The sequence below is a fragment of the Undibacterium sp. 14-3-2 genome, from assembly GCF_016595265.1.
Classification (GTDB): domain Bacteria; phylum Pseudomonadota; class Gammaproteobacteria; order Burkholderiales; family Burkholderiaceae_D; genus Undibacterium; species Undibacterium aquatile.
Genome location: NZ_JAENGS010000001.1, coordinates 346029 through 403468, shown reverse-complemented (window position 1 = coordinate 403468; position 57440 = coordinate 346029). Strand labels below are relative to the sequence as shown.

Annotated in this window: 57 protein-coding genes and 1 pseudogene (1 of these 58 only partly in view); 21 read left to right on the top strand and 37 right to left on the bottom strand. The window is 50.0% G+C overall.

Annotated elements, in window-relative coordinates:
* Positions 1-110 precede the first annotated feature (110 nt).
* Complete coding sequence (locus tag Undi14_RS01825; RefSeq protein ID WP_200177711.1) at positions 111-692, bottom strand: hypothetical protein; 582 nt, start codon at positions 690-692, stop codon at positions 111-113.
* 508 nt (positions 693-1200) lie between these two features.
* Here Undi14_RS01825 and map point away from each other — a divergent pair.
* Positions 1201-1998 (top strand): type I methionyl aminopeptidase, encoded by a 798-nt coding sequence (gene map, locus Undi14_RS01820; RefSeq protein WP_200177710.1) that lies wholly within the window; start codon positions 1201-1203, stop codon positions 1996-1998.
* A 95-nt stretch (positions 1999-2093) separates the two neighbouring features.
* Here map and Undi14_RS01815 read toward each other — a convergent pair whose 3' ends face one another.
* Both Undi14_RS01815 and Undi14_RS01810 read right to left on the bottom strand, forming a co-directional pair.
* Positions 2094-2801, bottom strand: coding sequence for an MOSC domain-containing protein (locus Undi14_RS01815; protein WP_370589859.1), 708 nt, complete (start codon positions 2799-2801; stop codon positions 2094-2096).
* Complete coding sequence (locus Undi14_RS01810; protein ID WP_200177709.1) at positions 2798-3502, bottom strand: glutamine amidotransferase; 705 nt, start codon at positions 3500-3502, stop codon at positions 2798-2800. The genes Undi14_RS01815 and Undi14_RS01810 overlap by 4 nt, the downstream gene beginning before the upstream one ends.
* A 152-nt stretch (positions 3503-3654) precedes the next feature.
* Between Undi14_RS01810 and Undi14_RS01805 the strand changes: the two genes are divergently transcribed.
* The 3 genes and pseudogenes from Undi14_RS01805 to Undi14_RS01795 form a co-directional block, all read left to right on the top strand.
* Entirely contained in the window at positions 3655-4200 is a 546-nt protein-coding gene (locus tag Undi14_RS01805; RefSeq protein WP_200177708.1) for a helix-turn-helix domain-containing protein, read from the top strand.
* Between the two features lie 539 nt (positions 4201-4739).
* On the top strand, positions 4740-6437 hold the full coding sequence (locus Undi14_RS18440; RefSeq protein ID WP_200177707.1) for a methyl-accepting chemotaxis protein: 1698 nt from the start codon (positions 4740-4742) through the stop codon (positions 6435-6437).
* A 276-nt stretch (positions 6438-6713) separates the two neighbouring features.
* Positions 6714-6944 (top strand): annotated as a pseudogene (locus Undi14_RS01795) (ATP-binding protein); the annotation flags it as partial.
* A gap of 88 nt (positions 6945-7032) precedes the next feature.
* Here the strand turns inward: Undi14_RS01795 and Undi14_RS01790 are convergent.
* Positions 7033-7989 (bottom strand): hypothetical protein, encoded by a 957-nt coding sequence (locus Undi14_RS01790; protein ID WP_200177706.1) that lies wholly within the window; start codon positions 7987-7989, stop codon positions 7033-7035.
* 74 nt (positions 7990-8063) lie between these two features.
* Complete coding sequence (glmS, locus tag Undi14_RS01785) at positions 8064-9881, bottom strand: glutamine--fructose-6-phosphate transaminase (isomerizing) (RefSeq protein WP_200177705.1); 1818 nt, start codon at positions 9879-9881, stop codon at positions 8064-8066.
* Positions 9882-10041: 160 nt separating this feature from the next.
* Between glmS and Undi14_RS01780 the strand changes: the two genes are divergently transcribed.
* Positions 10042-10503, top strand: coding sequence for an Lrp/AsnC family transcriptional regulator (locus tag Undi14_RS01780; RefSeq protein ID WP_200177704.1), 462 nt, complete (start codon positions 10042-10044; stop codon positions 10501-10503).
* On the opposite strand, the gene Undi14_RS01775 is transcribed toward Undi14_RS01780, so the two are convergent.
* Together Undi14_RS01775 and Undi14_RS01770 are read right to left on the bottom strand one after the other, a co-directional pair.
* On the bottom strand, positions 10500-11261 hold the full coding sequence (locus Undi14_RS01775; RefSeq protein ID WP_200177703.1) for an ABC transporter substrate-binding protein: 762 nt from the start codon (positions 11259-11261) through the stop codon (positions 10500-10502). The genes Undi14_RS01780 and Undi14_RS01775 overlap by 4 nt on opposite strands.
* A gap of 264 nt (positions 11262-11525) precedes the next feature.
* On the bottom strand, positions 11526-12215 hold the full coding sequence (locus Undi14_RS01770; RefSeq protein ID WP_200177702.1) for a Crp/Fnr family transcriptional regulator: 690 nt from the start codon (positions 12213-12215) through the stop codon (positions 11526-11528).
* A gap of 117 nt (positions 12216-12332) precedes the next feature.
* Between Undi14_RS01770 and Undi14_RS01765 the strand changes: the two genes are divergently transcribed.
* Genes Undi14_RS01765 through Undi14_RS01755 form a run of 3 tightly spaced genes read left to right on the top strand, consistent with a single transcriptional unit; the run spans position 12333 to position 14512 of the window.
* Entirely contained in the window at positions 12333-12920 is a 588-nt protein-coding gene (locus Undi14_RS01765; RefSeq protein ID WP_200177701.1) for an HD domain-containing protein, read from the top strand.
* 18 nt (positions 12921-12938) lie between these two features.
* Positions 12939-13694 (top strand): class II aldolase/adducin family protein, encoded by a 756-nt coding sequence (locus Undi14_RS01760; protein ID WP_200177700.1) that lies wholly within the window; start codon positions 12939-12941, stop codon positions 13692-13694.
* A complete protein-coding gene (locus Undi14_RS01755; RefSeq protein ID WP_200177699.1) occupies positions 13691-14512 on the top strand; it encodes an SDR family oxidoreductase in 822 nt (273 codons plus the stop codon). Before Undi14_RS01760 ends, Undi14_RS01755 begins: the two co-directional genes overlap by 4 nt.
* Before the next feature lie 114 nt (positions 14513-14626).
* On the opposite strand, the gene Undi14_RS01750 is transcribed toward Undi14_RS01755, so the two are convergent.
* The 3 genes from Undi14_RS01750 to glmU form a co-directional block, all read right to left on the bottom strand.
* Positions 14627-14950: an AzlD domain-containing protein gene (locus tag Undi14_RS01750; protein WP_200177698.1), complete on the bottom strand. Its 324-nt coding sequence runs from the start codon at positions 14948-14950 to the stop codon at positions 14627-14629.
* On the bottom strand, positions 14947-15690 hold the full coding sequence (locus Undi14_RS01745; protein WP_200178165.1) for an AzlC family ABC transporter permease: 744 nt from the start codon (positions 15688-15690) through the stop codon (positions 14947-14949). The genes Undi14_RS01750 and Undi14_RS01745 overlap by 4 nt, the downstream gene beginning before the upstream one ends.
* A gap of 217 nt (positions 15691-15907) precedes the next feature.
* Positions 15908-17266 carry a bifunctional UDP-N-acetylglucosamine diphosphorylase/glucosamine-1-phosphate N-acetyltransferase GlmU gene (gene glmU, locus Undi14_RS01740; RefSeq protein WP_200177697.1) on the bottom strand — a complete coding sequence of 453 codons (1359 nt, stop codon included), beginning with the start codon at positions 17264-17266 and terminating at the stop codon, positions 15908-15910.
* A gap of 196 nt (positions 17267-17462) precedes the next feature.
* Here glmU and Undi14_RS01735 point away from each other — a divergent pair, with 196 nt between their 5' ends.
* The gene (locus Undi14_RS01735; protein ID WP_234030359.1) at positions 17463-18845 is read left to right on the top strand and encodes a tetratricopeptide repeat protein; all 1383 of its coding nucleotides are present in this window, start codon (positions 17463-17465) and stop codon (positions 18843-18845) included.
* Between the two features lie 36 nt (positions 18846-18881).
* Here the strand turns inward: Undi14_RS01735 and Undi14_RS01730 are convergent, their stop codons facing one another.
* The 4 genes from Undi14_RS01730 to Undi14_RS01715 form a co-directional block, all read right to left on the bottom strand.
* Positions 18882-19223: a zinc ribbon domain-containing protein YjdM gene (locus Undi14_RS01730; RefSeq protein WP_186896138.1), complete on the bottom strand. Its 342-nt coding sequence runs from the start codon at positions 19221-19223 to the stop codon at positions 18882-18884.
* 64 nt (positions 19224-19287) lie between these two features.
* Entirely contained in the window at positions 19288-20256 is a 969-nt protein-coding gene (locus tag Undi14_RS01725) for a hypothetical protein (protein ID WP_200177695.1), read from the bottom strand.
* Between the two features lie 44 nt (positions 20257-20300).
* On the bottom strand, positions 20301-20564 hold the full coding sequence (locus Undi14_RS01720; RefSeq protein WP_200178164.1) for a DUF2164 domain-containing protein: 264 nt from the start codon (positions 20562-20564) through the stop codon (positions 20301-20303).
* A 101-nt stretch (positions 20565-20665) separates the two neighbouring features.
* Positions 20666-21514, bottom strand: coding sequence for a DUF4062 domain-containing protein (locus Undi14_RS01715; RefSeq protein ID WP_200177694.1), 849 nt, complete (start codon positions 21512-21514; stop codon positions 20666-20668).
* 614 nt (positions 21515-22128) lie between these two features.
* On the opposite strand from Undi14_RS01715, the gene Undi14_RS01710 reads away from it, so the two are divergent.
* The gene (locus tag Undi14_RS01710; protein WP_370589858.1) at positions 22129-22773 is read left to right on the top strand and encodes a 2OG-Fe(II) oxygenase; all 645 of its coding nucleotides are present in this window, start codon (positions 22129-22131) and stop codon (positions 22771-22773) included.
* A gap of 81 nt (positions 22774-22854) precedes the next feature.
* Here the strand turns inward: Undi14_RS01710 and Undi14_RS01705 are convergent, their stop codons facing one another.
* The 10 genes from Undi14_RS01705 to Undi14_RS01660 all read right to left on the bottom strand — a co-directional run bounded on the left by Undi14_RS01705 (position 22855) and on the right by Undi14_RS01660 (position 28554).
* Positions 22855-23364 (bottom strand): energy transducer TonB, encoded by a 510-nt coding sequence (locus tag Undi14_RS01705; RefSeq protein ID WP_200177693.1) that lies wholly within the window; start codon positions 23362-23364, stop codon positions 22855-22857.
* Positions 23365-23489: 125 nt separating this feature from the next.
* Positions 23490-23870 (bottom strand): hypothetical protein, encoded by a 381-nt coding sequence (locus Undi14_RS01700; RefSeq protein ID WP_200177692.1) that lies wholly within the window; start codon positions 23868-23870, stop codon positions 23490-23492.
* A gap of 44 nt (positions 23871-23914) precedes the next feature.
* Positions 23915-24220 (bottom strand): hypothetical protein, encoded by a 306-nt coding sequence (locus Undi14_RS01695; RefSeq protein WP_200177691.1) that lies wholly within the window; start codon positions 24218-24220, stop codon positions 23915-23917.
* 445 nt (positions 24221-24665) lie between these two features.
* A complete protein-coding gene (locus Undi14_RS18490; protein WP_200177690.1) occupies positions 24666-25970 on the bottom strand; it encodes a glycosyltransferase in 1305 nt (434 codons plus the stop codon).
* Between the two features lie 138 nt (positions 25971-26108).
* A complete protein-coding gene (locus Undi14_RS01685; RefSeq protein ID WP_200177689.1) occupies positions 26109-26528 on the bottom strand; it encodes a DUF4019 domain-containing protein in 420 nt (139 codons plus the stop codon).
* Between the two features lie 52 nt (positions 26529-26580).
* Positions 26581-26946, bottom strand: coding sequence for a DUF6404 family protein (locus tag Undi14_RS01680; protein ID WP_200177688.1), 366 nt, complete (start codon positions 26944-26946; stop codon positions 26581-26583).
* A 152-nt stretch (positions 26947-27098) separates the two neighbouring features.
* Positions 27099-27479: a VOC family protein gene (locus Undi14_RS01675; protein WP_200177687.1), complete on the bottom strand. Its 381-nt coding sequence runs from the start codon at positions 27477-27479 to the stop codon at positions 27099-27101.
* Between the two features lie 107 nt (positions 27480-27586).
* A complete protein-coding gene (locus Undi14_RS01670; protein ID WP_200177686.1) occupies positions 27587-27802 on the bottom strand; it encodes a hypothetical protein in 216 nt (71 codons plus the stop codon).
* The gene (locus tag Undi14_RS01665) at positions 27799-28134 is read right to left on the bottom strand and encodes a YbjQ family protein (RefSeq protein ID WP_186883910.1); all 336 of its coding nucleotides are present in this window, start codon (positions 28132-28134) and stop codon (positions 27799-27801) included. The genes Undi14_RS01670 and Undi14_RS01665 overlap by 4 nt, the downstream gene beginning before the upstream one ends.
* Positions 28135-28164: 30 nt before the next feature.
* A complete protein-coding gene (locus tag Undi14_RS01660; RefSeq protein WP_200177685.1) occupies positions 28165-28554 on the bottom strand; it encodes a GFA family protein in 390 nt (129 codons plus the stop codon).
* Positions 28555-28943: 389 nt separating this feature from the next.
* Between Undi14_RS01660 and Undi14_RS01655 the strand changes: the two genes are divergently transcribed.
* Positions 28944-29654 carry a hypothetical protein gene (locus Undi14_RS01655; protein WP_200177684.1) on the top strand — a complete coding sequence of 237 codons (711 nt, stop codon included), beginning with the start codon at positions 28944-28946 and terminating at the stop codon, positions 29652-29654.
* A gap of 91 nt (positions 29655-29745) precedes the next feature.
* Here the strand turns inward: Undi14_RS01655 and Undi14_RS01650 are convergent, their stop codons facing one another.
* The 4 genes from Undi14_RS01650 to Undi14_RS01635 form a co-directional block, all read right to left on the bottom strand.
* Positions 29746-29979, bottom strand: coding sequence for a hypothetical protein (locus Undi14_RS01650; protein ID WP_200177683.1), 234 nt, complete (start codon positions 29977-29979; stop codon positions 29746-29748).
* A gap of 54 nt (positions 29980-30033) precedes the next feature.
* On the bottom strand, positions 30034-30606 hold the full coding sequence (locus Undi14_RS01645; RefSeq protein ID WP_200177682.1) for a hypothetical protein: 573 nt from the start codon (positions 30604-30606) through the stop codon (positions 30034-30036).
* A gap of 476 nt (positions 30607-31082) precedes the next feature.
* Positions 31083-31724 (bottom strand): Shedu immune nuclease family protein, encoded by a 642-nt coding sequence (locus Undi14_RS01640; protein ID WP_200177681.1) that lies wholly within the window; start codon positions 31722-31724, stop codon positions 31083-31085.
* Positions 31725-32100: 376 nt separating this feature from the next.
* A complete protein-coding gene (locus Undi14_RS01635) occupies positions 32101-32808 on the bottom strand; it encodes a DUF4145 domain-containing protein (RefSeq protein WP_200177680.1) in 708 nt (235 codons plus the stop codon).
* A gap of 160 nt (positions 32809-32968) precedes the next feature.
* Between Undi14_RS01635 and Undi14_RS01630 the strand changes: the two genes are divergently transcribed.
* Positions 32969-33181 carry a phage integrase N-terminal SAM-like domain-containing protein gene (locus Undi14_RS01630; protein WP_200177679.1) on the top strand — a complete coding sequence of 71 codons (213 nt, stop codon included), beginning with the start codon at positions 32969-32971 and terminating at the stop codon, positions 33179-33181.
* A 62-nt stretch (positions 33182-33243) separates the two neighbouring features.
* On the opposite strand, the gene Undi14_RS01625 is transcribed toward Undi14_RS01630, so the two are convergent.
* Together Undi14_RS01625 and Undi14_RS01620 are read right to left on the bottom strand one after the other, a co-directional pair.
* Positions 33244-36612 carry a methylmalonyl-CoA mutase family protein gene (locus Undi14_RS01625; RefSeq protein ID WP_200177678.1) on the bottom strand — a complete coding sequence of 1123 codons (3369 nt, stop codon included), beginning with the start codon at positions 36610-36612 and terminating at the stop codon, positions 33244-33246.
* A 287-nt stretch (positions 36613-36899) separates the two neighbouring features.
* Positions 36900-40511: an indolepyruvate ferredoxin oxidoreductase family protein gene (locus Undi14_RS01620; protein WP_200177677.1), complete on the bottom strand. Its 3612-nt coding sequence runs from the start codon at positions 40509-40511 to the stop codon at positions 36900-36902.
* Positions 40512-41084: 573 nt separating this feature from the next.
* On the opposite strand from Undi14_RS01620, the gene Undi14_RS01615 reads away from it, so the two are divergent.
* Both Undi14_RS01615 and Undi14_RS01610 read left to right on the top strand, forming a co-directional pair.
* Positions 41085-42446 carry a cystathionine beta-synthase gene (locus Undi14_RS01615; protein ID WP_200177676.1) on the top strand — a complete coding sequence of 454 codons (1362 nt, stop codon included), beginning with the start codon at positions 41085-41087 and terminating at the stop codon, positions 42444-42446.
* Between the two features lie 78 nt (positions 42447-42524).
* Positions 42525-43673: a PLP-dependent aspartate aminotransferase family protein gene (locus Undi14_RS01610; RefSeq protein WP_200177675.1), complete on the top strand. Its 1149-nt coding sequence runs from the start codon at positions 42525-42527 to the stop codon at positions 43671-43673.
* 13 nt (positions 43674-43686) lie between these two features.
* Here the strand turns inward: Undi14_RS01610 and Undi14_RS01605 are convergent, their stop codons facing one another.
* Together Undi14_RS01605 and Undi14_RS01600 are read right to left on the bottom strand one after the other, a co-directional pair.
* Positions 43687-44625: a LysR substrate-binding domain-containing protein gene (locus Undi14_RS01605; protein ID WP_200177674.1), complete on the bottom strand. Its 939-nt coding sequence runs from the start codon at positions 44623-44625 to the stop codon at positions 43687-43689.
* Between the two features lie 2 nt (positions 44626-44627).
* Positions 44628-45074 carry an Lrp/AsnC family transcriptional regulator gene (locus Undi14_RS01600; protein ID WP_186883919.1) on the bottom strand — a complete coding sequence of 149 codons (447 nt, stop codon included), beginning with the start codon at positions 45072-45074 and terminating at the stop codon, positions 44628-44630.
* A gap of 133 nt (positions 45075-45207) precedes the next feature.
* Between Undi14_RS01600 and yedA the strand changes: the two genes are divergently transcribed.
* Positions 45208-46080 (top strand): drug/metabolite exporter YedA, encoded by an 873-nt coding sequence (gene yedA, locus Undi14_RS01595; protein ID WP_200177673.1) that lies wholly within the window; start codon positions 45208-45210, stop codon positions 46078-46080.
* 191 nt (positions 46081-46271) lie between these two features.
* Here yedA and Undi14_RS01590 read toward each other — a convergent pair whose 3' ends face one another.
* The 3 genes from Undi14_RS01590 to Undi14_RS01580 form a co-directional block, all read right to left on the bottom strand.
* Positions 46272-47984: a sensor domain-containing diguanylate cyclase gene (locus Undi14_RS01590; RefSeq protein ID WP_186883921.1), complete on the bottom strand. Its 1713-nt coding sequence runs from the start codon at positions 47982-47984 to the stop codon at positions 46272-46274.
* Between the two features lie 467 nt (positions 47985-48451).
* Positions 48452-48961, bottom strand: a complete 510-nt coding sequence (locus Undi14_RS01585) for a DUF1993 family protein (protein WP_200177672.1) — start codon at positions 48959-48961, stop codon at positions 48452-48454.
* Positions 48962-49250: 289 nt separating this feature from the next.
* A complete protein-coding gene (locus Undi14_RS01580) occupies positions 49251-49862 on the bottom strand; it encodes an OmpW family protein (RefSeq protein WP_200177671.1) in 612 nt (203 codons plus the stop codon).
* Positions 49863-50044: 182 nt separating this feature from the next.
* Between Undi14_RS01580 and ettA the strand changes: the two genes are divergently transcribed.
* The 6 genes from ettA to Undi14_RS01550 all read left to right on the top strand — a co-directional run bounded on the left by ettA (position 50045) and on the right by Undi14_RS01550 (position 55473).
* Positions 50045-51712 (top strand): energy-dependent translational throttle protein EttA, encoded by a 1668-nt coding sequence (gene ettA / locus Undi14_RS01575; protein ID WP_186883924.1) that lies wholly within the window; start codon positions 50045-50047, stop codon positions 51710-51712.
* A gap of 68 nt (positions 51713-51780) precedes the next feature.
* The gene (fliL, locus tag Undi14_RS01570; protein WP_200177670.1) at positions 51781-52212 is read left to right on the top strand and encodes a flagellar basal body-associated protein FliL; all 432 of its coding nucleotides are present in this window, start codon (positions 51781-51783) and stop codon (positions 52210-52212) included.
* 109 nt (positions 52213-52321) lie between these two features.
* Positions 52322-52903: a YigZ family protein gene (locus tag Undi14_RS01565; protein ID WP_190476878.1), complete on the top strand. Its 582-nt coding sequence runs from the start codon at positions 52322-52324 to the stop codon at positions 52901-52903.
* Positions 52904-53018: 115 nt separating this feature from the next.
* Positions 53019-53321: a DUF2288 domain-containing protein gene (locus Undi14_RS01560; protein ID WP_200177669.1), complete on the top strand. Its 303-nt coding sequence runs from the start codon at positions 53019-53021 to the stop codon at positions 53319-53321.
* A 155-nt stretch (positions 53322-53476) separates the two neighbouring features.
* Positions 53477-54067: a hypothetical protein gene (locus Undi14_RS01555; protein WP_200177668.1), complete on the top strand. Its 591-nt coding sequence runs from the start codon at positions 53477-53479 to the stop codon at positions 54065-54067.
* Between the two features lie 128 nt (positions 54068-54195).
* On the top strand, positions 54196-55473 hold the full coding sequence (locus tag Undi14_RS01550) for a lipopolysaccharide assembly protein LapB (RefSeq protein ID WP_186883929.1): 1278 nt from the start codon (positions 54196-54198) through the stop codon (positions 55471-55473).
* A 198-nt stretch (positions 55474-55671) separates the two neighbouring features.
* Here the strand turns inward: Undi14_RS01550 and Undi14_RS01545 are convergent, their stop codons facing one another.
* Together Undi14_RS01545 and Undi14_RS01540 are read right to left on the bottom strand one after the other, a co-directional pair.
* Positions 55672-57246: an ammonium transporter gene (locus Undi14_RS01545; protein ID WP_200177667.1), complete on the bottom strand. Its 1575-nt coding sequence runs from the start codon at positions 57244-57246 to the stop codon at positions 55672-55674.
* Between the two features lie 21 nt (positions 57247-57267).
* Positions 57268-57440, bottom strand: the 3' portion of a protein-coding gene (locus tag Undi14_RS01540) for a P-II family nitrogen regulator (protein WP_186883931.1). 166 nt of this gene lie beyond the right edge of the window; only the last 173 of its 339 coding nucleotides appear in the window; its start codon lies off the right edge, out of view — the gene reads right to left on this strand; the stop codon is at positions 57268-57270.

The window sequence follows — 57440 nt, the reverse complement described above, 5'->3', positions numbered from 1 at the left end:
CAGCACGGCATCCAGCGCTAAAGTGGTCAGCACTGAACGACCTCGCCGCGCCATACATATCATTGCAGGGGTATCAAGTTAGCTTGCATTTGTACCCGACCGGATACCAGTCACTTCTTCGTATCGATCTTATCCAGCAACATCTGATATTTTTTCAGGCTCTGGTCTGTCTTACTCAGCGCTGAAAGGGCAGATTCCGTTTCCACCGTTGCATTGGCTGTAACCGCCGCAGCCTCGTTGATCAGATCAACCATCTGCTGGCGCAGCGCATCTTCGTCTGCTTTATCCAACGCTCCCCTGTCCAAGCTTTCTGTCATTTTTTTCAGCAAGATCGCTTTACTGGCCAGCGCCAGATTGGCTACATCATTAAAGTAGTCCGGTGTCGCTTGACGCACAAGGTCCCCGGCGCGGGCTTGGTCCATATTCGCGGAAACGGATGCCTGAACAGGTTCTGGCGATTTCGATTCACATTGATCTGCCATCGTCACTAAGTATGCGGCCAATTGACGTGCTTCTGCAGGCAACAAACGTATGTGCTGTCTATTTTTTGTGTCTGCATCTGAACCGATATCAATCACGACCTGCATTTTTTCCCAAGTCAACGCAATGCTGATTTCATCACCACTGACGATACGCATAAATTCTCCATCCCAAATTTGGTAATAGCACCCTGCTCTAAACCAACCGATCAAGTAAGTTGATTACGCACCAGGCAGACCTCACTGCAGTAAGCATACCGGACACTCCTGAATAAGCCCAACGTTACCACGTCAGCATAAAAAAAGCTCCGTGGGATTCCATCAATGCTCTCTCATGTTTTTCCACGCATGAATCACAAACGTACGTTGAAATTATATTGAAACGAACTTAGAACGATAAAAAAGACCATAAAAATTCGTGCAGACAAACATCCCATCAGACTATCGGTGCAAAAAATGTCGCTTGCAGATAATATACGATACATATACAATTTATATACACTACATATAAGCCTATAAGGTTGGGAATTTTGGATACCTCCAATGATCTGCACAACCAGATGCACACAGCAAACACGATGATGACCGCAACCATGAATAGAAAATCTGCTGGAATAAAGATTGGTAGCTTGATTGATATCAGGCCACCGCAGACTGTCACTGAAGCCTTTACCCCGGAGCAAAGGAATGCTCATGCCAGAGCGATAGTCGGAGCATTCATATGACAAAGCGACCGGAAGAAATCGCCTTATTGGCGGAGTCGGGCAGACTACTGGCGAAGGTGTTTAGCCATCTAGATAAATTGAGCTTGATCGGCATGTCGACCATGCAGGTAAATGACTTGGTCGATAGATATATTGTGAATGAGCTTAAGGCACGTCCGGCAAGCAAAGGTCAATACGACTACGCTTACGCGCTGAATTCTTCACGCAACAACGTTATCTGCCATGGTGTTCCTTCCACCTCGGATATATTGCTGAACGGAGATATCGTCAATTTTGATATCACGTTAGAGAAGAACAACTTTATCGCTGATTCCAGCAAAACCTATCTCGTCGGCGATGTATCAAATGCTGCCAGACGGCTGGTAAAAGTCTGCTATGCAGCCATGTGGAAGGGAATCAACGTTGTCCGTCCGGGTGCCCAGCTCGGCGATATCGGTCATGCTATCGAGCGTCACGCCCGGCAAAACGGCTATTCCGTCGTGAGAGAGTATTGCGGTCACGGGATTGGTCGTGAAATGCACGAGCCACCTCAAGTGCTGCATTGGGGAAGACCGCACACCGGACTGACAATGCAGGAAGGAATGGTGTTCACCATCGAACCAATGATTAATCAAGGTAGTCATACCGTTAAGACGGAAGAAAATGGCTGGGCGGTCATTACGACTGATGGGAAATTATCCGCGCAGTTCGAGCATACGGTAGCGGTAACACGTAACGGGGTACAGGTTTTAACGCTGCGCCCCGAAGAAATAGCATTATCTGAATCCGTCCACGGGAAGAGTTTAGACATATAGCCCAGACATTCAGCCAGTTGCAAAAATACCCCCCCCTCAAAAATGTGAACCTATGCGATCTTTTGCGATGAATTCCGCCAGCTGTGATTGATACGTCAAATGATCGCAGGTGTTTGCAAGCGGCGCTGCCAATCTTCAACAATGCCTTTGCTTAATCTGTCTTGCGCGATTTTTCTCCACGAGGGTGTCAGCTCCTCAAGTTCACTCATGGCTTGCATTGCTTGTGCATTCATGGTGTCGATATACAGGTGATGTAGCAAACGTGCCAGCGACCAATCCGGTTGTGTACGATCAAGCAGACGCAAGCTATCGCCCGGTGCAACGGAACCTGCTTGCAGGACACGGTAATACCAACCTGTACGCAAACTGTTTTGCACGATGCTAGCCATATGATTGTTTTCAAAACGGAGATTCAATTTCCAGCAAGGCTGCCGTGCTTGTGTCACTTGCAGTATTGCAGTACCCAGCATAAAGACATCGCCGATGCAAACCCTATGCTCAGTCCAACCCGAGGTAGAAATATTTTCACCAAAGCCGCCCGGGCAAAAGCGTGACGCTGCATCGTCCCCGAATTGCGCACGCCAGATCGCATAATGTTCAGACGGATAGTGGTGTACGGCCTTATCCGGCCCGCCGTGATATAACTTGTCACCCTGTTCGTCTCCCTGCAAGCCGGACGTAGTAACTGATACCGCATCCCAGACCTGCTGTTTTTGTATAGCGCTGACTTCAACATTTGGCCCGAAAGCACGCGCTTGGCCGATAAAGATTGCATCAATGGTGCTTTGAATAGTTGGCATCATCGTCCGCACACGTTAAGCCATTCAGCGAAAAACAAACGCGCCTGTTGTGCCAGTTTCGGGCCATGGATAGCGGCCTGTTGACGCATCAGTGACGGCGAATGTTTTTCATGCAGCATTTCATGGGCGTGCCCGACATACCAAGCCTCCAGGCCGTTGGCAGTGACTTCTGGGTGACATTGAAACGCCAGTGCGTTTTTTCCCCAGCTATATACCTGATTTTGACAGGCGTCACTTGACGCCAGCAATTGTGCGCCATACGGTAAATCGAAGGTATCGCCGTGCCAGTGGAACATCGTGCAATCTCTTTCGTCAAAATATCGCACCGGCGTATGCTTACCTTCCTGCGTGATCCTTAGCGGATACCAGCCTAGCTCTTTGGTTGTGGCCGGATACACACTTGCACCGAGTGCCCGCGCCATCAATTGTGCGCCGAGACATATCCCCAGTGTCGGCAAGTCTGCATGCAAACGCTGCTGTAAAAAATGTACTTCTTGTAGCAAAAATGGGAAATGGTGATCTTCGTAGGCACCGATAGGCCCGCCCAGCACGATACAAACATCGGCATCAAGCGGGTTGAGTTCAGCCCAGTTGTGGTTGCAGGCATTAACTTCCTGAATAGAAAAATTCATCTCCTTCAGCAAAACAAGAAAACTACCCGCATCTTCAAAAGCGACATGATGGATGATTAACGCCGTTTTCATCTTCAACCTCCAACTGGCAAAATAGAATAAATTTCAGAAATTAAAATGACACTATGTGTCATATATTACACTAATTGTCATTTAATTTTCCAGTCCTGGAATTTCAGTAAGATTCATCAGATCAGGCAAAAATAAGAAACGGAAAACAAAAAATGTCGCAAAAAATTAAAATGCTGCGCCAGCAAATGGGCATGAGTCTGCAAGATATGGCAGATGCCAGCGGTCTGACCAAGAGTTACTTATCAAAGGTCGAACGTGGAATCTGTGTACCTTCGATTGCCGCCGCGATTAAAATTTCCACGGCACTGAAAGTCGATGTCGGCCAGTTATTCAGTCCCACAAGCAGCAGCGAAATGCTTTCTGTTGTGCGACACAATGAGCGCCTGCGCATCGTCAGAGCGGCTGATGAGGGCAGCAGCATGGAAGCCCTGGCGGCAGAAATCAACAATAAGCGCATGCAGCCTTTCATTGTGTACCCGCCCAGTGAGCTATCCAACGGCCCGCATGCTGCTGGACACGCGGGTGAAGAGTTCTTATACGTGTTGACGGGGAGCATAGAAATTCAATTCCCCGACCATCGCGAGCAACTTAAGAAAGGCGATGCGATTTATTTCAACGCCCTGCTACCGCATTGCTTGCGATCTGCCGGTAAGCAACAGGCATCAGCGTTGGTGGTGATTAGTTACGATCAGGGGTAAGTTTGAAGCTGAAGAAATCACAAGCCTGTCATCAGAAAACGCTACTACGCGACACGGACTCTTCGATACTCCACGCCATATCAGGATGAGCTGGTATTGCGATTGTTTGACCAACGCTTGTAATCGACAGGCGACATGCCAATAGTAAGAGCAATATCACACTACTGTTAATCACATAGTACGAACCACTACACACACGTATGGTGAGGCCTCAGGCTTAACATATTCATCATTAGCGTCGAGCTCGTGCAGAGCAAAGATATCCGAAGTTTGAGCATGTTTAATCAACTTAATCGTCGCCTGATTTAAGCAAAAACGCGACAGAGAATTAAATATAGTTAAATGATCTTCGCATTACTTTTCCTCAGAGAAATTTCTAACTAAAGTGAAGGCTAGTAGTTATATTTTTCTGCAATGACTGCTGTTTTTATTTGTATTTCTGACTCATACCGTATGCACGATTTAAGGAGCACAGTTACCTTTACTAAGTAGCTAGCGCATAGTCAGATTCCCAACGAAGATTATTAGCCGGAGTAAAAATGACCATCGCCAAACGCCTCTATATGTTAATGGCTGCAGTATTGATTAGTATCGTAATGCTGATTGGTATTGGGATTTCTCAGATCAATAAAGTGTTTGAAACGACAAATTATGTGAACGTCAATGTTGTTCCTAGTTTGATTGATCTGGGTTTGGTTAAGTCAGGAACGACGCAGAATCGTCTCCTGACCTGGCAGTTGCTGGCCGCGTCCGATCCTGCAAAAAAAGCTGAACTACAAAAGAAAATTGACGAAGCAGAGGCCGGAGTGTTCAAAGCCTTCGATAAATACGAGAAAGAAGACATTAGTAACGATAAAGATCGCGCGATGTTATCGGATGATAGAAAAGCATTTGAGGTGTACCGGCAGATCCGGAATAAGGCTGTCGAGATAGCTAACGGAGCAGGTGCGGATGAAGCTCGGGCTTATATGTTTTCTCAGCAGGCAGATGCGGGAAAGGTAGCAAAGCTGGTCGATGATCACCTTGATTACAATGTACAGATAGGAGTAAGCAGCGCTGAGGAAGCAAAAAAATCTCAGAATTCTGCTATCTGGATGTCACTCACCATTGGTGCAATCGCACTGGCAGCGATTGGACTGATGGGGATCCGTTTAGCGCGTAACATTTCGTCTTCTCTCAATTCGGCAATTGATATAGCAGAACGTGTGGCGGCCGGTGATTTGACTCAGGTGATCGAAGTCAAAGGCACCGATGAGGTTGCGAAGTTGATGATCTCCCTGAAGAACATGTCATCCAGTCTTGAGCATATTTGCACTGAGATTCGTCATAGCACTGATTCGATTGCGACTGCTTCTGGAGAGATAGCTTCCGGCAATATGGATTTGTCGTCACGTACTGAACAGCAAGCCGGTGCGCTGGAAGAAACCGCATCGTCAATGGAAGAACTGACGTCGACCGTGAAACAGAACTCAGATAATGCACGTCAGGCGAATGTCCTTGCAAGCACCGCCACAACACTGGCAACGGAAGGTGGAAATGTGGTCGGTCAGGTGGTGCATACCATGGGCGAAATCAATGAGTCTGCGAGAAAGATCGTGGACATTATCAGTGTGATCGATGGAATTGCTTTTCAGACGAATATTCTTGCGTTGAATGCGGCTGTCGAAGCTGCACGTGCCGGCGAACAGGGACGAGGCTTTGCGGTGGTGGCGTCAGAGGTGCGGAATCTGGCGCAGCGTTCCGCTTCGGCTGCGAAGGAAATTAAAGCGCTGATTGATAACTCGGTAGAAAAAGTCGATGCCGGTAGCCGCCTGGTAGATAAGGCGGGTAATACGATGTCCGAAATTGTAACGGGAATCCATAAAGTCAGTGATGTGGTGAGTGAGATCAGTAGTGCCAGCAGTGAACAGAGTGCGGGCATAGAGCAGATTAACCAGGCGGTTGTTCATATGGATGAGACCACGCAACAAAATGCAGCGCTGGTCGAAGAGGCCGCTGCAGCTGCTTCTGCGTTGCAGGATCAGGCTGAAAAACTGACAGAACTGGTTTCTTTTTTCAAGCTCAGAGAAATGGGCGGCGCGTCTAAACGCTCAGTTTCAAAGACAACACAAACGACAGCACCCGCACCGAAACCGGTAGCAAAAGCATCTGCCAAACCAGTCGCCATTGCGGCTCGCCCTGCATTGAAAACATCCGCGTCGACCAACGACTCTGGCACTGATTGGGTAGAGTTTTAATCAGTGTGAAAATACGAAATCGAGAGAGCAAGATGGATGACCCAAATCAACAAATGACAGAAAAAATGTTCTATGCTCTCTCGGCAAAATATCTCCCGATCTTGCGCGATAAATTGATTGAGATGTCTCAAGTACTTGAAGATAGACTGTTCGAGATGGATTGTGAACAGACTCAGCGCGTCAACGAAGTTGTCCACGATACTTTAGAATCGTTAAAGTTAAGAAAATAATTTTTCGGACCACAATTAATTATGCTATTTGTCAGCGGAAAGGGACTTATTGATTAAGTTCTACGAGCGCACCAGCATGATCATCACGACAAATCTGAGCTTTGCTGAATGGTCAAATGTCTTTGGAGACGCCAAGATGACCACGACCTTGCTCGATCAGGTCACGCATCATTGCCATATAGTGGAAACCGGCAACGACAGCTACCGTTTTAAAGAGAGTGCCCAGCAAACAAAAAAGGAGAGAAAAACATCCAAGTTATCCACATCCCAGACGTAAAATAGTAACGAAAAGGGTGGGTCAAAATTCAATGCAAAGCTGGGGCAGTTTTAAATGCAAATCAACTGCCCAACCCTTGAAAACACAACTACTTGTCAGAATTAAGTAGACATTGATATCCCGAAGCGATTGAATAAGCATGGTTGCGGCCAGCAAGTGCTATCACTGTACTCCCTTCAGATACTTTCGACAAAAGTAGTTGAGCATAGTGAAAATCTCTGAATGTCTTCTCACGTCTTATGATTTCGTTCGTAAATCGACCGCCAGTATCTTCCGATGATAGTAAGGGATTAAACCAAGTCGCGGGCGTTTGACGCCAATCGAAGTCAGGCCAAATCTTTCTAACTGCGACAGTTAGGTCGAAAATGTTTTTAATTGAGACAACATCGTCCAATTCCCTGGCGATTTGATTCCACATCCTAAGCTTTTCGAACGTCGCATCCTCGAGTCTCTCGCCTGAGACCCTGTGTCGATCTCTTACGAGCTGAGCCTCGCGTAGAACCAATGTGAGTATGATCTGATCCGCGGAAAAGTACTTGCGTAGATTTACATACAGTTCAATATCGCGAGGTTCCAAAGGAAGTACGGTAACCCTGCGCTCTCTCGCTATAAATCCGAGGTAGCTCGGCTCGCCGCGAGTTGCTATGATGGACTCCTTTTCTTCCGGCAACTTGCGCAAGTAGGACACGTCATTTACCTCTATGTATGACTCGCTGGGCTTCTCTTTATCGAAGGTGCTTTCGATTAAGTTGAAAAGACTGCGATCCGGCGATGTAACGTGTGGCACGCCTAAAAATATCAATTGTCCATTCGAAAGACTAGAAATCATCCGCACTTCGTAAATGTCGTCGCGTGGCTTCTGCGCACTTAGGTTTAGTGAACGTGTCCGTGCGATCGTTCCAATAGGCGCATTAACGGCGGTAGCGTTCTCCAATTGGAAACATCTTTCGAGTGCATCCGGTGCAAGCTCATGCCCCTGACTTACTTGGGCGTGCAATGGGAGACAAAACAGCAAACTACCCAACAAGCGCATTACAAATTTCATTGCGGTACCACCTTTCCTTGAATCTCTAGTGCAATTTAATACTACCTGATTAAGTCAAAATTCCCGATTTTTCCCTATTCGACCGTGACACTTTTTGCTAAATTTCTTGGCTTATCAACGTCGGTGCCGCGAGCAAGGGCGGTGTGGTAGGCGAGTAATTGTAGTGGTACGACGTGCAGGATAGCGGATAGTTGTCCGTAATGTTCAGGCAGGCGAATCACATGCACGCCTTCGCTGGAGGTGATGTGCGAATCGGCATCGGCGAATACAAACAGCTCGCCGCCACGGGCGCGAACTTCCTGCAGATTGGATTTGAGTTTTTCAATCAGTGCGTCATTCGGTGCCACTGTTACCACTGGCATTTCTTTGGTCACCAACGCCAGCGGGCCGTGTTTCAACTCACCTGCGGGATACGCTTCTGCATGAATATAAGAAATTTCCTTGAGCTTGAGTGCGCCTTCAAGCGCGATTGGATAATGCAAGCCGCGACCGAGGAAAAGGGCGTTTTCTTTTCTGGCGAATTCTTCCGACCATGCAATGATTTGCGGCTCCAGCGCAAGTACGGCACTGACAGCCAATGGCAAGTGGCGCAGCGCTTTAATATGTTCGGCCTCGTCCGCGTCACTAAGCCTGCCTTTGCTCTGAGCAAGTGTCAGCGTCAGTAAAAACAGCGCTACCAGTTGGGTTGTAAATGCTTTAGTCGATGCCACGCCAACTTCAATACCGGCACGTGTGATATACGACAAAACACACTCTCTGACCATCGCGCTGGTGGAGACATTGCAGATCGTCAGCGTGTGTTGCATCCCCAGCGAACGGGCATGTTTTAAGGCAGCCAATGTATCTGCCGTTTCACCACTCTGCGAGATAGTGACGACCAGCGAATTAGAATTCGGCACGCTGTCGCGGTAACGGTATTCGCTGGCAATTTCTACATTGACGGGGATTTTTGCAATCGACTCCAGCCAGTATTTTGCGGTAAGCCCCGCGTAATAGCTGGTGCCGCAAGCGAGTATCAGTACCGAATCAATTTGCTTGAAAACGCCGTAAGCTTTATCTCCAAATAGCTCAGGCATGATGCTGGTGACGCCTTCGAGTGTGTCACCGATAGCACGAGGCTGTTCGAATATTTCTTTTTGCATGTAATGACGATACGGGCCGAGTTCAGCCGCACCGCTGTGCGCATGAACGGTGCGCACTTCGCGTTCCGCCGCTTTGCCATGCACATCGACAATCCAGCAGCGCTGCAATTGCAGATCAACGACGTCGCCCTCTTCCAGATAAATGATCTGGTCGGTTGTTCCTGCCAGCGCCATTGCATCTGAGGCGAGAAAATTCTCACCTTTGCCGACGCCAACGATTAACGGCGAACCCTGACGTGCACCGATCACACGATGCGGCTCGTCCCGGCAAAATACCGCAATCGCGTAAGCACCCGTCAAGCGTTTCACTGCTTGCTGCACCGTCTCAAATAAATCGCCCTGATATAAATGATCAACCAGATGGGCAATGACTTCGGTATCGGTCTGGCTTTCAAAAACGTAGCCGAGTGCTTTTAATTCGGTGCGTAATTCTTCATGATTTTCGATAATGCCGTTATGCACAAGCGCAATCCGATCACGTGAAAAATGTGGGTGGGCATTGGCGGAAGAAGGCACTCCGTGGGTCGCCCAGCGCGTATGTGCGATGCCGGTAAAGCCGGATAAGCCACTCTGCTCCACCTGCGCCTGTAATTCGGCAACACGGGATGTGCTGCGTGAACGCTGCAACTGACCATCAACATGCAAGGCAATACCGCAGGAGTCATAACCACGGTATTCGAGACGCTTGAGCCCTTCAAGCAGGATAGGCGTGATGTTACGCTGAGCAACTGCACCGACGATACCGCACATAATGACCTCGTGAATCAGGAAATAAGAATGCGTCTATGCTAATGTAGTTTCAATGAATAATTATTTCAAAATTAAATAGATTATGAAATTTATTTATGTCACTATTTAATTATGACTATTTATTTCAAAACTTAAATAAATTCACTTATTTATTTCAAACATGACGATATTAGATGAGCTCGACAAACGTATTTTGCAGCAACTGCAGCGAGATGCTTCGCTGACCAATCAAGAACTGGCCGAACGGGTACACGCGTCCGCGCCGACCTGCATGCGACGGGTGAAACGCCTGATTGAGGAAGGTGTGATTGCGCGTCAGGTGGCGATTCTGACACCGGAAAAAGTAGGCGCGGGATTAACTGCGGTTGTCGAAATAACGCTGGATCATCAGGCAACAGAAAAACTGATCGAGTTTGAACAGAGGGTCGCTCTCGAGCCTGCCGTCCAACAATGCTACCGGGTGTCACCGGGGCCGGATTTTATTCTTATCATTCAAGTCGCTGACATGACCGCATATCATGCGCTGGCACATCAGTTGTTTGCGACCCAGAGCAATATCAGAAACGTCAGAAGTTTCTTTTCAATTCTGCGCAGTAAATTTGAAACCAGAATTGCAATCTAGTCAGGAATCTGACCTGATGAGCGTAAAGTATCGCGCGGACGGACACTATCTTTCAGAAATTCTTTTTTGTAATAACGCTGAAAGCCTTTCCAGATCAAACCATCACTTGCAGCACGTTCAAAAATTTCCTGTAGTGCCTGCACATCCGCAGTGCTTAATGATTTTTTAGAAAAATAGACGCCGCTTTCACCCCAGTTCAATTCTTGCAGCGGCTGATATTGCAATTTATCTTCGAGATCAGTAACGCGTTCATCAATCTGTACTGAACCGGCGAAAATCGACGGCGCCATCAGCGTGTAATCGGCCGCACCTGACTTCAACAGACGGGCAACCGAGACTGGATCAGCTTCGAAGCGGAGCCGGTTCCGCTTCTGTAATTCCTTAAGAAACGCCTGATACTTTTCTCCGTAATCAAAACCGCGTACTACTGCTATTTTTGCCGTTTTCTGCTCCAATAGCTCCTTGAAATTTTTTACAGGAATACTTTGTTCCTGAACAGAAATCAGCATTGCCCGATTAGAAACGAGTGGAATAAAAAAGCCCAGCTTATCGCGCCTGGACGTACGCGTTGCCGGTATAAGAATATCTGCATAACCATTTTCAAACATCATTTCAAGCCGGGCACGCGGCACAACTGAAAGTTCAAAATTACATTTTTCTTTTGCAGATAAATCACTCAGTATTTCAGGATACACCCCAGAAATATTTTCTCCGCTGACGATAACACTTAAACCTGTCGCAGCCAGGGGAACCTTCATAGTACGAGAACAATTGCCATATGCTGCAGAAGTACCGGCAAAAATAATCGTTAAACAAAAACACACTGTCTTGTGCAGAATTCGCATAGAAGAGCCTGTGGAAAAGCGGGATAAATATCCAAATACGAAGCTATTTTTTGTGACGTGAAATGAAAACTATAGTGCTGGATTTTACAAAGAATAACAAGGAAAACAAAACCAAAAAATATTGTTTCAATTGATTAATATAGCCTTAATTGCATTATCTTTCACTTATCTCCGGCTTTAATCTTTTTCGCACAGCGTGCTCAGTTTATCCAGCGATGAAATCCGGATAGAGCGATACCCGAGCCGGATCAATCCTACTTGCTCAAAAAATTTCAATTCCTTGGAAAGACTCTGGCGACTCATTCCCAGCATCATTGCCAGCGATTCCTGCGATACCGGAATATCCATTTTTTCTGACTCGCCTTGTTCTTTCTCGCTATTCGCCAGCAATACCAGGCGTCTGGCGACTCTCGCTCTGGCTGAACGTAAATGCGCATCTTCAACGATGCCGTACAACAAACGAATACGTTTCGCCAACATCTGAGCAACGGCCAGGGCAAAGTCTGCGCCTTGCATCAGATGATCAAAACAGGTCGGGGTCATCATCAACACTTCAGCACGCCCAATCGCCGTTGCATCATGCGTTCTCGGTTTGCCATCAATCAGGGAAATTTCACCGAACCATGTGCCAGGCTCAAGAATAGTCAGTATCGCCTCGCGCCCATCTTCACTCAAGGTCGACATTTTCAACTTGCCGCTCAGCAAAGCATAAAAACCGGCTGGCGCATCGCCCTGACGAAACAACATTTCACCAGGTTGCAGATAATGTTTCTCGCTGCAATCCAGCATTTCCTTGCGGGTCGCTGCGGGCAATGCCGCAAACCAGTCATCACCGACAAGTGAACTGAGTACAGAAGATGGTGGCATAGGCTGGATTCGTGGATAGCGGGCGCTGGATCGATACGGGTAATTGTAAAATATTTGACAGTTTGCTGCCGAGTGCGCCTGTATGGTGAGAGTACAAAAATTAAACAGGAGACAAAAATGCCTCATCGCGCTCATTTCCAGCGTATGGAAGACAGTACGCAACAAGACTGGCAACTGATAGCCGGCGAATTCATGCAATTCGCGCAGAAATTACCTGATCGCGTCATCCAGCATCTGCAATTACTCGAAGGCGATTACGGCGGGTTCCCGATTGATCGTTACACTCACTCATTACAAACCGCCACCCGCGCGATGCGCGATGGCCGTGATGAGGAATATATCTGTTGTGCTTTGTTGCATGACATCGGTGACACGCTTGGCAGTTTTAATCATCCGGATATCGCGGCGGCAATCCTGAAGCCGTTTGTCAGTGAAGAAAACCTGTGGATGGTGCAACATCACGGCATCTTTCAGGGGCATTATTTCTTTCACCATCTGAGTATGGACAGGGATATGCGTGACCAATTTCGCGGCCACCCACACTTTGAACGCACCGCTGAATTCTGCGCGCTGTATGACAACCCCTCGTTCGATCCGCACGCAGAAACGTTTCCACTGATTGAGTTCGAACCCATGCTGAAACGCTTGCTGGCACAGCCAAAAAATACGATTTACAAAGCCGCCGTTACACCTAAACACCAATAAAAATGAACAGGAGACACTATGCAAATACCTTCCCTCAAAGATAAAGTCAGCCCCGAAGAATGGCAGTTACGGGTCGATCTGGCCGCATGCTATCGCCTCGTTGCCGCTTACGGCTGGAGCGATCTGGTGTTCACACACATCAGCGCCCGCATTCCTGGACCTGAACATCATTTTCTGATCAACCCTTATGGGCTGATGTTTGATGAAATCACCGCATCCTCGCTGGTGAAAGTCGATCAGCAATGCAATAAGGTGATTGATTCACCCTTCCCCGTTAACCCTGCCGGTTTTGTGATTCACAGCGCGGTACATGCCGCGCGCGAAGACGTGCAATGCGTACTGCACACCCATACCAAAGCAGGTGTTGCGGTCAGCGCCCAGCGCTGCGGTATTTTGCCGCTGTCGCAGCAATCGACATTTGTACTCGCTTCGCTCGCGTATCACGATTACGAAGGCGTGGCTTTCCGTGAAGACGAGAAACCACGTCTGCAGGCAGATATGGGGCACGCGAATTTTCTGGTGCTGCGCAATCATGGTCTGCTCACTGTGGGTAAAAGCATTGCCGACGCGTTTCTGTCCATGTACACGTTTGAAGCCACTTGCCAGATACAACTGGCAGCGCAGGCTGGCGGCGAACTGATTCATGTCAACCCACAAATCGTGCAAGGTGTTGCGGAATCGATGCGGGTACAAACCGGTGGCCTCGGCGGCGCGTTCGTCTGGCCATCACTGATACGCAAGCTCAACCGCATGGATGAAAGTTATCAGTCATGAGCGGACAAAATAAAGTCATCATCATTACCGGTGCGTCTGATGGCATCGGTGCAGAAATTGCGAGGCAACTGGCGAAATCCGGCGGCAGCCAAACCTCACTGGTACTCGCTGCGCGTAACGAAGAAGCCTTAAAACAAGTAGCAGCAGAATGTCAGACGTATGGCAGCGTCTGTCTGGTCGTCAAAACCGATGTCGGCGTCGAAAGTGAGTGTCGCCAACTGATCGCGAAAACAGCAGAAACCTTTGGCCATATTGATGCGCTCATCAACAATGCAGGTAAATCCGCGCAAGCCTTATTCAGCGAAGTCGCTGATCTTGGCTGGTATCAGGAATTAATGCGGATTAATTTCTGGGGCAGCGTCTGGTGCACCCATGCAGCACTGCCTTACCTGAAGCAATCACGCGGGCATATCGTTGCGGTGTCCTCGCTTGCCGGACTCATAGGTGTTCCGGGTCGCACCGCGTACAGCGCCAGTAAATTTGCGATGAATGGCTTCTTCGAAAGTTTGCGCAGTGAAGTCAAAGAAGCAGGCATCAAAATTACGCTCGCCTATCCCGGTGTAGTGGCCACCCGCATACGCTATCACGGCTATAACGCGGCCGGAAATGCCGCGGGCAGCAGCGGTCTGAAAGAAGACGATGCGATGTCGATTGAAGAATGCGCACACCTGATCATTCAGGGCATGGAACATGGCAAGCGTGAAGTCGTCATGACAGGCAAAGGGAAACTCAGTCGCTGGCTGAAACTGATCGCTCCCGGTCTGGTGGAAAAGCTGGCCATGGCGGCACTGAAAAAAGAAGTACGTCCGCCGCAATAAAATAGCTTTCAACCGTCTCGCGACAGCATAAAAAAATGCCGGACAATATTCCGGCGTTTTTTATTCTGAAACTGATTTCTGCATCTGTTTTTTACGTCTATCAGACAGCACAGATTACATAGAAAACTGCCACTGAAAAAAGAAAAAACTCAGCAAACCAACAACGATCGTCAGTAATTGTCTGCGGCTCAGCACGCAAACAATAACGGCAATCAGCGATGCCAGTAATTGCGGATTCCGACTATGCAGCTCCAGCCCGTTGCCATCCGGTGCCAGTATCATCGGCGTGATAATTGCTGTCAGCACGGTTACCGGTACAAAGCTCAGTGCCAGATTCAGCCATGGTGGAAAAACAAGTCTGTCACCAAGAATAAAAAACAGGGCTTTAATCAGCACCGTCACCAGCGCCATACCACCTATCATCAGCACGTAATTCATACTGCCGCCTTCGTTCTGGCAGCGATGCGTGTCAAGGCCATGCCGACCGCGACACCGATCATTACCGCACTCAGCAAACCTAGCTTATACGGCAATCCCTGTAACAGATAAGCGCAACTACCGGCGGCCAGTGCGGCGGAAAATTGTGGAAACCGGTTGAGCTGCGGCACGATAATCGCGATGAAGGTCGCCACCATTGCATAGTCCAGACCCAGCGTCTGCAAAGCTGGGAACAAGGTGCCGAACAGTAAACCAACCAGCGTCCACAGCTGCCAGTTCGCATACATCGCCAGACCGGAACCGAGAAAATACCAGTGCGAATAGCGGCGCTCTTCGCTGCTCAATGCTTGCTGATGGTAACTGGCAACGACGGCGAATGTTTCGTCGGTCAGCAAAAAGCCCAGACACCAGCGCCAGCGGGCAGATAAATGAGCAACATGCGGCAGCAACGTCGCCGCATACAACATGTGGCGCAGATTGACGATGAATGTCGTTAACCAGATCACCAACATACCGGTATGACTAGCCACCAGGCCGGTTGCAATGAACTGACTTGATCCGGCAAATACCGACATCGACATCAGTTGCCCATGCCACGGCAGCATAGGGCTGGTGGAAATCAGCGCGCCAAAGATCATGCCAAACGGCGCGGCACCGATCAGCATCGGTATCGTGTCACGCGCACCGCGCATCAGGCTGCGGCGCTTCTGGTCGCGTATATCGGGTAAATCAAGCTGCATATCAGACATAGTCATGCTTACTCCTTTACGACGAAGTATACATGGTGAGTGCAACTTTCCTGCTTGGAATACGGTGAAATAAGGTCAAATGCGCTTGACATCAATGTCATCAATATCAGCAACGCAGGCAGAAATTCTAAGGAATAAAAAAAACCAGCCTGTTATCAGACTGGCTTCAGGCTGGCTGCATATTCAACTCTTGCGACGCAGGTGCAGCTTATTTCTTTTGCTTCACAGGGCGCTGCCAGTTTTCTATGGTGATTTGCTTCGCTCTTGAGACAGTCAGCTTTCCTTCTGGCGCATCTTTCGTCAGCGTGGTACCAGCACCCAGAGTTGCGCCTTTGCCGACGCGGACCGGCGCCACCAGTTGTGTGTCGCTGCCGATGAAGGCATCGTCTTCGATAATCGTGCGGAATTTATTCGCACCATCGTAATTACAAGTGATCGTTCCGGCACCGATATTCACGCGGCTGCCAACGGTCGCATCACCGATATATGCCAGATGATTGGCTTTGCTATGCGCCGCGATCTGGCTATTTTTGATTTCAACAAAATTCCCCACATGCACGTCTTCAGCCAGCTCAGTTCCCGGGCGCAAGCGTGCATACGGGCCGATCTGCGATTGCGCACCCACTTTGGCTTCTTCGATATGGCAAAACGCCTTAATCGTTGCACCAGCACCAATATACGCATCTTTGATCACGCAATTGGCGGCAATCGTCACGCCATCTTCGAGTGTGACATTGCCCTCAAAAACACAACCGACGTCAATGCTGACATCGCGCCCGCAGACCAGCTTGCCACGCACATCGATACGCGCCGGATCAAGCAGGGTTACTCCTTGTTCCAGCAATTGCCGTGCGATATTCGCCTGATGCACACGTTCGAGTTCAGCCAGTTGCACTTTGCTGTTCACGCCCAGAGTTTCCCAAATCGCATCAGGCTGCGCTGATACCACCGCCACACCATCAGCCACTGCACGGGCAACGATGTCGGTCAGATAGTATTCGCCCTGCGCATTGTTATTCGACAGAGTCGCCAGCCATTCTTTTAACTTGACGGTCGGAGCAATCATGATGCCGGTATTAATTTCGGTGATCTGACGTTCTTCTTCGCTTGCATCTTTTTGCTCAACAATGCGGCGTATCTCCCCATGCTCACGGACGATGCGCCCCAGACCTGTAGGATCAGTCATTTCCGCGGTCAGTATCGCCAGTTTGTCGTTGCCGGCAACGCTGATCAGACGTTGCAGGCTGGCTGCCGTCGTCAGCGGCACATCTCCATATAACACCAGCGTCGGCTGACTATCATCAAGCACAGGGATTGCCTGCGCCACCGCATGACCGGTGCCGAGTTGCGGCTCTTGTCTGGCAAAACGCAAATCATCTGCCGCGACCGCCGTCAATACCTGATCGCCGCCGTGACCGTAGATGACGCAGATAGCTCCCGCATTCAGGCTGCGCGCAGTATCGATCACATGCTTCAGCAAAGGCTTTCCGGCCACAGAGTGCAATACTTTAGGCAAGGACGATTGCATGCGTTTGCCCATACCGGCAGCGAGAATAACGACGTTCATAAGTAAGCGTGTTTGAAAAAAAGGTGAATGAAGAAATCGCGCCAGGGACGCACTAAAGCGGCGAAATTTTAACATGCGCATGATCCCGTATTCGTTGAAAACGGGCGACATCGGCAAACAGAATGGCCGAATTAATCCGCTGCGGGCTACGCACGGCGCTATGATGTCAGTTATCGACGCTCATTACTTTGCACTTATGTCTGCTCACACTCATTCCGCCGAACAGTATTTCATTGCAGCCAATCAGGCGATGGCATCAGGTGAACGAACACAGGCCGAACAGTTATTTCTGCAAGCGTTGCACGCTGATCCCGCCTGCGCTGAAGCAATGGCGAATCTCGCTTATCTGAAAACGCAGCTCCGACAATACGATGTCGCCGGAGATTACTACCGGCAAGCCCTTGGCTTATTGCCTGACAATGTGCAGATACGTCTGAACTTCGGTGCTTTGCTGATGTTGCAGTATCGCTTTGATGAGGCAGAAAAAAACTATCGGCAGGCCTTGCAGATCGCACCGGTATCGGCAGCGGGCTGGTCTAACCTTGGTGTTCTGCTGGCGAGCACGCAGCGTGAGGCCGAGGCCGAAGAATGTTATCGCAACGCATTGTTATGCGATCCGGCGTATCAAAAAGCCAGTTTCAATCTGAGTTATATCCTGCTGAAACAAGGACGTTATGAAGAAGGCTGGCAAAGGCTGGAAGCGCGTGCGCAGGATGCGGTACTAAATACGTATTTTCACTTTCCGCGCTGGCAGGGTGAAGCGCTCAGTGGTAAGCGTATTCTCATTGCATATGAAGGCGGCTTTGGCGACATGATGCAATTCTGCCGCTATGTCTGTCTGCTCAAAGCAGCAGGTGCGACCAGTGTCAGTCTGGTTTGTCATCCGCCGCTGACGCGCTTGATGCGTAGTCTGCACGATATCGATGAAATTTATTCGTATGAAGATGACGTGCCTCACAGCGGCTGGGATTACTGGGTGCTACCTATGAGCCTGCCGTTTTTGTGTCAGACCCGTTTGCATACTATTCCGGCACACCTGCCGTATCTTTATGCCGATCCGACACACTCAGTGTCATTACCCGGGCTTGCACCTGATGCTCGTTTGCGTGTCGGCCTGGTGTGGCAGGGAAATCATTTGTTTGACAACGATGCGGCGCGCTCTATCGTCACACCGGACATATTGCATCCACTGTCTGCGATCAGCGATGTGCAATTCACCAGCCTGCAAAAGGGCGCAACAGATGAGCAACTCCGCGCGTTGCAAGTGCAGTTGCCCATTATTGATGCGGCACCTTTACTGCATGACTTTGCTGATACTGCGGCGTTGATACAGCAGCTCGATCTGGTCATCAGCGTCGATACTGCGGTGGCCCATCTGACGGCGGCGATGGCGAAACCATGCTGGGTGCTGCTGCCGTATTATCAGCCAGACTGGCGCTGGCTCAGCAAGCGCACTGACAGCCCGTGGTATCCGGAAGTGATGCGTTTATTTCGCCAGCCAGCGATGCATGACTGGGCGTCTGTGATTGCTGAAGTTGTTCCTGCGCTCAACAGCTTACAAAAACAAAACCCGGCGTGATGCGATCAGCGCCGGGTTGTTTTCAGTCTCAGAAAATCAGACTTTTTTCAGATAACAAGCTTTCAGCATATAGCTGCCGCTATCTGTTTTGCAATCGACTTCATGGTCACCGCCAACGATGCGTATGCTCTTGATTTTGGTTCCCATTTTCAGTGTTGTGGAAGAACCCTTCACTTTCAGATCCTTGATCACCACCACGGCATCGCCATCAGACAAGACATTACCGTTTGAATCTTTGACGATACGTTCATCATTATCATCGGCGCTTGCTGCGGCCACCATCGGCCACTCGTGACCACAATCGGCACACACATAGTTATCGCCGTCAGGGTAAGTATTTTCCATGCCACATTGTGGGCATGCAGGTAAGCTGGACATAATTTCTTTCAACAATTGCGGATAAGTGTCCGTATTATATCCGATCAACCCCGTAAAATCGGCGTTATTGAGGTACAACAATCTCCCGTACCGAAGGATAGGCGAAGTCCACATCATGAAAACCATCGGTGCGGAAGGTCGTTTCCCAACCGCCCCAGCTCACCAGTTTGCTGTACTGACCCGTGCTTTTCCCTTCCACATCGATGTATTCGCTGAATAAGCGCCAATTGTTTTTTGGCAGGCCGGTGCTGAGATCGAAAGGGTCGGTATCGAGATACAAGCGGTGAATCACGCGTTGTGTATCATGCGGATCATTCCAGCTGATCAGCTTCATGCCTATCCAGACATTCTCCTGCAAAGCAGCGGTAAACTCGGGTTTGAGTGTCACATAATCGTAGCGCGGATGCCGCAGCTCTTTACCGAAACGCGTTACGCTGCCATGTCCTTCGGGCGATAAAGTCAGCATGACACAAGAGGCTGCATCCGGATTTTTATCGCTATGTGCACCGCCTCTGATTTTCAGCGAGATCTGCGCACGTGCCGGATCAAGTATCTGATGCACCCGCATAAAAATCGTCATTTCCTGATTTTTTAATTCTGCCGGATGGCTCAGAAAACCGCGCTGGTTTTTCCAGTTAAATTTTTGCTGACCGCCGCTGGCGTAGATATGCAAACGGCTGCTCCAGCCTTCTCCGCCGCTGGCGTAACTCAGTGAGTGCGACGGCAGATTCCAGAATTCGAGAGCACCATCCTTGCCTGCGGTCGCTTTGGTTTTTTTCTCAATAACGAAACCGCGCGTGTTGTTAGGATTCCGTTTTCCGAGCCGGAATTGCGCGCCCGGTGCCGATGGATAGAACATCAGCACATGGTCATCATCAAACAAATCGGCAATCGACGGAACCTGCGCCCCATCCGGTTTTTTATCTTCGGCCTGAATCGCAAACGGCAAAGCAAACGTCGCCGCCAGTAATAGAGAAAGAGAGCGACGGCGATGATGTCGCGGTTGATGTTGTAGTTGATGCAGCAGAGACATGTTTTTTCCTTGTGTCGATGATGCCGGTACTGCGACAGAATATATCAGCGGCGTCTGCCTTGTTTTGGCCAATATTGAAACGCTTCCTCATGAACCTCGATATCGACTTCCATCACCCGCGCCTGCAAACGTTCCTGTACATCAGCGACGGCTTTGTTATACACCAGCGGGCCGATTTCTTCGAGAAAAAAACTCAGCAAACCATCCGCTTCCAGACCGCTGACAGGTTCGGGGAAATTTTCGCGGCAATAGCGTTCTAATGAGGCAATCGCTTCTTTGCGCGATTCTTTAGCAATCTGGATAGTCATGGCAGAAAAAGAAAGAATAAAGGCAGGCAGCATACTATGCGGCCTGCCTTGCAATCAACAGCGGAGGATATCAGCGTGACACCCCTATCCAGCCCATCAAGCTATTTAACGGCACCTGTCTGCGCCTGATGGCGCTGTACCGTATCGACAATCACGAGTTCAGTTTTCCTGACTTCCTCAATCGCATCTTCGAGTGAAATTCCGGCGCCACGACGCAGCGCCGAGGCGGCCGACATCGTATTTCCCGCCAGCAGATATTCAATCACATCCTGCAACACCGCATCCGGCATTTCACGCTGAAACAGGTGCGCGACTTTCTCTTTAAAGAAGGCAAATCGCGGTGGCGTCAGCGCATAACGTTTCGATGCCGCCGTACCGGTCAGGCCTGAGGGCATCTCATTTGCTTCAACGACCGGTTCTACTACCGCATCTGCTTTCGTGCTCTCAGCAACCGCCGCAGGAGCGACTGGCGCGGGCACTGGTGCAGGTGCAAAGACACGTAATAAATCGTTTTCTAATTTAGCGACCAGATCGTCTGCCGACTCATAAAAACGCACATCCTGCGTCTGACTCAGGTGCGACTTCAATTCACTGAGATACAGCGCAGGTGTCCCGGTATCCACATGTTTAGGCAATACCAGATGCTCATCTTCATCAATAATATAAATCAGTATCGGCAGGCCAGCCGCCAATGCTGCTTCGTATTCGAGCTGCACCAGCGATTTGCCGCTTGCTGTATCCACGTTGCCATAGACCATGCCGAACACGCCCACATACGCGGACGCCTGACGCACCAAGCGCAGCCGCTCAGCAAGACCGGTTTCCGGCGCTGCCAGCACAACTCTCAACGCAGGCGAACCTGATTTCGCCTGTGACAACGCGTCAGCTATTTTATTTCTGTGTAGCGCCAGGTCAAACGGCGTCGAGCTGATAAACAGAGATGCGCTCATACAATTTCTCACCAAAAAATTTCGCAACAACGAAGGCAGACTGTTGCATATAAAAGTTGACCGGCACCGTCTCGCGACTGAAACAGATACCGACACTTGATACTAGCACGAAGGCTGAAGTGGATGAAGACAGTCCGCTTGAAATCCGACGGTAAAAAAATCTACGCAACAGGCATCCGGCCTCGCATCCGGCGAAGAAAAACAGTCTCTGATACGCGCTGAAATCGAAAATAACTCTAGGAATTTACTAAATTGGGGGAGTATGTGTATTTTTGTGCCTCATGTCCGTATAAACAAAGGCTGTTAAAAAATACTCCCCCCAGTATTTTTTTGGTCAAAAACATGCCTGACCAGGCTGGCTGGGTGGCTGGCCTCATGCTGCAGCCCACTGCGGGCCTGAGTAACAAAATTGATCATGGCAAAAACACCAAAGTGTGGCCTCACAGCAAAGAGCTGGGATCAGCCCGCGTTTGACTGACGAGCCGCGTAATGTAATCAATTCTGGTCAGGCTGCATGTTTATAGCGTACATTGAGTCACGCAAAATTCCAGCCACATCCCCTGTCTGTCCCGGGTTCATGCCTTGCCACGCAGTATTCACCCTGAAAGACATCCGTGATTGCCCTTGCACCGTACACATCCTCTTCAACGCCAGACCAACTCAACGATACTGTTCATGCCAGCCTCTGTGACAATCTGGCGCAACACGGCTGGTCGCAACACAACTTCTTTTTAACGCCAGCGCTGGCGCTGACGCTGGCGGCAGAATGTGTGGCATTACGACACAACGATCATTTGCATTCTGCGCGGGTCGGGCGTGGTGACACGCCGACACTGCAAACGACGATACGCAGTGATCAGATCGCGTGGCTGCAAGCCGGACAATCCGTCGCCTGCGATGCCTATCTGCTGCTGATGGAACAACTGCGCATGTCGCTGAATCAGAAACTGTATTTAGGATTGGAAGAATACGAGAGCCATTTTTCTTTTTATCAGCCCGGCGCTTCGTACAGCAAACACCTCGACCGCTTTCATGACGACGATGCACGTACTATTTCCGTGGTCATTTATCTCAATCAAGACTGGCAAACAGAACATGGCGGCGCGTTGCGCCTGCATCCGCAAAATCTACCGACACAAGATATCTCGCCCATCGCTTGCCGCATGGTCGTTTTTCTATCCGCAGAAATGCTGCACGAAGTGTTGCCCACCACCCGCAACCGCATGTCGCTGACTGGGTGGTTCCGGCGGCGTGACTGATGTTGGATAGACAGATTTTATGTTTTCCACCTGCATGGTTGCTTGCTTATTATTTCTGAGCTGATAGCAATCAAGAGCACATCACTCAAACGACAACCGGACAGGAAAATCCATGACACAGACTTTCCCTCCGCATTTTGCTGGTTTAAAACGTATCAGGTACAAGAGATTTGCCGCGAATCTGGTCATTTCCGGGCTAGGCGACTGCAAAAGTTTAACCTCCTGAACCGCTCCCTCAGCGTCCACAGTGGCTAACATGCTGAGCTGTCCGCGGTCATACAACTTATTATGTGCTTCCCGCAAGGGGTCATAGATCATCTGCAGGCCTTTCAGCGGGAACGGAGGTTCATCACCCTCTGCAATATGCTCATACAAAGAATTTAGTTGTGCTCTGTCGGCTGCGGGTAGCTTCTCAAACGGCAAATTCATCGCTATCTTAAAACCAGTGACCTGGTCACGCCGGATATTAGAACCTGTACGCACTTCATCTTTTATGGTGTATTGAGGTTTCACTTCCTGCGCCAATCCAAGAGAAGATGCCAGTAGCATAGGCAACAGCGCAAAGATAGCGTGTCTGGAATTGTGGCTCATATGAATTCTGATTAGTCTAAAGTATTAAATTATAACTATTATCAGAATGAAAATATGAGCGCATGGTATTTTTTCATGCATTTACTACAACCTATACAGCAGTAAAATGCACGGTATATCGATGCTCAGCGTAACATTGAATAAGAAAGCACGGAAGCGAACGCCTTACCCAAAAGGCCTCCGATCAGACTTCCGGCAATCAAACTGCCACTGAAGACTGCAGCAATCCCAAGCGCTAAGCCAACCGGAACAATACCTGTACCCCATCCCACAGCCGATCCCGCGATATCACCCAAGGCACCGCCAAGATTGCCGCCGACCACCAATGCAAAAAAAACTGATGGTAATAAAATTATCAATGCTCCGATGACTGCCCCCGCCATTGCAAAATGGGGTGGCGTGAATAACTGAGGCCAAACAAGAACGAGTGACTTGCAGGCCATATAAGCACACAAGCCACCACCAACGATACCCAGCGCTGTCGCCAACATCATGATGTTTTCCATATCTGCTTCCTTCCTTGTTTTACATATGTAAAAACTCAAGCCGCTCAATTGTTCTGGCTGTTCGCAGCAACTGCCGCTTTTTGTAACTCGTCCTCGATATTGCAGCCTGGTACTGCCTCAGTCTTATCCACGACGAGCGACCAATCTGCATCCATAGGTAATTGTCGTCTGGCCGCGAGGAAGTAGCGAGTACATGGCTCAACCTTCAATGCAAACGACTTCTGTACACCGTTTCTTGCACCGGAACCTGGCGCAGCCTCGAACACGATAGAGCGTGATCCCGGAGATATCTGAATCGGTTTGCTGGGGCGGGCGAACTGAATGCTCCCGTCCACTGAAACGATGCGCACGGGGTAAAGCGTAAAATCTGTCAGAGTTTGCGGCGTTCCCTGGATAAAAGAAAGTGGAGCAGAAACGCAAGCGGTCAAATTAGTCACTGCGACAAATACTAACGGCAGTAACCCTGTATGAAAATGTCTGCTCATGTGATTCTTCCAATGACTAAAATATCGTTTGTCGGGCACAGTAAAAAATCAATTAATCAAGACAACTCTTTGTCATTTCCCCATGTCCGCCATGATCTTGTCGATTCAGATCATTTACAAAGAATGCATTCCCAGTTAATTCTGAGTAAGGAATTTAAAAGAAAAAAATGAAATTTCGTCGCATACAAAAATAGGCGTCACGCCGACGATGGGATCGAACAACTTCAAAAATTGCCTCACTAAAAATATAGAAAAATTAATATTATGTTTTTTTAAGCTACAGGCCACTTTTTTTTCACGACCAAAAATGTCAGTCATTCTTTTTCAGAGAACGACCACCATTACCAATAGCAAGTAACTGGCGCTCGATTTCTTTGCAAAAGGCAGTGGCATCAAATGCGGGGGTGAAACGTGAGGCAACGGTGGCGCACTGCGCCCGCACGGTATCAGAGGTACATAGATGGTGCAGGCTGCGGGCCAATTTGCGAGGTCGTAAGCGTTTCGCAGGAATCACCTGGCCAACGCCGATCGCGGCAATGCGGGCACCGTTATCAAACTGATCCCAGGCAAACGGAACAACGAGTTGCGGGATACCTGCGCGCAGCGCTTCAGCGGTAGTGCCAATGCCGCCATGATGTACAAGTGCGGCGACATGCGGCAGCAACGCCTTCAGCGGTACATACGCCTGCCAGATGGCAGAGGCAGGCAGCTTCGATGGTATTTGTGCCTGCTCGCGCGTCAGAAAAATCGCACGCCGACCAGCGCTTTGTGTCGCCGCCAGTGCATGCCGGAAAAAATCCACCGCATGGAGATTGCCCGTGCCCGGCGTGAACACTACCGGTTTTTCACCTGCAGCGAGAAAGGCAGATAAATCCGACGACAAAGCATCTTGTTTGCTGCTTTCAAATAATTGGAAATCGCCTTCAAGCAAGGGACGCGGCCAATCAGGCATCGTTGGTGCAAACCACGATGGAAAAAGCGTTACCGCCAGATCCGGCGTCTGGCTGATATGCGTCAGAAAAGAATCAACTGCTGGTAACCCCAAAGGCAGGCGTACCGCATTGATGTGACCCAGTGCAACCGGGTCTACCCATTTCTTTTCTACCAGATGCCAGAGCGCACGTCGCCAGCTCATCGGTACCCAGCGTGGCACCGAGACATCACCGATATGCAGCGGGTCGTGGCAAGTCCGCAGATTCGACGGCGCCAGATAAGCTGCGGCAACAGATGTCACCAAACCCAACTCACGGGCGATGATGGCAGCGGGAACTGCGAATGGATGAGCGATCACCATTTTCGGTGCGGCAGTGGAAATCGATCGTATGCTGGCGATAGTCTGCTGCAGACCTTCGCCATAATTCGCCATCAATGCCGCAAGACCTTTGCGCGGATTCCAGATATCCGGATTGCGGAGGATGCGCAGAAATTCCTCGTCTGTGCCAACGCCGATAAACGCCAGTCCCGCATCCCGCACCATGTTCTCATAATAAGAATGGCTGACGAAGGTCACCTGCCGCCCAAGCGATTGCAAGGTTTGCGCAATGCGCATCATCGGATGCAGATCACCGTTGGTGCCAACCGTGATGACAATGTAGTGCGGCGTGGTTTCAGACACAGCGGCAGACTTTCAGGTAAATGCCAACAAACAGCAAACGATTTTTTACGGCACAAACGGACTCTTTTGCCGTACACGGAAAATGAATACGTCAGAAAGCGCCCAACTGGTTCAAGACTGTCGCGCCGTCAACGAACCTTAGTGAACGAAGTAGCCAGTGACGCGCCAGGTTCCGTCTTTGTCTTTCATCGGCGTCACAACCTCAATTGCCCCATTCTTATTCTCGAATGTGGTTTCAAATTGCACGGTCACATACTCGCCCTCTGGTGCACCTTGAATATTTTTTTTGTAATCAGCCGATTTGACTTTGCGAAATTTCGCCGCACCCAAAGGGCTGCGGATACCTTGTATCGCATCAAGCCACTTCGATTTTTCGACCATTCCCTTAAACACGCTCCCGGCCTGATCCCAACTCGCGGCGTAATCACCGCCATCGACCACCTCAAGCCACTGCGTTGCTGCTGTCTGAGCCAGAGCAACGCTATCGGTCTTCTGCGCATACACCGACGACAAGGACAACATGCCGACAGCAAAAGCGGCAACGGTAATGAATTTCATAAAGACTCCTGACATTGATAAAAACGATCTGACGTTTGCTGGTGTGTGCTGATCAGTTCCCTGAGGTGACACCAATTTCTTCCCATCTTGGCAGTTGGTATTTACGGCGCCCAATCGCGTAGTAGCTTGCCATAAAAAAACCAAAGCAACACCCGGCAATCGCTGCACCAAACGGAACAGACGATAATAAAAAGAGTGGTCGATATAACGTTGCTAGCCACATAAACAGCCCCAGCATCACACCAAAATAGACTCCGGAAATAAAAAATACTGGCCAGAATCGCGCAAAATGTGGCGGCGGACAATCAATACCCATACGCCACAGCAGCCGGACTGCCGGAGGCGAGTAATTCGACACCTGCATCCCCGTTTTACTCAGTATCTGCAGCGCCAGCTCCCGGCGGGATAATGTACTCATTTTAAACGCCCTTGTTTCTACCAAAACTCAAACAAACAAGCTAACAGAACGCAGCGTCATCAGCAATGACACCAGACACAAGCACGCTTCTTGTACTTTGTACGCCCGATATACGAAAACATCCATTCCAATATCAGTTCAGATGGCAGTTCTCAAAGATAGTTCGAGACTTCGATCAGATTTTGATCAGGATCGCGGAAATACACCGAAACGATAGGCCCCGTTGCACCGGTTCTTTGTATCGGCCCCTCGGTCACTTTTACTCCGGCAGCCTCAAGTTCGCTGACGACTTGATTGAGCGGCGTTTCACTGATCAGACAAAGATCGACGGAGCCAGGTGTCGGCCTCGATGCTTTCGGCTCAAATTCTTTCCCGGCCTGATGCAGATTCAATTTTTGCTGACCAAACGTGAGCGCTTTCCGGCCTTCGCCAAACGTCACCACGTCCATACCAAGCACCTGCGAATAAAACTGACACGTGACATCAATGTCAGCAACCGTCAGAACGATATGATCAATGCGGGAAATTTTCATGTCATACAAGCTTGAAATAAAAAAAACATACTACGTGATAGATAGGCGAGCGAATAATGAGCCCGCAGGAAATCCGCATGTCAGCGCCGCAAACTCACGCTGTCATCTCAATCGTCGAGACGATCACCACTGAGCTGGCGTTTGTAATCCTTATATTCTTTGCGCGTAAACCAGATCGCAAACAGCACGACAAATACCGCCAGCAGGGTAATTTCAAGTTTCAGGAACAATTCATGGCTCCAGGGTGCAAACCACATTTGCAGCAAAGCGAGAAAAACACCGGTAATAAACAGCACCATACCGGCCAGAATAAGTCTTTTCATTTTTGCTTGCGCTCCACAATCACCGCTGTACCGTAGCACAAAACCTCGGTCACACCGCGCATCACTTCAGTTGCATCATATTTCATACCGACAATGGCATTGGCACCATTTTTTTCGGCTTGAGTACACATAATCCGGTAAGCGTCTTTGCGCGCCTGCTCGCACATATTCGTATAAATCGTGATGTTGCCACCGACGATCGTCTGCAAACCGCCGAAGAAAGAACCGACGATAGAGCGTGAACGCACGACGATGCCACGCACGATGCCGACGTTTTCCTTAATCTCATAACCGGGCAATTCCAGCGTCGAGGTAATCATTTTTGCGTCCATATTTTCCTTTTATTAAATTCGTTGTTGCGATCAAAACCAGTAGTCGCCAACGCAGCGTCCGTCTCGCGGTAAATCATCGAAAGTATCCAGGCCATCAAAGTGATCAATCGGAATGTTAGCGATCGGTGCTGGTTCAGTCAGACGTAAATTGACAGCGACACGGCGGCGGCCATCTTCTTCAGGAATACGCGCCAGCCAGTATGCGACGCAGCCGCAATGAGCGCAAAAGTGAAATTCAATCGCCCGCCCGCGGATATATGCGATGGTTGGTCCGTGAACACGTATGCCCTCATCAATAAAATCATATGCCCACAAAGCACCATACCGCCGGCATACAGTGCAATTGCATGCAGTCGCCCCTTCCGGCATACCGCGAAATTCCCAACTGACAGCACCACAATGACAGTTACCTTTTAACATGGAGTCATCCTTTCAGAGCTTGCGGGTTAAGGCGATTAAGGCGGTTACGTAGTTACGGTGGTCAGATTAGCTGACCCAGGCTTAATACATACTCCCCCGTGTATATTTTAAAGCCCTTTAAATTCATGGACGTCAGCGCCTTTTATGTTAAAAGTGGGGGGAGTATGTGTATTTCCGGCGCTATTCCTTTTACGTATGTGCAGGTACAGCATCTATGGTAAATCAATATTCCCCAGCAACGCCAACAGCATTTTTAAGACGTTTCCCGGTGATATGCTTCGCTGATTGTATGCGTCCGCTGCAATGCGCTGTGCCGAACGTGGCTATAATCGGCCCCCGTTCATGCTGACGCCCAACCTGACATTTCTACATCCGACAAAGATGATTTTATGAGTAATACCGAATTAGCCTATCGAGCGACACTTGCCGAAGCCTGCGACTGGTTGCAACAGCAAACTGGCAATGCATGGAATCTGCCAGCCTTAATCACCCACGGCGTCACGCCTTATGTCTGGCTTGATTACTCAGATCAACATCCTGAACTATTTGGCGACGCCACAGGTGGTTACGCCGCGCCGATATTTTTCCAGGACGATACCCAACGCCTGGCGGCGGGCAGTGCCGATGTGCTGATCACCATGACCAAAGACGCAGACAAGATTGCGATTCAATTACCACCACCGGGCATACGCGCACCACTGCACGACTTGCGTTTTTTGCGTAAAGACTTAAGCCGTCTGGTGGCACAATTAAAGACCGCTACCTTGCCTGTCAAAGAAGAAAAAGTAACGGTATCTGAATCACAATCAGGCATAGATAAGGCGCAGGTCTTGCTGGCTTTTGGTCATCTGGTCAAAATCAATATGGAAAAAGCCCTGCTCAGCGGCGAAGCGATTTTTGGTGACGAGGGTGCGCGCGTCAAAAGCAGCGCCAAAGGTGCTAAAAACAAATGGCGCTGGAATCCAGTCACTCTGGCATTGGGTTTGAATGATGTCTATCGCGTTCCTATGCCGCGCCTGAAACGCACATTTGCAGAGCACGATTTCTTGATACCATGGATAGCACAGTGGAATGAAACCTTAGCGATTTTAGGTGAATGAGGACACAGAAAAATCCGCATTCTCTTGCGGCAAAATTCTGATGCAAGACAAATGAGCGGGTAATCGTCACCTGAACTTATCAGCGTATTCGTTATTCCACAAAATGGCGGATCAGGCGCTTGATCACCCCTATCACCACTACCCCCATCCCCAGCATCATTCCCATCACCATCAGCAGCCCCAGACCAATGGGATTGCCGTCAGCCGGCCCAAAAATAATATACAACTGCAGCGGCAGATAGCCCGCCACTGCAATGAGAATACCTACAATCAGAAATTTCGATAAAGGCCAGCTCCCGTCATCTATCATTTTTTTATCCGCCATCTCAGAGACTTCCGAGGTCAGTTCACGACAAGCAGCCAGCCTGCTATCGCGCCGTTAATGTGCCGCCGTTGGATCAGCTTGCGCAGAAGAATGGAATAACAACGCAGAAACAGCGCTAGCCCAAAGAATCAGACCCGCGCCCAGACAGCCGACCGGATCAGCAGCGCCACTCTGCGCAAGCTGCGGATACGCCAATGCCCAAACCATCATCGCAACACCAATCACCGTATGTCGCCTGCTGTGAAACACTTTGGCCAGTGGGATGAAATGCGCACCGACAATAAAAATAAAGGCAGGCACAAACCATTCAGGGTGCCCGATATTCTTCGCAATATTCGCGGCCAAAAAAATGGCAACGCCCTGAGCAATATTGACGATGTTAAAAATGCGCTGCTCTTTTTTATTTTCAGGTGACTCAGCAGCGGCCGCATGCGCTTTGCGATTGCGCCGGTACTGCCGGAAAGCCGCAAAAAACAAAGCCAGCCCCATGCAGCTAATCAACGCCCACGACACAGCAGCCTGTGCAAAACTTCTGGCAGCCCAGAAAAACAACCAGCCTGAGCCGAAGACCGAAAAAATCATGGCACCGATAGCTGCGCCAGCGCGAGAAGCAGATTGTTTTTCCATGACGTTCGTCCTGTTGAATGTCCAGATAATACCAGCATGATTTCCCCTGGGCGTTCGCCACAATGCCATCTTATAACGCCGGAATCAAGCCGTACTGCGTGCGCCATGCAACGCAATTTGCAGGCATTTCACTTTTGAGTTCTTCGCATTTAGCCAATGGCGTACACGGAACGGACGTGTGTATGCTGCACTGACTGCGGCTTGACACGAGGCTCGCTACCAGTTCAGGTCATGAAAATGGAAGAATAAAGACCGGACTTTACAAACGCTCGCAGCGGCGATGGCTCGACATAAACTTCTCCGAGAGTAAAGATGGGGATAATCAGGCATGCTGTTCCATAGCAGATCAACTGCATTGCCGCTTCGACTATTGGCTGAAGAATAGTTTCAGCTGTGACACTTAATGGCATGTGTAGCCTTACGTCTAAAATCACTAGCGTGCTCGGTATTTCGCGCAGATCTGGTGGATTAATGGGTTAGCTTTTATCAACCTTCGCCGCCTCTGGATACCTAGACAAACGGTATTTGAGATCGCGAGCAAGTTGATCAAACGTAATTACGGATACCTTCTTGGAGTGAACAATTGTGTGGTCCTGCCGCCACTTGAGCCGAGCTTTTTCGCGAGGCATTAGGTTTTGCTCTCTTCCGACAATCACAAGTCCGTGAATGGCCACATGGCGTGCCCCAAAACGGTTTTCATATTCATCAGATTTCTCCATGTCACTCAACTTCCAGAACCAATCGAGTACCTGAGAGAATCCGTGCTCAAGGCGGGGTGCCCATTCGGGTGTGGTTTTTGCGCCATTCTTTACGAATAAGCTATCTACCTTCGCGTCCTCAAACTCAACAAGAAGAAATGTCTCTGATTTTGAATCACCTACTGCCAGGTCGCATGCAAAATCACCAAAGATGTCATATTCGCTCGCAACCCTGTCAGGGTTCGCGATGTCAGGAATATAAGTGCCAAGGAAGGCTGCCAAGTTGAGATTTTCCTTAAAAAAGGGAAGTATCTCGTCTCGCTCTTTAATCTCAGCTTTCGATGCAAGCAACTCCTCAAATTTGGTAAGTTCCTTGACGCACTCTTGAATTGAAAGAGCATGATGAATGAAATTTTTCATCCGTGTCTCCCACCGAAAAATTTCTCTAGAACTTCGTGGGAAACAATGTCTTCAATTAATAGAGTTTGATCCTCTTTGTATTTGAAAAGAATACGGAGTCTTGGTGTAGCCCGAAGTACGAAAACCTGCTCTCCTGGCGTTGAGAGCTTATGGATTTGAAAGTGCGTTCTGAGATTTTCAAAGCTCTCCACCTCAAGCATGCTTAATACCCGTGTAACCTTATCAGCCTCAGCTGGCTTAAGGTGCCGAAATGCTTGTTCGACCCTGTCTTCTATGAGTATTCGCATACGCTTCTTAAGAAAGCTAACGTTGGAGGTAAGGGGCGACCCGCTTGCAGGACGTCCCAGCAGCCGAAGGCTGCACCTTGACCGAGAGGTTAGATCTCGGATGATTCAGCAGGTTGTTTGTCTTCATCGGCTGTGCGGCCAGAGCTCCTGAGCAAACCCAATACAGAGGCTCTGTCGTCATAAAAGTCTTCCAATATTCGTTGGCAATAATGGCGTGACGCCTCAACATCTTCTACCGGAATTTCTTGCCATTCATCGTGCAAGACGTCATTCCCCAATACTCGAATTTCATCATGAGCCCGACGCTTACGAGCTTGGGTAATCGCTCCATCACCCGCTGCGAGATCAATTTGTTGTTCGAGTGTTGTGCCTTTTTTCTCTTTGTAACCGTTGGCACGAAGAGTCTTATCGAGAACAGAACGGAACATCCCTGCGGCGGCCCGAATGCAACCTGCTTCTAAGCACTTCTCTCCTTCACGGAACTCCGTGGCGATGCCGGGCGGAACCGATTTGGGCAGCGGCAGACGGTCTCTTGCCTCAGGATAGAAGGAATACAGTTCCCGATAAGAGCCCGGATATTGGCCGGCGTAGGCGATGACGCCAAGGCCACCGCGGCCGCAGCCGGCGCACCGGAACAACCTGAAATCGAGGCGAACTGAGCCCCAGTGACTGTGATCGTGACTCGAAGTTATTACTCCAAGCTGCCCTTGGGAACTTCGCCACTCGTATGTGGAGAGAGCACCGTCGCAGTCAGGGCAACAAACCGTTACGTTTCCTTCATCGTTGATGGTAGCCATAGTAGATATCGAGGCCTAACTTGTTTTAAAGTGCAAATTGGAAAAATAACAGATGAATGAAAAATAAGCAACAAGTCCCAATGCCTCGCAAGTCCTTGTCTGGTATAGTTTTTTTTTCGTTATACTGATTAAATATACAGCATAACAACAGGAACCTGCCATGAACGCTCATCCCCCTAAACTCCTGGATCAAATCCGGAATAGTTTGCGGTGCAAGCATTACAGCCTCGCCACTGAAAAACTGTATCTCTATTGGATCCGATTTTTCATACGCTGGTCAGGACTGCGCCATCCCAGAGACTTGGCGGCACCTGAAGTGGAAGCGTTTTTGACGACCCTGACAATGAGGTGCTTGCTGAGAACGTTTGCTTGAATCATAAAAAATCCCGGAACCAGTCCGGGATTTTTTTGGGTGTACAAAGTCCGCCAATCGACTCACATATTGCGGCGATATTGCCCGCCCACTTCAAACAAAGCAGTAGTGATCTGGCCGAGTGAACAGACCCGTGCTGCGTCCATCAGTTTGGCAAACACGTTTTCATTGTTGATTGCTGCTTGTTGCAACGCTGCCAGTGCTTGTGGTGCGACGTCGGCATGGCGTTGATGAAAATCCGCCAGGCGCGTGAGTTGCGATTGTTTTTCCTCTTCGGTTGAACGTGCCAGTTCTATCTTTTGTGGCGTGTCATTTGCCTTCGGATTGCGGAAGGTGTTCACACCGATGATAGGCAGCGTGCCGTCATGCTTCAGGTGCTCGTAATGCATGGACTCTTCCTGTATCTTGCCACGCTGGTAGCCGGTTTCCATTGCACCCAGTACGCCGCCACGTTCGGCGATACGTTCAAACTCTTGCAGCACCGCCTCTTCCACCAGATCGGTCAGTTCTTCGATGATGAAGCTGCCTTGTATCGGGTTTTCGTTTTTCGCGAGGCCCCATTCGCGGTTGATGATCAGTTGTATCGCCAGCGCACGACGGACTGATTCATCGGTCGGCGTGGTGATGGCTTCATCGTAGGCATTGGTGTGCAGGCTGTTGCAGTTATCGTAAATCGCGATCAATGCTTGCAGTGTCGTGCGGATGTCGTTGAAGTCGATTTCCTGTGCGTGCAGACTGCGACCCGAAGTCTGAATGTGATATTTCAGTTTCTGGCTGCGATCATTCGCGGCGTATTTGTCGCGCATCGCCACTGCCCAGATGCGGCGCGCCACCCGGCCCAGCACCGTGTATTCCGGGTCCATGCCATTGCTGAAGAAGAAGGACAGATTCGCTGCGAAATCATCAATGTGCATGCCGCGGGCGAGATAGGCTTCAACGAAAGTGAAACCGTTTGACAGCGTGAATGCCAGTTGTGAAATCGGGTTCGCACCGGCTTCAGCGATGTGGTAACCGGAAATCGACACCGAGTAGAAATTACGGACCTGATGATGGACGAAATACTCCTGAATATCACCCATCACCTTGAGCGAAAATTCAGTCGAGAAGATGCAGGTATTCTGCCCCTGATCTTCTTTCAGAATGTCAGCCTGTACCGTACCGCGCACATTCATCAGCACCCATGCGCGGATTTTGGCGGCTTCGTCGGCAGTTGGTTCGCGCTTGTTATCAGCGCGGAATTTATCCATTTGCTGATCAATCGCGGTGTTCATGAAGAAGGCCAGTATCGTCGGTGCAGGGCCGTTAATCGTCATCGACACTGAGGTCGCCGGGTCGCACAGATCAAAACCGTCGTACAGCACTTTCATATCATCCAGCGTCGCGACCGAGACGCCGGAATTACCGATTTTGCCGTAGATATCAGGGCGGATCGCCGGGTCCGCGCCATACAGCGTGACCGAGTCAAACGCGGTCGACAGGCGTTTGGCATCCATGCCTTGCGACACCAGTTTAAAGCGGCGGTTGGTGCGGTAAGGATCGCCTTCACCAGCGAACATACGGGTCGGGTCTTCACCTTCGCGTTTGAACGCAAACACCCCAGCGGTGTAGGGGAAAGAGCCGGGCACATTTTCCAGCATCAGCCAGCGCAGGATTTCACCGTGATCGACAAAACGCGGCAAGGATACTTTGCGTATCGTCGTGCCAGACAAGGATTTGTAAGTCAGGCGGGTGCGGATTTCTTTGTCGCGGATTTTGACAACATATTCATCACCGGAATATGCCTGCTGCATGTCGGGCCACATGCTGATCAGTTTTTTGGATTCGGCATCAAGCTGGGCGTCTTTGTCGCTGGCGAGCTGATTCAGTTCAAACAAAATATCGTTCTCACGCAGGCGGGATTGCAATTCCGCTGACCCAGCTGACTCTGCCTGCGGGCGAACGAGCACCGGAGCGCGGCCGCTTGCATGCAGATGCTCATGCAGCATGCGCGCCGATTCGTGCAGTTGCTGGCGTTCGCGTGCGAGCACCACTTGCTTGCCGGTATGCTTGTGATAGCCGCGCACGGTGTCGGCAATTTCGGCCAGATAACGGCTGCGGGCCGGCGGCACGATGACGTTTTTAGCGCTGGAAAATTTCACGGTTACCGGCGCCAGTTTGCCTGGAATAGCTTTCAGGCCACGCGCGGTCAGCGCTGGCAGCAAGCCCTGATACAGCGCCGTGACGCCGTCGTCATTAAAGCGCGATGCCTGCGTGCCATAGACTGGCATATCTTCCGGTTTTTTACTCCACATTTCGCGGTTGCGCTGATATTGTTTGGCGACATCGCGCAAAGCATCCTGCGCACCTTTGCGGTCGAATTTATTGATCGCGACAAAATCGGCGAAATCCAGCATGTCGATTTTTTCCAACTGAGAAGCAGCGCCGAATTCCGGTGTCATCACATACATCGATACATCGACATGCGGCACAATCGCCGCATCACCCTGACCGATGCCGGAGGTTTCAACGATCACCAGATCGAAGCCCGCCACTTTGCAGGCCGCAATCACATCGGGTAAAGCCTGGGAAATTTCCGAACCGGCTTCGCGCGTTGCCAGCGAGCGCATGAACACGCGCACCTGCCCCGCCCACGGATTAATCGCATTCATACGAATGCGGTCACCGAGCAAAGCACCACCGGATTTGCGGCGTGAAGGATCGATAGAAATCAGTGCGATATTCAGCTGATCGTCCTGATCGAGGCGGATACGGCGGATCAGCTCATCGGTCAGCGAGGATTTACCTGCGCCACCAGTGCCGGTAATGCCGAATGCTGGCACAGTGGTTTGCTCTGCGGCTTTCAATAATTCGGCGCGCAATTCTGGTTTGACGCTGTCGTTTTCCAGCGCAGTAATCAGTTGCGCCAGCGGGCGGTGCTTGATCGTGATGTCGCCTTCCTTCAGCACATCGAGCGAGGTCGGTGCGTAGCCAGACAAGTCCACGTCGCATGCCTGTATCATCGACAAGATCATACCGACGAGACCCATACGCTGGCCGTCTTCCGGACTGAAAATACGCGTCACACCGTAAGCATGCAGATCGGCGATTTCTTCCGGCACGATCACGCCGCCGCCACCGCCAAATACTTTGATATGCGCACCACCACGCTGTTTCAGCAGGTCTATCATGTATTTGAAATATTCAACGTGACCGCCCTGATAGCTGGAAATCGCAATGCCTTGCGCATCTTCCTGCAAGGCAGCGGTGACGATTTCCTCGACTGAACGGTTATGGCCCAGATGAATCACCTCGGCGCCATTCGCCATCAGGATGCGGCGCATGATGTTGATCGAGGCATCATGGCCATCGAACAGCGAAGCAGCCGTGACGAAACGGACTTTGTTAGCAGGTTTATATTCGGTCAGATTCTGGGCTACGGACAGGTCAGTCATGTCTTCCTCAACAAGGTATGGCAAAGGTTTGCGCTCTGGGCGGCGGATTTCCTTTGCTGATTAATTATGCAGCTAAGTTATATGACGTTAACGTAAACGTCAATGAGTATATGCAAGCAGGTGAAAAACGCGACTCTCAATACTGGTGCGGCTTACAGGCCAAAAATGGCTCAGCATGCCCATGCAGATTGAGTGCCTGAAAAATATTCACTATTCCGGCAATCATTTCCGGTTCGCAAGCGCGCCCCTGCCATAAAAAAGCAGCGGCAGGAGCACGCTTGTCAGCCTCAGGCGACGCGGGAAAGTTCGGTTACCGTCGTTTTTTGCTGATCGAGCAAGGCGGCTTTTTCAGCATAGTAGGTTTGTAGCGACTTTTCCTTCACGTGACCGAAACCACGGATATGTTCCGGCAGGTTGGCCAGCGCCACCGCCTGTTCCAGATTGTCCCGGTTCAGACATGACATCAGGTTCAGGATCAGATCGCGGTAATCGGTAATCAGGGCACGCTCAGAGCGACGTTCTGCGGTATAAGCAAAGATATCGAATGCCGTGCCACGCACACCTTTGCATTTCGCCAGCAGTTTAAATGCCTGCCAGACCCAGGAGCCGTATTGCGCTTTGACCAGATGACCTTGCCCATCCTTTTTCGAGAAAATGGGTGGTGCCAGATTAAATTTCAGACTGAAATCGCCTTCAAACTGTTGTTTAAGTTTGTCTGTAAATTCACCATTGGTGTACAGACGCGCGACTTCGTATTCATCTTTGTACGCCATCAGTTTGAAATAGTATTTCGCCACCGCCGTACTCAGACGATTGCCCTGCCCCAAGGCGCTTTCCGTGCTGCGCACACGGCTGACCAGATCGCTGTATTGCGCGGCATAGGCGGCATTCTGATACGCCGTCAGATAGTCAACGCGGCGCTGGATCAGCTTGTCCAGACTTTGCGGCATGCTCACAACGACGTTCTGAGCAGGAATCGCAATTTTTTCGACTTTCGCCAAATCGACCGCAGCGCGACGGCCCCAGAGGAACGCCTTTTTATTCGCTTCAACCGCTACGCCATTGAGTTCAATCGCACGCATCAGCGCGGCTTCCGACACCGGAATCGCACCTTTCTGATAAGCGAAACCCAGCATGAACAGATTGGTCGCAATCGAGTCCCCCATCAGCGCGGTGGCCAGACGGGTCGCATTGATGAAATCAACCTTGCCACCTACCGATTCATCGATCAGATGTTCGACCGACTCCAGCGGGAACTGCCAGTCTGCATTTTTAGCAAACGCGCCGGTAGGCTGCTCATGAGTATTCACCACCGCACGGGTACGGCCTGCACGCATTTTTGAAATCGCGTCATGCGCGCCAGCGGTCAGGATGTCGCAACCCAGAATCAGATCGGCTTCACCGGTTGCGATACGTTGCGCACGCAGTTTGCCAGCCTGTTCGATGATGCGGATATGCGAAGTCACCGAGCCGTTTTTCTGCGACATACCGGTCATATCCAGCACCGATGCGCCCTTACCTTCCAGATGCGCCGCCATACCGAGCAAGGCGCCGACCGTGATCACACCGGTGCCGCCAATACCATTGAGCAGGATGTTGTATGCGCTGCCGCAGGCCGGCAGCTGTGGCTCAGGCAAAGCGCCGAAATCATCGTTCTTTGCAGTGCCGGTTTTTGATTTGCGCAGCTTGCCGCCTTCTACCGTGACAAAGCTGGGGCAAAAGCCTTTGACGCAGGAATAATCTTTATTACAGGAAGACTGGTCGATCACACGTTTGCGGCCAAATTCTGTTTCCAGCGGCATCAGCGAGGTACAGTTGGATTGCACGCCGCAATCACCACAGCCTTCGCATACTGCGTCGTTGATAAACAGACGCTGATTCGGGTCAGGGAATTCGCCTTTTTTGCGGCGACGACGTTTTTCGGCGGCACAGGTCTGATCGTAAATCAGCACGCTGCAGCCTTGGATTTCACGCAATTCGCGCTGTACCGCATCCATGTCTTTACGGTCATGCAATGTGACCATCTCCGGCAATTGGGAACGGTCAGTGTAACGTGACAAATCTTCTGTCACCAAGGCGATGCGCTTGACGCCTTCAGCCGCCATTTGCTGCGCCATCATAGGCACGGTAATGGTGCCGTCGACCGGCTGGCCACCGGTCATCGCGACCGCATCGTTATACAAAATTTTGTAGGTGATATTCACTTTCGCCGCTACCGTCGCGCGGATCGCCAGATAACCGGAATGGAAATAAGTGCCGTCACCCAGGTTCTGGAACACATGCGGTAATGTGGAAAAAGCCGCCTGACCTATCCACGGTGCGCCCTCGCCGCCCATGTGGGTGGTGAGCTTATTATGTTCGGGATAAATTGCGGTCGCCATCACATGGCAACCGATACCGGCCAAGGCCAGACTGCCTTCCGGTACCTTGGTCGAGGTATTGTGCGGACAGCCCGAGCAATAGTAAGCCGGACGCGCCGGGGTATTGACCTGCTTGGTCAGCACCACGTCTTTCGCTTCCAGGAAGGCCAGACGCGCCTTGATCAGGTCGCTGGTGTGGAAGCGTGCAATTCGTGACGAAATCACACGCGCAATCTGCGCCACAGAAAAATCTGCTTTAGAAGTCAACAGCCATTCGCCGCGCGGATGTACCCATTCGCCTTTTTCATCGAACTTACCAATCACGCGCGGACGCACATCGTCGCGCCAGTTATACAACTGTTCTTTGAGCTGGTATTCGACCATCTGGCGTTTTTCTTCGACCACCAGAATTTCATCCAAGCCTTGCGCAAATTCGCGTATGCCATCCGGTTCCAGCGGCCATGGCATCGCCACTTTATACAGGCGGATACCAATGTCAGCGGCGAACTGTTCATCAATGCCCAGTTCTTCCAGTGCTTCCAGCACATCCAGATAAGATTTACCCGACGCGACAATACCCAGTCTGGCATGAGGGCTGTCTATCGTTACGTGATTGAGTTTGTTGACACGCGCATACGCCAGCGCCGCATAGATTTTGTAATCCTGCATCAGCGCTTCCTGCTTACGCGCCTGTATGCCCAGCGTATCGAGTGACAAGCGGGTGTTGAGGCCGCCTTCCGGCATAACAAAATCCTGAGGTAGTTGTATCTCCAGACGGAAGGGATCAGCATCGACCGAAGCAGTGGATTCCACCGTATCGGCCAGTGCCTTAAAGCCTACGGCGCAGCCGGAAAAACGCGACATGGCCCAGGCATGTAAGCCCAGATCCAGGTATTCCTGTACATTGCAGGGATACAGCATAGGGATCATGCAGGCAGAAAAAATATGGTCAGACTGATGCGGCAAGGTAGACGAATACGCGCCGTGATCGTCGCCGGCCACCAGCAAGACGCCGCCATGTCTGGCCGTACCGGCATGGTTCATGTGCTTGAACACATCGCCGCAGCGATCCACGCCCGGGCCTTTGCCATACCACATAGAAAACACGCCATCGTATTTAGCCGGGCCAATCAGATCGACGGTCTGGGTGCCCCAGACGGCAGTTGCGGCCAGATCTTCGTTCACACCCGGTACGAACTGTACGTGATTTTGTTCTAATAATTTTTTGGTTTTCCACAAAGTCTCATCGAGACCACCAAGCGGGGAACCGCGATAACCGGAAATAAAACCGGCCGTATTCAGTCCTGCAGCCAGATCGCGCTGGCGTTGTATCATCGGCAGACGGACTAAGGCCTGTATGCCTGAGAGGAAAATCGTTCCGCTGTTTGATGTGTATTTATCATCGAGCTGCACATCGTGCAAAACCGGTGAATTAGCAGAATTAACTGAGGGTACGGATTGGGTTGTTGCTATGGTGGACGGGCTTGCGCCTGATGCGGACAAAAGTCCAGCAGACCCCATCGTGGTGTCGGTTGACATAGTGGCTCCAAAATTTGTGATTTTTGATCGCAAAGAACATGCAGAGCGTCCGGTAAGACACACATTTGTTCGTCACCTGTAGCGAGGTATCGGGTACAGGTTCATTGCGTTGGCTGAGATAGCAGCCATTTTATTCGAATCCGGGACAAAACTCGATAGTCAGAGTAGCCATTACCATTGCAATGCTAAATACGTCGCCACCAGGAATACGATTGATGACTCAGTTCTTTGCAGTACGGCCTTTTGTCCAGATCCGGAAAGAGTTCAAAGAAAGCTTTCGAAATTATCGCTGCAGCGCTTTCCCGACTTCCTTTGAAATCTGCTGTGTTCACAGTGTAGATCGCCCGATGGATTATAGAAAATACTGAATTCAAATACGGGTATCACAAAAATTGATAGCTAAATTCTGCCCTGCTATTAGTTCAAAAATAAGCGCCTCACTTCCGACGGTATGCATTTTTTGCATTTGTTAGTACGAATTCATTCTTTCTTTGAATTCCAGCGGCACTGCTAAGATTTCACGCCTCAGATTGCCAAATTGCAATCTTCTACCCTATTGCACATTCCCAAAATATGTCTTTTGATCCTGTACTCACACTCATAGGTAATACGCCAGTTGTCCGCATCCAGTCACTGGATACCGGTCTGTGCGAACTGTATGTCAAACTGGAAAATCAGAATCCCGGCGGCTCTATTAAAGATAGGATCGCTCTTTCCATGATAGAAGCGGCCGAGCGCAGTGGTGAACTGCAACCCGGCGGCACGATCATTGAAGCTACAGCGGGCAATACCGGGTTGGGGCTGGCGTTGGTGGCAATCCGCAAAGGCTACAAAATCAAGCTGGTGGTGCCGGATAAAATGAGCACAGAAAAAATCCAGCAACTCAAAGCGATGGGTGTGGAAGTCTTGCTGACACGTTCGGATGTCAACAAAGGCCATCCGCTTTATTATCAGGATTATGCCCGCCGCATCGCTGATGAAACGCCGGGATCGTATTACATCGATCAGTTCAATAACCCGGCCAATCCGCTTGCACATCAAACCAGTACCGGGCCGGAAATCTGGCAGCAGATGGAAAACAGACTCGATGCGATTGCGGTCGGTGTCGGCTCCAGCGGTACCTTATCCGGACTCAGTGCCTATTTTTCGACCGCCGCGCCAGAACTCGAATTTGTACTCGCCGATCCGCAAGGATCGATTCTCGCTGATTATGTAGAAACTGGCAGCTACGGCACCGCTGGTAGTTGGCGCGTCGAAGGCATCGGTGAAGACTTCATTCCGCCGCTTGCGGATTTTTCTATGGTGAAAAGTGCTTATCGGATCAGTGATGAAGAAAGTCTGTTCACCGCCCGCGCCCTGTTAGAAAAAGAGGGTTTGCTGGCGGGTTCTTCGAGCGGCACACTGGTTGCCGCTGCGCTGCGTTACTGCCGTGCGCAAACAGAACCTAAACGGGTGCTGACTTTCATCTGCGACAGCGGCAACAAATACCTCTCCAAGCAATTCAACGATAACTGGCTGGTTGATCAGGGTTTGCTGCAACAACCGCAACACGACAATCTGACTGACCTGATTACACGGCCACATCAGCGTGGTGCCACTGTCTTTGCACGGCAGGAAGATACATTGGCAGATGCATATCAGAAAATGCGCCGTCACGACATTTCGCAAATGCCAGTCATAGAAGGCAATGCGCAGCTGGTCGGCATCATTGATGAGTGGGATATTTTGCTGGCTCTGCGCGCCGATAAAGCCAACTTTACGCAGCCAGTACGTCAGGTGATGAGTAAGGATCTGGTGACACTGCATCCGCACGACCCACTGGAAAACCTGCTCGGTATCTTCCGCGAAAACAAGGTGGCACCCGTCATTGATGGCGACAATTTTCTCGGCCTGATTACACAAACCGATGTGATCAACTACTGGCAACGCCATTAACCCGGCCACCATCGAAAACCAACTGACACCGCGATGCACCGCCACCTGACAGTCTTCATTCATTTTTAGGAAATCAACATGTCTCACCCCGATACCCTGAGCGTACACGCAGGCTACCAGCCAGATAGCACCGGCGCGGTCATGCCACCAATTTATCTGAGCTCCACCTACGCGCAACGCGCTCCGGGCGAACACAGTGGCTTTGAATATGGGCGCAGCGGCAATCCCAGTCGTCAGGCTTTCGAGCGGGCGCTGGCAGAATTGGAAGGCGGCACTGCCGGTTTCGCCTTCGCTTCCGGTCTGGGAGCCATGACGACAGTACTGGAATTATTAGAAGCAGGCAGCGAAATCGTTGCGGTGGACGATTTATACGGCGGTGCGTGGCGCTTATTTGAACAAGTCAAAGCACGTAGTGCTGGTTTAAAAGTACGCTATGTCGCGCCCGATGATCTGACTGCTTTGCGATCAGCAATCACACCTGCCACCAAACTGGTCTGGCTGGAAGTGCCGACCAATCCGTTGCTGAAATTTCCGGATATCGCTGCCATCACGGAAATCGCGCGCGGCGTTGGCGCGTTGACGGTTGTTGATGCGACCTTCGTCACACCTTACCTGTTGAAACCACTGGAATTCGGTGCCGATATCGTACTGCATTCGATCACCAAATATCTGAATGGCCATTCTGACGTGATCGGCGGTGCTGTCATCGTCAAAGATCAGGCGCTGGCAGATAAGCTGCGCTGGTTGCAAAATGCAGTTGGCGCAGTATTGGCACCGTTCGACAGCTTTCTCGCGCTGCGGGGCTTACGTACATTAGCCTTGCGCATGCAAAGACACAGCAGCAATGCGCTGACACTGGCAAGATGGTTGCAACAGCAAAGCGGAATCAGCGATGTGATTTATCCCGGCCTCGCCTCGCATCCTCAACACGCACTCGCGCAACGTCTGCTACCCAAAGGACAAAGTGGCATCATCTCAATCAAACTCAACACCGATGCCGCTGGCTTGCGACGCTTCGTCGCGGCACTGAAATTATTTACGCTGGCGGAAAGTCTTGGCGGCGTAGAAAGTCTGATTAACCATCCGTGGTCGATGACACATGCAGCAATACCGGAAGCATTGCGTGTTGAAAGAGGCATAGGTGAAAATTTACTGCGTCTGTCGGTCGGCATCGAGCATCCTGCCGATCTGCAAGCCGATCTGGCGCAGGCTTTAGCGGCGATCTGAACAACAACGTGCCTTATGGCATCAGACTGCGCGTATGTGGCCAGACCCGGCGCTGACAAAGTTGCCGGGTAACGTCGAGCACCAGCTTTTCGACGGCCTTGGCCGCATTTGTCAGCGGGATATTTTTGGAGGAGCACAGCGTCACAGTACGCGACAACTGCACATCACTGACAGGCCACGCCAGCAATTCACCGCGTTCTATTTCCGACAACATCGGCGCGACCGGCAAAATGGTCGCCCCCATATCGGCCAGCAATGCCGATTTCAGAATAGCAATCGAGGTGATATCAATCACTTGCATGATTTCCAACCCATGATCTCGCGCCACTTTTTCTATTCCGGGCCGCACACCATGTTGAATACTCGGCAGGATTAACGGCGTCTGCAACGCCTTTTTCAGACTGATGCTTTTGCGTTTACAGGCAAACTGCGAATCGGCGCGGGTGATGTACATCATCTCTTCTTCAACCAGCGGCTTGCCAGCAAAATGATTGGCCAGTTGACCATCATCAAACAGAATCGCCAGGTTCAGGCGACCTGATTTCAACTGTTCGGTCAGATTACCGGTCAGCTCTTCTGTGAGCTGAAAGACGATATCCGGAAATGCTGCACGCACCGCCGTCAGAAGTGGGAAAGCGAGCGCACCGGAAACGCTTTGCGGTATGCCAAGCGCCACAGTACCACTGGGCTTGTCGGTTGATTGGGTGACGGCTGATTTGGCGTCACTAACCTGCTTCAGTATCGCTTGCGCATGTTCATAAAACAGCTTGCCAGCATCAGTCGTCTGCATACCCTGCGCCGACCGGTGCAGCAAGGTGGCACCCAATTCTTCTTCGAGATGTTGTAATTGTTGCGTCAATGCAGGCTGTACGATATGCAGCACTTTCGCCGCACGTGACAAGGAACCATGATCCACAATCGCGATGAAATAACGTAACTGGCGCAGTTCCATACTTACTCCACGGGCTTGATCGCACGCCGCTCGATTGATGAAGATAAAATCAGCGAAGTCGATGTCACGCCGCAGCGGGCAAGACTGGCAATGACCCGTTCCAACTCGCGGACTGACGAAGCGACCACTTTAACGATCACGCAATCTTCACCAGTAATGGCGTGACATTCGACCACTTCTGGTACCTGCTCAGCAATTTTGACGACGGGCATATCACTGGAACGACTTGCTATCCGAACAAATGCGGTGATGCCATAACCTAAGGCTTCCGGGTTGACGTGTGCGTGGTAGCCGGTAATGACCTTTGCGGCTTCCATACGTTTGATACGCTCAGCCACTGCTGGCTGACTCAGATGTATGCGACGGCCAATTTCGGCCAGCGTCACCCGGGCATCTGCCTGCAGAATATCGAGAATTCTGGCGTCCATCATGTCTAATTCTATCTTCATGGTGAAATCGTCTTTTTTCAATTAATTTAAAAGAAATGTACCTGATTTACCTTGAACTATCCATTTAAAAACAAGGCAGAGTTCCCTACACTATTTCACATTCAGCTCTTTCTCCTCATTCTCGTCTATTTGCATGCGCCACCTGCCCCGTTCCGTTTTAACTGCCCTGCTCACCGTCTATGTTGTCTGGGGTTCTACCTATTTCGCCATCCAAGTTGCCTTGCAAGCGTTTCCACCGTTCATGATGATAGGCACGCGCTTTCTGGTCGCTGGCGCGATTTTATTTGTCTGGCAAAAATGGCGTGGCGCAGCGAATCCGACACTCAGCGAGTGGCGTGACGGTGGCATCGTCGGCATATTAATGCTGGGTGGCGGCACAGGTCTGACCGCCTGTGCGCAGCAATATGTGTCTTCCGGGCTGACTGCGGTATTTATTGCCTGCTCTCCGATGATTTTATCGGGTTTGTCTGGACTGTTCGGCGACTGGCCGAAACGGCGCGAATGGATAGGGATACTGGCTGGGTTCATTGGCGCCATGTTGCTGGCGTCCGACGGTGATTTCGCCGCGAAACCTATTGGTGTACTGTTCCTGCTTGGTGCGATCTTGTGTTGGGATGTCGGTTCTATCCTGTCGCAGAAAAAACTCAAAATGGCGGCTGGCGGTATGGGCTTTGCGAGTGAAATGCTGATCGGCGGTTTGTTTCTGGTGATCGTCAGTCTGTTGAAAGGAGAAAGCATGACAGGGCCAGTCACTGCTGAAGCACTGGCGGCCTGGGCCTATCTGGTTATCGCAGGCTCTTTACTGGCGTTCACTGCATACATGTATTTATTATCGAAAGTATCCACCGGACTGGCTGCCAGCTATGCGTATGTGAATCCTGTCATTGCCGTCGCTCTCGGCGTATTGTTTGGCGGCGAACATTTGTCCTTCAAAGCCATGCTGGCCATGGCAGTCATACTCGGCAGTGTGGTTTTGATGACGACGGCACGTCAGGCCAGCAAATAGCAGAAAAAATGGCGGGCTCCTTACTTATAACTTAGGCGGAAGCCCTGCGCAATTGCAGCCAAAGACATAGAAAATGTGGAAGTGGCGAACTTATTTATAGAACTGGGATGCGATCAAGGGCAAAGCTATTACATCATCAATACCATGCCGACCAGCGAGTTGCAGCCATGGCTGCTGACTTGGTCACAGCATCAGACGATATGAATCAACTGACCTGACTTGCGGTCGCGCTTGGAATTATACATACGGCTATCGGCAATCTTGATCAGTTGTACATACTCATCACCATCCTCGGGAAAACAGGCCCAGCCTATTGATGCGCCAATTTCAACGACCGCATTATCCAACGCGATAGGCTCTTCAACCAGAGAAGAAATTTTCTCCACCATGTTATGAATATCAATAGAATTTTTGGTGTCTCTCAACAGCAATACAAATTCATCACCGCCATAACGGGCAACATCATCGGTATCGCGGATCGCGGACAAAAGTCGGGCAGCGGTAATCATCAGCACCTGATCGCCAGCATCATGACCATGGCTATCGTTAACCTGTTTAAAACGATCCAGATCAACGAACAGTAAAGTAAAGCCGTTTTCCTCGTCCGGGTTTTCTTTCGAATTTTTTTGCAGGTAAGTGATTTTTGCAAACAATGATTCGCGATTGGCGACTTGCGTGAGTTTGTCAAATCGTAGCTTTTTTTCCATGTCAACAAAGGTCTGCGTCAGTATGCCTATCTCATCCTGACGACGGATATGTAACTTAGGCATAGGTTCGCCATTACCGAATTTTTCTGCCGCTGCAGTGAGTTTTCGTATATCGCGAACCACTCGTTCAACAATTGTTAGCCCTATCGTCAGTGCAAAAATAATACATGCGATAGCAATCACAACACTTTGCATAAACCCTTTATTAATTTCGCGCATGAAATCGGCACGTGGTACTGCAACAATCGTCTGCCAGTTCAATCCTTGTCTGACGCCAAGTGGAGATATTGCGACATCCACTGCGCCACCGCTGAGGTCCATAGCCAATACCTCGGGCTCCACCGTTTTTGACTTGCCAATATTCGAGAAAGTGTCTCTGATCAATGCCGTTTTCATATCGACCGCACGCATGCGTTCGGGTACGCCATTGACGGTACGCTGTGGCACCTCCTCACCCGAAGTTGCAACGATATAACCATCTGCGTCAACAATGTAGGCAACGCTGTTTTTGCTGATTTCCAGCTTTCGTAAAAAATTTGATAGCTCCATCAGAGTCATATCAGTCGCCAACACGCCTGCAAACTCATGATTTTTCTGGAATACAGCCTTCGCCAGCGTTATTGTCGGGAAATTAAACGAAAAATTGTTGTAAATCTTGGACCACACTGGCTTTTCAGAACGCATTGCCGTCTGATACCAAGGTCTCTTGCGGGGATCAAATTCATCGCTGCGTATCAGTTCCGAACGGTCACCGATACCCGTCACATGATAGACGTCCCGGCGGCTGGCTTCCGGTTCGCGCCAGAATAACTGGACATCCCGCTTGGAGATACGATACACACCGACAAAACGCCCGTCTTTGCCACCAAAATAGACGTAATTATTCACATCCATAAACAAGCCGCTGGCGGCCCAGAACTTGTCTTCCAAGGTATGCATGTCCGTGGAAAATACATGTTCTTTCGGCATACGGTCCGCGCTGGGAGCCACCGATTCCAGTGCTATCAATGCACCCTCTATATGCCTTTCAGTAGAGAGGTTGATGCGATTGACCATATCAACCAGCATACGTTGCGTGAGCGTATGCACCGCGTCTGTACCTGCCTTCATGGATACCCAGCCGATCGCAGCCGAAACACCGATCACCAATAAGGTAATCGGAATCACAAGTTGGCGGCGCAGAGACGAATGACTCATATCAGATTCAGGCTAAACAACAAAAGTAGGGAAAAGCGATGTGCGGTGGAGCGATCTGATCTCATTCACTCGTCTACGCCACTGCTATATTCCAAAGACGCAATTAAAAAATACCGTATTCGTGCAGCATACTATGAACTGCATGCGTGTCGATAGAGCGCTTACTCTGTTATCAAAAATCAGCGTGGAGAAATTTATTCTTGCAGTTGGCACAACGCAGAAGATCAGCTATTTGTAAAACTGACTGCGGAAATTTTCAGACTAGCATCGCCACGAAATGCGCAAAAATTGTTCTCCAAAATGCGTAGCATGGTTCTGCCAGACCGCATAAAGAATGTTGGCAACATGTTTGCTATCCATCAATGCGTATGGATGCCATGCTTTCAGCTTTAAAAAAAAACAACACCGGTCTGCGCTTAACCTCGTCATCAGACCTGCGTGTTGTTGAAATTCAACTTACTGCTTAATTAATAAGCACCCATGAAGTCTTTTTTACCTAGCACTACACCGTTATGACGCAAAATTGCGTAAGTCGTTGTGACGTGAAAAAAGAACTGCGGCAAACCGTATTGCAGCAAATAAGTTTGGCCGTTCAGTTTTTTTTCTTTAGGCGTACCAGGACGCAAAATAATTTCACGCTCTTCGCTACCGGCAAATTTTGCCGCATCTAAAGAACTGATAAATGCTTTAGTTTTCGCGATCCGTGTCTGCAAATCGGCGAAAGTCTGCTCATTGTCTTCATACGCAGGCAATTCGTTCTCTGCCAGACGACCCGCAACGCCTTTCGCAAAATCAGCAGCAATCTGCACCTGACGTATCAGCGCGAACATGTCAGGAAATAAACGCGCTTGCAATAAAATCTCCGGCGCGATATTTTTTTCTGTCGCGTGCTCTTCGGCTTTCTTTAAAACTTCGCTGAGACTGTCCAGCATTTGGGTGAATACGGGCACTGATGCTGCATACATAGAAATCGTCATGGTGGGGTTCTCCGTTAATGGCTGACAAAAGTCACATAAAATCAAAGCTGATCAAGCGCGCTGATTATAGGCCGGGTTGATTTTCCACGTATGCGGGCAACACAATTGCTGCAAAATCCATGCATAGATATCGATAGATCTGTCAGCACCACTTCTGGTCTGCGCATGAGCAGCTTACCCGCGAACCAGCAAAGCATGTCTGAAACCCCAGACACTACGAACAAAACGTCAGCAAATAAAAAAGCCGGTCGACCGACCGGCTTTTTTTACAAGATAAACTTGCTGTTGCTTAGAAGCGATAGCCTACACCTACGCCTACCAACCATGGATCAACCTTAACAGCACTGATTTTCGCACCGCCCAAAGTCACATCGCTGCGAATCTGTACTTTTTTCACATCCAGATTCAGAGACCAGTTTTTATCCAGTTTGAAATCCACACCAGCTTGCAGAGCGAAGCCAAAGCTGTTGTTGTCCAGATCAGCAGCACCTTTTAACAGATTAACATCGGAGATACGTGTGTAGTTCACGCCAGCGCCGAGGTATGGGCTAACTTGTGCATCTGGAGCGAAGTGGTATTGCGCTGTCAGTGTTGGTGGCAGATGTTTGAATGTACCGATGTTAGTACCATTCAATGTCACATCATGTTTTTGTGGGTAAGTCAGGATCAGCTCTGCAGACCAGTTTGGTGTAACGAAGTAAGTGATATCGACTTCAGCAATAGTTTTGTTGCTGACGTGGATAGCATCTGCAGCCGCCAAACCGGCGATAGCATCAGATTTATTATCTGGGCTGATGTTCACTGCGCGGGCACGTACTTGCCATGGGCTTTGTTGAGCCATAGCTTGCGTTGCTGTTAAACCCATTGCAGCTAAAGAGAGAGCGATAACGATCTTTTTCATTTTGTTTTCCTCGGTTGTCTAAGTTGATGGATGAAGTGTAGTTCTGCGATACGCCTTGCAATTTGCGCTAAATCAAATTTGATGCGAGGCACAAATTTATGTGAAATTTGGCAAAATACGTTTGTCTCGGCGCGCATGAGGTATCCTTGCGGGCATTGTCTACATTTAACAACAAAGAAATAATGGCTAATTACGTTTACACCATGAATCGTGTCGGAAAAATCGTTCCGCCGAAACGTCAAATCCTGAAAGATATTTCACTTTCCTTCTTTCCTGGCGCCAAAATTGGCGTGCTTGGTCTGAATGGTTCAGGTAAATCCTCGCTGCTGAAAATCATGGCGGGGATTGATAAAGACATTCAGGGCGAAGCCGTACCGATGCCTAACTTGAACATCGGTTATTTGCCGCAGGAACCACAGCTCGATCCTGAGCAAACCGTACGTGAGGCGGTCGAATCTGCACTCGGCGAGGTATTTGAAGCAAAAGCAAAGCTGGAGGAAGTGTATGCAGCTTACGCTGAAGAAAATGCCGATTTCGATGCTTTAGCGGAAGAACAGGCACGTCTGGAAGCCATCATCTCGGCGTCTGCAGGTGATAACGTTGAACTTCAACTGGAAATGGCCGCTGATGCACTGCGCCTGCCGCCGTGGGATGCCAAAATCGGCGTGCTGTCAGGCGGTGAAAAACGCCGCGTTGCTTTATGTCGTTTACTGTTGTCAAAACCCGACATGTTGCTGCTTGATGAACCAACCAACCATCTGGATGCAGAATCTGTTGACTGGCTGGAACAATTCCTGTTGCGCTTCCCCGGCACCGTGGTGGCGATCACGCATGACCGCTACTTCCTTGATAACGCTGCAGAATGGATATTAGAGCTGGATCGTGGTGCGGGTATTCCATGGAAAGGCAATTACTCTTCCTGGCTGGACCAAAAACAAGCCCGCCTGAAACAGGAAGAAGCGACCGAATCAGCACGCCAGAAAGCACTGCAGAAAGAGCTGGAATGGTCGCGTCAGAATCCGAAAGCACGTCAGGCCAAGAGTAAGGCACGTCTGGCCCGCTTCAATGAGATGAGCGAACACGAATACCAGAAACGCAATGAAACCCAGGAAATCTTTATCCCTGTGGCTGAGCGTCTGGGTAATGAAGTCATCGAATTCAAGAATGTCTCGAAAGCCTTCGGTGACCGTCTGCTGATCGACAACCTGAGCTTCAGGATTCCACCTGGCGCAATCGTCGGTATCATCGGCCCTAACGGCGCCGGTAAATCGACGCTGTTTAAAATGATCAAAGGGCTGGAACAACCTGACAGCGGCGAAGTGGTACTCGGCCAGACGGCCAAAATCTCGCTGGTTGATCAGTCACGCGAAGATCTCGGCAATACCAAAACCGTGTTTGAAGATGTCGCCAATGGTGCCGATATTCTGACGGTTGGCCGTTTTGAAATGCCATCGCGCGCGTATCTGGGACGCTTCAATTTCAAAGGCGGTGATCAACAAAAGATCGTTGGCAATCTGTCCGGTGGTGAACGCGGTCGCCTGCATCTGGCGAAAACCCTGCTGCAAGGCGGCAATGTCTTGCTGCTGGATGAACCATCGAATGATCTGGACGTGGAAACCCTGCGTGCACTGGAAGACGCTTTGCTGGAATTCGCTGGCAGTGTGATGGTGATCTCGCATGACCGCTGGTTCCTCGATCGTATCGCTACACACATCCTGGCATTTGAAGGTAACTCGCAAGTCACGTTCTTCGATGGCAACTACCAGGAATATGAAGCCGACAAGAAAAAACGTCTTGGTGAAGAAGGTGCCAAACCTAAGCGTATTCGCTACAAACCACTGACGGTGTAACAGCACCAGAGGACAGCAGACACCGCATTGCTGTCCTCTTATAAAAACAAGATTTCCGGAATTTCATTATGGCCAATAACAGACGCTCCATTTCTTTATCAAAAGCGATTTTCACCAGCATTTTTTGTATTTTCACGCTGTTATCCGGTCATGCGATAGCCAATTCCGGTGGCAAGGAAGCCAGTGCATCTGCCGGCGCCCCAACCGCCGCACTGGAACCTATCATCGTCAATCTGTCGAGCTTTGACCGTTATCTGCAAATCGGCATTACTCTGCAATTAGCGAAACCTGAAATCGCTGACAAAGTTAAATTAATGATGCCAGTCGTGCGTCATTCGTTGATCATGTTACTCAGTGGAAAAGAATCGACACAGATTCAGACTGCTGAAGGTAAAAATGAGCTGATCGATGAAATAAAAGAGAGAATTAATCGTGTACTCGACGTCAAAGAACATGATGGCGTGACAGATATTTTCTTTGTTAATTTTGTGATTCAATAATCGAAAGCAGCTGCGCTTCTGCGCATAGTAAGCACTGACAAAAGCTGCTGTCGTTTTCTGCGGGTAATTTCCGTCTTCAGTTTCTGTCTTCATTTTCATCGTCAATTCCATGTACCAACTGGCAGCACCCGCTTTCGCGGAGATAGAAATAAAAAAAAGCCGCTTTCTGGGTCAGTTGTATCCACTGCACACCCGTGCTGAGGCGCGCGCCCGTCTGGCGGATATCCGCGCGCAGCATCCCGGTGCCGTGCATGTCTGCTGGGCACTGGTTTGTACAGGCGACTCAGGTCTGGATGACGATGGCGAACCTTCAGGTACGGCCGCCAAACCGATGTACAACGTATTGGTACACAAAGATGTGACCAACGTTCTTGCGGTGGTTGTCCGTTACTGGGGCGGCACCAAATTAGGCGCAGGCGGATTGACACGCGCCTATGGGCAGGCAATTTCCGATGCGTTTAAAACCGCCCAGCTGATCGCCGTCGAAACGATGGCAGAAATCATGTTCAGCATTGCATTTGCAGATGAATCTCAGGTCAGGCGCTTGATTGAAAAATATCAGGCGCAAGTGATAGCAGTCAGCTACACCGAATCCACCCAGATGCAGCTCAGCATGAAAGAAAAACAGATTACCTCGTTTATCGATGAGCTGACCGAAATGCTGAAAGGCCAGGTTCAAATTTCCTCCTGATATGATCAGGCGAAGGACGATGCCAGCGCAACGATGCTTTAGGTATCATGACCGACGAGCTGATACCGTACTTTTGAATCGCATTTCTCAATAATTTTTACCGTTTTCCATTCTTATGTCTTCTACTACCGACCATCTGCGCACGAAAATCAATCAGGAAACAGCGCTTTTTCCTTGGAGCGAACTGCTCAAACATTTTGCCTCCGGTAATGTGCTTGCCATTGCACCGGATCTCGATCTGGTCGAAATTGCACTGCACATGGCAAACGACAATACAGCAGAAATTCAGTCATTACTGAGTACAGGCCGCTTGTATAAAGTCAGCGATGAGCAGGCCAAAGTCTGGCTGGAAAATGAACTGGAATTATGGACAGTAGTGGTCAAACCCTGGATACTGGTGCAACACCGGGTATCTTAAAATGGGGGAGTATCACCAATAAACAGTGAATTCCCCTTATTTTAATTAGACTTCATGGATAATTTTATAGATACTCCCTCCCAGTATATGAGGCTGTTGAACTTTTATTAAAAACCGTTGGTCTGAGTGCCATGTTCAATGCAACAGGAAATGCCATGCAATTTCAGCTGCACAAACCCCTGAGCTTCACCCGCCGCACAGTGGCGTTGGTGCTAATGTTATTGGTACATGGCTGCTTGTGGCTCGGCTGGCAGAATCAGCACTGGATAAGCGTGCGCACCGAAGCAAACGAAATGCGCTATCTGCAATTGATTGATATACAAACGCCGCGCATTCCCGAAGTAAGTTCAGCGCCGCCAGAAAAAAATCTGCCGACAGCACCGAAACGCAACAATCCCACACCGCTCAATAACAAGCCCGAAAAGGCCAACACGATCACGCTGAATCCTGTCGTGGAGAGTAATGCTAGCGTCATTACGCCAGCCGTCACCAGCGCAGAAGAGCCTCGCCTGAATCTGGACGATTTGAAGCGATCGGCATTGGCGATCGATAAACAGCGCCAGCCCGGAACCATAGAAAAAATCCAGCAAAGTCATCGGCGTGACGAGGGCTTTGAACAGAAACTGGCCGATGGCACCAAAAAAGCTGAGCGTAAAGACTGTCTGAAAGCCTATTCAGGTATAGGTTTGCTGGCGGTCATCCCACTCGCAGTCAGCACTGTTGTCGATACCGGCTGCAAGTGGTGAACGCAGTCACGGGCTCAGTTATAATTCGCTGTTCGCCCCATCCACAGCCAGACAAAATGAATGGCTGAATGTGATGCTAAGTAATAACCGTGTCCATGCGGTCATGTTCATTTTTTACCGGATATTTCATGAAAAAAATCTCTTTTCTGTTCGCTGCGATGATGTTTGCAGCACTCGGCACAGGCATTGCCCCAGTCACCGCTGGCGTAGCGCATGCAGATGAAGCAGCCGACAAAGCTGCGGAACTGGCCAAAAAGTCTGTTGTTCGTAAAGAAATGGTTAGGCCATTAACTGAAATTCAGGAATTACTTGAGAAAAAGCAGTACAAAGAAGCTCAGGATAAAGTGAATGAACTCAATGCCTTTGAGAACAAGACTGCCTATGAAACCTTTGCTCTGCATCGCCTGAACGCAGTCATTGCTTCCGGTACCAACAATACCGATCAGCTGGCAACCGCATTTGAAGGCATGGTCAGTTCAGAATTTCTGAAAGATGCTGAAAAACTGCGTCTGATCGAAGGCCTTGCCGGTACGTATTACAACGAAAAAAAATATGATCAGGCCATCCTGTGGGCAAAACGTTATCTGGAAAAAGATAACAGCAATGCTCAGGTCAAAAATATGGTTGCCCGCGGCTACTACCTGAAAAATGATTTCAACAGCGCCATCAAGCAACTGAACATCATGCTGGCCGAAGATGAGAGCGCGAAACGCATTCCATCAGAAGAAAATCTGCGTTTGCTGGCCAGCAGCTATCAGCAACTGAAAGACAACGCTGGTTACGCTGCGGTATTAGAGCGCGTGGTTCAGCATTATCCGACCAGAGAATACTGGGGTGATCTGATTTACCGGACTGAACACAAACCCGGTTTTTCTGACCGTCTGCGTCTGGACTTGTACCGCCTGCTGTTGGTCACAAAAAATATCGATGATGCCGGACAATACGTAGAAATGGCCGAGTTGGCCTTACTCGCCGGTTTGCCAGCAGAAGCAAAAACGACGATAGACGCAGGCTACGCCTCTGGTTTGCTGGGCACAGGAAAAGAAGCGGCTAAACATAAGCAATTGCGTGATCGCGTGTACAAGCAAGCGGCAGAAGATATTAAAACGCTGGATGCTGGTGAGACTTCTGCTAAAAATGCCAAAACAGGCACAGGTTTGGTGAATATTGGTTACAACTATGTGATCAATGCACAGGCAGAAAAAGGCATTGCACTGATGGAGCAAGGAATTGCCAAGGGCGGTCTGAAATCGATGGAGGAAGCAAAACTTCACCTCGGTATGGCTTACTTACAATCAGGCAATCGTGATAAAGCTTTGGAAGTATTCAAATCCATTCAGGGTACAGATGGCGCCGCTGACCTTGCCCGCCTGTGGACTTACGTTCGTCCTGCTGAAGCAAAATAAAATACAGACTTCATTCGAATCAAAAACACCGGCACATTTGCCGGTGTTTTTTTTTCGCTTCTAATTCGTCTTTCAATGTCTCTTGCAAGCAAAAAAAAGCGGTCTGGCTGTGTGGCCAAACCGCTTGTAAATCAGTCGCATGCGCTCTGTTTCATGCACTGAGGATACTAGCTTTACTACGACAATTTCATTCCTGTATTAAGAGTGGTAGGCAGACTCACCATGGCTGGTGATATCGAGACCTTCACGTTCTTCATCTTCAGGGACACGCAAACCAACCACCAGATCAACCAGTTTGTACGCGATCACGGAAACCACTGCCGACCACAGAATTGTGACGCCGACCGCTGTTGCCTGTGTCGTTACCTGATCGATAATGGAGTAAGGATCAGCAGACATTTTGTTAGCGACGTAATCAAAAATACCCTGACCGCCTAAGGATGGCGAAGCAAATACGCCAGTCAGCAGAGCGCCGAGAATACCGCCAACGCCGTGTACACCGAAGACATCCAGAGAATCATCCGCACCGATCAGACGTTTCAGACCATTCACGCCCCACAAGCAGACAATACCTGCCAGCAAACCAATAATTAATGCACCCATCGGTCCGACGAAACCACATGCTGGTGTAATCGCAACCAGACCCGCAACTGCACCAGATGCACCGCCCAGCATGGATGGCTTTCCTTTAGACATCCATTCACCAAAGACCCAGGATACTGTCGCTGCTGCGGTTGCCAGTAAGGTATTGATGAATGCCAGCGCTGCGATATCGCCAGCTTCCAATGCTGAACCAGCATTGAAACCAAACCAGCCCACCCACAACAAAGACGCACCGATCATGGTCATCGTCAGAGAATGCGGCGCCATCGATTCCTTACCGTAACCAACACGTTTGCCGATCAGGAAAGCACCGACCAGACCTGCTACTGCGGCATTAATGTGAACCACCGTACCACCAGCAAAATCGAGTGCACCTTTCTGGAACAGGAAACCTGCTTTAGCAGTTTCAGTTGCCAGCGTTGCTGCATCTTTAATCGCATCAGGGCCAGTCCAGAACCAGACCATGTGGGCGACAGGCAGATAACTGAAGGTGAACCACAACACCACGAACAACAATACCGCAGTGAATTTTGCACGTTCAGCAAATGCACCAATGATCAGCGCGCAAGTGATAGCTGCAAAAGTTGCCTGGAACGCGACGTACACAAACTCAGGAATCACCACACCTTTGCTGAATGTGGCGGCAGTGGAGAATGTCGCCTTAGCAGGATCCCAGATACCTTTCAGGAACAGACGGTCGAACGAGCCGATAAACTTACCGCCTTCGGTAAAGGTCAGCGAATAACCATAGATGCACCATAAAACGATGATCACGGCAAAGATCATGAAAACCTGCACCAAAATCGATAACATGTTTTTAGAACGAACCAGACCACCGTAGAACAATGCCAGACCTGGCAAGGTCATCAAAATCACCAGCAAGGTAGCAACCAGCATCCATGCGGTGTCGCCTTTATTTGGCACAGGCGCTGCTGCCACCGGTGCGGCATCTGCCGCAGAAGCGACCGCCGCGGCTGGTGCTGCCGCTGGCGCAGCAACCGAAGCAGCTGCAGCTTCCGACACTGCTGGTGCTGATCCACTGGTGGCGACCGCAGATGCGGAAATGGCATCTGCTTTGGCCGGTGCATCGTCAGCCCACGCGACCGCTGTCATTCCTATGGAGGCGAGAAATGCTCCCGCAACCAGCATGCTCTTCAGTACTTTTTTCATATGAACTCCCTAGTGTGCGGATCAGAGTGCGTCGTTGCCGGTTTCACCGGTACGAATACGCACAACCTGTTGCAAGTCATAGACGAAAATCTTGCCGTCACCGATTTTTCCAGTGCGTGCAGCGCTTTCAATCGCTTCAATTGCACGATCCACAATCGCATCGTCCACGGCTGCTTCAATTTTTGTTTTTGGCA

Coding starts and splice junctions, on each gene's coding strand:
- map (WP_200177710.1), top strand. CDS start 1,201: ATGACAAAGCGACCGGAAGAAATCGCCTTATTGGCGGAGTCGGGCAGA.
- Undi14_RS01815 (WP_370589859.1), bottom strand. CDS start 2,801: ATGATGCCAACTATTCAAAGCACCATTGATGCAATCTTTATCGGCCAA.
- Undi14_RS01810 (WP_200177709.1), bottom strand. CDS start 3,502: ATGAAAACGGCGTTAATCATCCATCATGTCGCTTTTGAAGATGCGGGT.
- Undi14_RS01805 (WP_200177708.1), top strand. CDS start 3,655: ATGTCGCAAAAAATTAAAATGCTGCGCCAGCAAATGGGCATGAGTCTG.
- Undi14_RS18440 (WP_200177707.1), top strand. CDS start 4,740: ATGACCATCGCCAAACGCCTCTATATGTTAATGGCTGCAGTATTGATT.
- Undi14_RS01790 (WP_200177706.1), bottom strand. CDS start 7,989: ATGAAATTTGTAATGCGCTTGTTGGGTAGTTTGCTGTTTTGTCTCCCA.
- glmS (WP_200177705.1), bottom strand. CDS start 9,881: ATGTGCGGTATCGTCGGTGCAGTTGCTCAGCGTAACATCACGCCTATC.
- Undi14_RS01780 (WP_200177704.1), top strand. CDS start 10,042: ATGACGATATTAGATGAGCTCGACAAACGTATTTTGCAGCAACTGCAG.
- Undi14_RS01775 (WP_200177703.1), bottom strand. CDS start 11,261: ATGAAGGTTCCCCTGGCTGCGACAGGTTTAAGTGTTATCGTCAGCGGA.
- Undi14_RS01770 (WP_200177702.1), bottom strand. CDS start 12,215: ATGCCACCATCTTCTGTACTCAGTTCACTTGTCGGTGATGACTGGTTT.
- Undi14_RS01765 (WP_200177701.1), top strand. CDS start 12,333: ATGCCTCATCGCGCTCATTTCCAGCGTATGGAAGACAGTACGCAACAA.
- Undi14_RS01760 (WP_200177700.1), top strand. CDS start 12,939: ATGCAAATACCTTCCCTCAAAGATAAAGTCAGCCCCGAAGAATGGCAG.
- Undi14_RS01755 (WP_200177699.1), top strand. CDS start 13,691: ATGAGCGGACAAAATAAAGTCATCATCATTACCGGTGCGTCTGATGGC.
- Undi14_RS01750 (WP_200177698.1), bottom strand. CDS start 14,950: ATGAATTACGTGCTGATGATAGGTGGTATGGCGCTGGTGACGGTGCTG.
- Undi14_RS01745 (WP_200178165.1), bottom strand. CDS start 15,690: ATGCAGCTTGATTTACCCGATATACGCGACCAGAAGCGCCGCAGCCTG.
- glmU (WP_200177697.1), bottom strand. CDS start 17,266: ATGAACGTCGTTATTCTCGCTGCCGGTATGGGCAAACGCATGCAATCG.
- Undi14_RS01735 (WP_234030359.1), top strand. CDS start 17,463: ATGTCTGCTCACACTCATTCCGCCGAACAGTATTTCATTGCAGCCAAT.
- Undi14_RS01730 (WP_186896138.1), bottom strand. CDS start 19,223: ATGTCCAGCTTACCTGCATGCCCACAATGTGGCATGGAAAATACTTAC.
- Undi14_RS01725 (WP_200177695.1), bottom strand. CDS start 20,256: ATGTCTCTGCTGCATCAACTACAACATCAACCGCGACATCATCGCCGT.
- Undi14_RS01720 (WP_200178164.1), bottom strand. CDS start 20,564: ATGACTATCCAGATTGCTAAAGAATCGCGCAAAGAAGCGATTGCCTCA.
- Undi14_RS01715 (WP_200177694.1), bottom strand. CDS start 21,514: ATGAGCGCATCTCTGTTTATCAGCTCGACGCCGTTTGACCTGGCGCTA.
- Undi14_RS01705 (WP_200177693.1), bottom strand. CDS start 23,364: ATGAGCCACAATTCCAGACACGCTATCTTTGCGCTGTTGCCTATGCTA.
- Undi14_RS01700 (WP_200177692.1), bottom strand. CDS start 23,870: ATGGAAAACATCATGATGTTGGCGACAGCGCTGGGTATCGTTGGTGGT.
- Undi14_RS01685 (WP_200177689.1), bottom strand. CDS start 26,528: ATGAAATTCATTACCGTTGCCGCTTTTGCTGTCGGCATGTTGTCCTTG.
- Undi14_RS01680 (WP_200177688.1), bottom strand. CDS start 26,946: ATGAGTACATTATCCCGCCGGGAGCTGGCGCTGCAGATACTGAGTAAA.
- Undi14_RS01675 (WP_200177687.1), bottom strand. CDS start 27,479: ATGAAAATTTCCCGCATTGATCATATCGTTCTGACGGTTGCTGACATT.
- Undi14_RS01670 (WP_200177686.1), bottom strand. CDS start 27,802: ATGAAAAGACTTATTCTGGCCGGTATGGTGCTGTTTATTACCGGTGTT.
- Undi14_RS01665 (WP_186883910.1), bottom strand. CDS start 28,134: ATGGACGCAAAAATGATTACCTCGACGCTGGAATTGCCCGGTTATGAG.
- Undi14_RS01660 (WP_200177685.1), bottom strand. CDS start 28,554: ATGTTAAAAGGTAACTGTCATTGTGGTGCTGTCAGTTGGGAATTTCGC.
- Undi14_RS01655 (WP_200177684.1), top strand. CDS start 28,944: ATGAGTAATACCGAATTAGCCTATCGAGCGACACTTGCCGAAGCCTGC.
- Undi14_RS01650 (WP_200177683.1), bottom strand. CDS start 29,979: ATGGCGGATAAAAAAATGATAGATGACGGGAGCTGGCCTTTATCGAAA.
- Undi14_RS01645 (WP_200177682.1), bottom strand. CDS start 30,606: ATGGAAAAACAATCTGCTTCTCGCGCTGGCGCAGCTATCGGTGCCATG.
- Undi14_RS01640 (WP_200177681.1), bottom strand. CDS start 31,724: ATGAAAAATTTCATTCATCATGCTCTTTCAATTCAAGAGTGCGTCAAG.
- Undi14_RS01635 (WP_200177680.1), bottom strand. CDS start 32,808: ATGGCTACCATCAACGATGAAGGAAACGTAACGGTTTGTTGCCCTGAC.
- Undi14_RS01630 (WP_200177679.1), top strand. CDS start 32,969: ATGAACGCTCATCCCCCTAAACTCCTGGATCAAATCCGGAATAGTTTG.
- Undi14_RS01625 (WP_200177678.1), bottom strand. CDS start 36,612: ATGACTGACCTGTCCGTAGCCCAGAATCTGACCGAATATAAACCTGCT.
- Undi14_RS01620 (WP_200177677.1), bottom strand. CDS start 40,511: ATGTCAACCGACACCACGATGGGGTCTGCTGGACTTTTGTCCGCATCA.
- Undi14_RS01615 (WP_200177676.1), top strand. CDS start 41,085: ATGTCTTTTGATCCTGTACTCACACTCATAGGTAATACGCCAGTTGTC.
- Undi14_RS01610 (WP_200177675.1), top strand. CDS start 42,525: ATGTCTCACCCCGATACCCTGAGCGTACACGCAGGCTACCAGCCAGAT.
- Undi14_RS01605 (WP_200177674.1), bottom strand. CDS start 44,625: ATGGAACTGCGCCAGTTACGTTATTTCATCGCGATTGTGGATCATGGT.
- Undi14_RS01600 (WP_186883919.1), bottom strand. CDS start 45,074: ATGAAGATAGAATTAGACATGATGGACGCCAGAATTCTCGATATTCTG.
- yedA (WP_200177673.1), top strand. CDS start 45,208: ATGCGCCACCTGCCCCGTTCCGTTTTAACTGCCCTGCTCACCGTCTAT.
- Undi14_RS01590 (WP_186883921.1), bottom strand. CDS start 47,984: ATGAGTCATTCGTCTCTGCGCCGCCAACTTGTGATTCCGATTACCTTA.
- Undi14_RS01585 (WP_200177672.1), bottom strand. CDS start 48,961: ATGACGATTTCTATGTATGCAGCATCAGTGCCCGTATTCACCCAAATG.
- Undi14_RS01580 (WP_200177671.1), bottom strand. CDS start 49,862: ATGAAAAAGATCGTTATCGCTCTCTCTTTAGCTGCAATGGGTTTAACA.
- ettA (WP_186883924.1), top strand. CDS start 50,045: ATGGCTAATTACGTTTACACCATGAATCGTGTCGGAAAAATCGTTCCG.
- fliL (WP_200177670.1), top strand. CDS start 51,781: ATGGCCAATAACAGACGCTCCATTTCTTTATCAAAAGCGATTTTCACC.
- Undi14_RS01565 (WP_190476878.1), top strand. CDS start 52,322: ATGTACCAACTGGCAGCACCCGCTTTCGCGGAGATAGAAATAAAAAAA.
- Undi14_RS01560 (WP_200177669.1), top strand. CDS start 53,019: ATGTCTTCTACTACCGACCATCTGCGCACGAAAATCAATCAGGAAACA.
- Undi14_RS01555 (WP_200177668.1), top strand. CDS start 53,477: ATGCAATTTCAGCTGCACAAACCCCTGAGCTTCACCCGCCGCACAGTG.
- Undi14_RS01550 (WP_186883929.1), top strand. CDS start 54,196: ATGAAAAAAATCTCTTTTCTGTTCGCTGCGATGATGTTTGCAGCACTC.
- Undi14_RS01545 (WP_200177667.1), bottom strand. CDS start 57,246: ATGAAAAAAGTACTGAAGAGCATGCTGGTTGCGGGAGCATTTCTCGCC.